This window comes from Myxococcus sp. CA033, assembly GCF_013336625.1.
GTDB lineage: Bacteria > Myxococcota > Myxococcia > Myxococcales > Myxococcaceae > Myxococcus > Myxococcus llanfairpwllgwyngyllgogerychwyrndrobwllllantysiliogogogochensis.
Genome location: NZ_JABUMU010000001.1, coordinates 286,804 through 344,303, shown reverse-complemented (window position 1 = coordinate 344,303; position 57,500 = coordinate 286,804). Strand labels below are relative to the sequence as shown.

Annotated in this window: 47 protein-coding genes (2 of these 47 only partly in view); 29 read left to right on the top strand and 18 right to left on the bottom strand. The window is 68.3% G+C overall.

The annotated features are described in order from the left end of the window. From HUA78_RS01275 to HUA78_RS01250, 6 genes are all read left to right on the top strand, one after another. A protein-coding gene (locus HUA78_RS01275) for a hypothetical protein (protein ID WP_174475490.1) crosses the window boundary here: on the top strand, window positions 1-240 show its 3' portion. Its footprint begins 138 nt before the window's first position; the window shows 240 of its 378 coding nt (coding positions 139-378); the start codon falls outside the window, past its left edge; it ends in the stop codon at window positions 238-240. A 110-nt stretch (window positions 241-350) separates the two neighbouring features. Beyond that, window positions 351-554 carry a YtxH domain-containing protein gene (locus HUA78_RS01270; protein ID WP_141645806.1) on the top strand — a complete coding sequence of 68 codons (204 nt, stop codon included), beginning with the start codon at window positions 351-353 and terminating at the stop codon, window positions 552-554. 116 nt (window positions 555-670) lie between these two features. Continuing rightward, the gene (locus HUA78_RS01265) at window positions 671-2,668 is read left to right on the top strand and encodes a sigma-54-dependent Fis family transcriptional regulator (RefSeq protein WP_174453497.1); all 1,998 of its coding nucleotides are present in this window, start codon (window positions 671-673) and stop codon (window positions 2,666-2,668) included. 247 nt (window positions 2,669-2,915) lie between these two features. Beyond that, entirely contained in the window at window positions 2,916-4,436 is a 1,521-nt protein-coding gene (gene adh, locus HUA78_RS01260) for an aldehyde dehydrogenase (protein ID WP_141645804.1), read from the top strand. Continuing rightward, the gene (locus HUA78_RS01255) at window positions 4,436-4,870 is read left to right on the top strand and encodes a DUF779 domain-containing protein (RefSeq protein ID WP_141645803.1); all 435 of its coding nucleotides are present in this window, start codon (window positions 4,436-4,438) and stop codon (window positions 4,868-4,870) included. Before adh ends, HUA78_RS01255 begins: the two co-directional genes overlap by 1 nt. A 199-nt stretch (window positions 4,871-5,069) precedes the next feature. Next, window positions 5,070-5,459: a hypothetical protein gene (locus tag HUA78_RS01250; protein ID WP_174453498.1), complete on the top strand. Its 390-nt coding sequence runs from the start codon at window positions 5,070-5,072 to the stop codon at window positions 5,457-5,459. Window positions 5,460-5,626: 167 nt separating this feature from the next. Here the strand turns inward: HUA78_RS01250 and HUA78_RS01245 are convergent, their stop codons facing one another. From HUA78_RS01245 to HUA78_RS01225, 5 genes are read right to left on the bottom strand one after another with little or no spacing between them, the layout of a single operon-like run. Then, window positions 5,627-7,138: a peroxidase family protein gene (locus HUA78_RS01245; protein ID WP_174475489.1), complete on the bottom strand. Its 1,512-nt coding sequence runs from the start codon at window positions 7,136-7,138 to the stop codon at window positions 5,627-5,629. A 31-nt stretch (window positions 7,139-7,169) separates the two neighbouring features. Further along, on the bottom strand, window positions 7,170-7,703 hold the full coding sequence (locus HUA78_RS01240) for an AidA/PixA family protein (protein WP_141645800.1): 534 nt from the start codon (window positions 7,701-7,703) through the stop codon (window positions 7,170-7,172). 60 nt (window positions 7,704-7,763) lie between these two features. Next, window positions 7,764-8,297: an AidA/PixA family protein gene (locus HUA78_RS01235; RefSeq protein ID WP_174453500.1), complete on the bottom strand. Its 534-nt coding sequence runs from the start codon at window positions 8,295-8,297 to the stop codon at window positions 7,764-7,766. Window positions 8,298-8,330: 33 nt separating this feature from the next. Further along, entirely contained in the window at window positions 8,331-9,509 is a 1,179-nt protein-coding gene (locus HUA78_RS01230; RefSeq protein WP_174475488.1) for an FAD-dependent oxidoreductase, read from the bottom strand. Between the two features lie 42 nt (window positions 9,510-9,551). Beyond that, entirely contained in the window at window positions 9,552-11,315 is a 1,764-nt protein-coding gene (locus HUA78_RS01225; protein ID WP_174475487.1) for an FAD-dependent oxidoreductase, read from the bottom strand. 451 nt (window positions 11,316-11,766) lie between these two features. On the opposite strand from HUA78_RS01225, the gene HUA78_RS01220 reads away from it, so the two are divergent. From HUA78_RS01220 to HUA78_RS01195, 6 genes are all read left to right on the top strand, one after another. Then, window positions 11,767-12,462 (top strand): SDR family oxidoreductase, encoded by a 696-nt coding sequence (locus HUA78_RS01220; protein WP_174453503.1) that lies wholly within the window; start codon window positions 11,767-11,769, stop codon window positions 12,460-12,462. Between the two features lie 164 nt (window positions 12,463-12,626). Next, window positions 12,627-13,943: a BamA/TamA family outer membrane protein gene (locus HUA78_RS01215; RefSeq protein WP_174475486.1), complete on the top strand. Its 1,317-nt coding sequence runs from the start codon at window positions 12,627-12,629 to the stop codon at window positions 13,941-13,943. 293 nt (window positions 13,944-14,236) lie between these two features. Next, on the top strand, window positions 14,237-15,307 hold the full coding sequence (locus tag HUA78_RS01210) for a TauD/TfdA family dioxygenase (RefSeq protein ID WP_174475485.1): 1,071 nt from the start codon (window positions 14,237-14,239) through the stop codon (window positions 15,305-15,307). Window positions 15,308-15,322: 15 nt separating this feature from the next. Continuing rightward, window positions 15,323-16,639, top strand: a complete 1,317-nt coding sequence (locus HUA78_RS01205) for an aspartate aminotransferase family protein (RefSeq protein WP_174475484.1) — start codon at window positions 15,323-15,325, stop codon at window positions 16,637-16,639. Window positions 16,640-16,786: 147 nt separating this feature from the next. Beyond that, a complete protein-coding gene (locus HUA78_RS01200; RefSeq protein ID WP_174475483.1) occupies window positions 16,787-17,917 on the top strand; it encodes a DUF819 family protein in 1,131 nt (376 codons plus the stop codon). A 652-nt stretch (window positions 17,918-18,569) separates the two neighbouring features. Next, window positions 18,570-19,448, top strand: coding sequence for a hypothetical protein (locus HUA78_RS01195; RefSeq protein ID WP_174475482.1), 879 nt, complete (start codon window positions 18,570-18,572; stop codon window positions 19,446-19,448). A gap of 353 nt (window positions 19,449-19,801) precedes the next feature. Here HUA78_RS01195 and HUA78_RS01190 read toward each other — a convergent pair whose 3' ends face one another. Beyond that, window positions 19,802-20,146: a hypothetical protein gene (locus tag HUA78_RS01190; RefSeq protein WP_141644186.1), complete on the bottom strand. Its 345-nt coding sequence runs from the start codon at window positions 20,144-20,146 to the stop codon at window positions 19,802-19,804. 112 nt (window positions 20,147-20,258) lie between these two features. On the opposite strand from HUA78_RS01190, the gene HUA78_RS01185 reads away from it, so the two are divergent. After that, window positions 20,259-21,515, top strand: coding sequence for a lipopolysaccharide assembly protein LapB (locus HUA78_RS01185; protein ID WP_246137310.1), 1,257 nt, complete (start codon window positions 20,259-20,261; stop codon window positions 21,513-21,515). On the opposite strand, the gene HUA78_RS01180 is transcribed toward HUA78_RS01185, so the two are convergent. After that, complete coding sequence (locus tag HUA78_RS01180) at window positions 21,493-22,824, bottom strand: pitrilysin family protein (protein WP_174461230.1); 1,332 nt, start codon at window positions 22,822-22,824, stop codon at window positions 21,493-21,495. The two genes, HUA78_RS01185 and HUA78_RS01180, sit on opposite strands and share 23 nt — an antisense overlap. Beyond that, window positions 22,821-24,365: a HAMP domain-containing sensor histidine kinase gene (locus HUA78_RS01175; RefSeq protein WP_141644189.1), complete on the bottom strand. Its 1,545-nt coding sequence runs from the start codon at window positions 24,363-24,365 to the stop codon at window positions 22,821-22,823. The genes HUA78_RS01180 and HUA78_RS01175 overlap by 4 nt, the downstream gene beginning before the upstream one ends. 259 nt (window positions 24,366-24,624) lie before the next feature. Here HUA78_RS01175 and HUA78_RS01170 point away from each other — a divergent pair, with 259 nt between their 5' ends. Both HUA78_RS01170 and queD read left to right on the top strand, forming a co-directional pair. Continuing rightward, on the top strand, window positions 24,625-26,421 hold the full coding sequence (locus HUA78_RS01170) for a serine hydrolase (RefSeq protein ID WP_174475481.1): 1,797 nt from the start codon (window positions 24,625-24,627) through the stop codon (window positions 26,419-26,421). Between the two features lie 100 nt (window positions 26,422-26,521). Beyond that, entirely contained in the window at window positions 26,522-26,890 is a 369-nt protein-coding gene (gene queD, locus HUA78_RS01165) for a 6-carboxytetrahydropterin synthase QueD (protein WP_275902352.1), read from the top strand. A 5-nt stretch (window positions 26,891-26,895) separates the two neighbouring features. Here the strand turns inward: queD and HUA78_RS01160 are convergent, their stop codons facing one another. After that, window positions 26,896-27,606, bottom strand: a complete 711-nt coding sequence (locus HUA78_RS01160) for an SDR family oxidoreductase (protein ID WP_174453511.1) — start codon at window positions 27,604-27,606, stop codon at window positions 26,896-26,898. Continuing rightward, window positions 27,603-28,097 (bottom strand): 6-carboxytetrahydropterin synthase, encoded by a 495-nt coding sequence (locus HUA78_RS01155; RefSeq protein WP_174453512.1) that lies wholly within the window; start codon window positions 28,095-28,097, stop codon window positions 27,603-27,605. Before HUA78_RS01155 ends, HUA78_RS01160 begins: the two co-directional genes overlap by 4 nt. Before the next feature lie 127 nt (window positions 28,098-28,224). Here HUA78_RS01155 and HUA78_RS01150 point away from each other — a divergent pair, with 127 nt between their 5' ends. The 5 genes from HUA78_RS01150 to HUA78_RS01130 all read left to right on the top strand — a co-directional run bounded on the left by HUA78_RS01150 (window position 28,225) and on the right by HUA78_RS01130 (window position 36,238). Next, window positions 28,225-29,601 carry a hypothetical protein gene (locus tag HUA78_RS01150; protein WP_174475480.1) on the top strand — a complete coding sequence of 459 codons (1,377 nt, stop codon included), beginning with the start codon at window positions 28,225-28,227 and terminating at the stop codon, window positions 29,599-29,601. A 390-nt stretch (window positions 29,602-29,991) separates the two neighbouring features. After that, window positions 29,992-31,182, top strand: a complete 1,191-nt coding sequence (locus HUA78_RS01145) for an efflux RND transporter periplasmic adaptor subunit (RefSeq protein WP_141644195.1) — start codon at window positions 29,992-29,994, stop codon at window positions 31,180-31,182. Further along, complete coding sequence (locus HUA78_RS01140) at window positions 31,179-34,364, top strand: efflux RND transporter permease subunit (RefSeq protein ID WP_141644196.1); 3,186 nt, start codon at window positions 31,179-31,181, stop codon at window positions 34,362-34,364. Before HUA78_RS01145 ends, HUA78_RS01140 begins: the two co-directional genes overlap by 4 nt. A 278-nt stretch (window positions 34,365-34,642) precedes the next feature. After that, window positions 34,643-35,497: a serine protease gene (locus tag HUA78_RS01135; RefSeq protein ID WP_174453515.1), complete on the top strand. Its 855-nt coding sequence runs from the start codon at window positions 34,643-34,645 to the stop codon at window positions 35,495-35,497. Between the two features lie 93 nt (window positions 35,498-35,590). Further along, window positions 35,591-36,238, top strand: coding sequence for a cysteine hydrolase family protein (locus tag HUA78_RS01130; RefSeq protein ID WP_371745467.1), 648 nt, complete (start codon window positions 35,591-35,593; stop codon window positions 36,236-36,238). A gap of 12 nt (window positions 36,239-36,250) precedes the next feature. Here HUA78_RS01130 and HUA78_RS01125 read toward each other — a convergent pair whose 3' ends face one another. Beyond that, a complete protein-coding gene (locus tag HUA78_RS01125) occupies window positions 36,251-36,844 on the bottom strand; it encodes a hypothetical protein (protein ID WP_174475479.1) in 594 nt (197 codons plus the stop codon). 69 nt (window positions 36,845-36,913) lie between these two features. Here HUA78_RS01125 and HUA78_RS01120 point away from each other — a divergent pair, with 69 nt between their 5' ends. The 5 genes from HUA78_RS01120 (at window position 36,914) to HUA78_RS01100 (ending at window position 42,004) form a co-directional block, all read left to right on the top strand. Then, entirely contained in the window at window positions 36,914-37,768 is an 855-nt protein-coding gene (locus HUA78_RS01120) for an ion transporter (protein ID WP_141644199.1), read from the top strand. 118 nt (window positions 37,769-37,886) lie between these two features. Then, window positions 37,887-38,783: an NAD-dependent epimerase/dehydratase family protein gene (locus tag HUA78_RS01115; protein WP_174475478.1), complete on the top strand. Its 897-nt coding sequence runs from the start codon at window positions 37,887-37,889 to the stop codon at window positions 38,781-38,783. A gap of 147 nt (window positions 38,784-38,930) precedes the next feature. Next, window positions 38,931-40,232: a PQQ-dependent sugar dehydrogenase gene (locus tag HUA78_RS01110; protein ID WP_141644201.1), complete on the top strand. Its 1,302-nt coding sequence runs from the start codon at window positions 38,931-38,933 to the stop codon at window positions 40,230-40,232. A gap of 118 nt (window positions 40,233-40,350) precedes the next feature. Next, a complete protein-coding gene (locus HUA78_RS01105; protein ID WP_174475477.1) occupies window positions 40,351-41,067 on the top strand; it encodes a tyrosine-protein phosphatase in 717 nt (238 codons plus the stop codon). 211 nt (window positions 41,068-41,278) lie between these two features. Then, a complete protein-coding gene (locus HUA78_RS01100) occupies window positions 41,279-42,004 on the top strand; it encodes a 2OG-Fe(II) oxygenase (RefSeq protein WP_371745507.1) in 726 nt (241 codons plus the stop codon). 21 nt (window positions 42,005-42,025) lie between these two features. Here HUA78_RS01100 and HUA78_RS01095 read toward each other — a convergent pair whose 3' ends face one another. Both HUA78_RS01095 and HUA78_RS01090 read right to left on the bottom strand, forming a co-directional pair. Beyond that, on the bottom strand, window positions 42,026-44,488 hold the full coding sequence (locus HUA78_RS01095; RefSeq protein WP_254623518.1) for an ABC transporter permease: 2,463 nt from the start codon (window positions 44,486-44,488) through the stop codon (window positions 42,026-42,028). A gap of 119 nt (window positions 44,489-44,607) precedes the next feature. Next, a complete protein-coding gene (locus HUA78_RS01090; RefSeq protein ID WP_174475475.1) occupies window positions 44,608-46,245 on the bottom strand; it encodes an ELWxxDGT repeat protein in 1,638 nt (545 codons plus the stop codon). A gap of 176 nt (window positions 46,246-46,421) precedes the next feature. Here HUA78_RS01090 and HUA78_RS01085 point away from each other — a divergent pair, with 176 nt between their 5' ends. Together HUA78_RS01085 and HUA78_RS01080 are read left to right on the top strand one after the other, a co-directional pair. Further along, window positions 46,422-47,336 carry a glutaminase gene (locus tag HUA78_RS01085; protein ID WP_141644205.1) on the top strand — a complete coding sequence of 305 codons (915 nt, stop codon included), beginning with the start codon at window positions 46,422-46,424 and terminating at the stop codon, window positions 47,334-47,336. Window positions 47,337-47,989: 653 nt separating this feature from the next. Beyond that, window positions 47,990-48,529: a DUF488 domain-containing protein gene (locus tag HUA78_RS01080; protein ID WP_371745466.1), complete on the top strand. Its 540-nt coding sequence runs from the start codon at window positions 47,990-47,992 to the stop codon at window positions 48,527-48,529. An 81-nt stretch (window positions 48,530-48,610) separates the two neighbouring features. Here HUA78_RS01080 and HUA78_RS01075 read toward each other — a convergent pair whose 3' ends face one another. From HUA78_RS01075 to HUA78_RS01065, 3 genes are all read right to left on the bottom strand, one after another. Continuing rightward, complete coding sequence (locus tag HUA78_RS01075) at window positions 48,611-51,754, bottom strand: multidrug efflux RND transporter permease subunit (RefSeq protein ID WP_174453524.1); 3,144 nt, start codon at window positions 51,752-51,754, stop codon at window positions 48,611-48,613. 75 nt (window positions 51,755-51,829) lie between these two features. After that, window positions 51,830-52,978, bottom strand: a complete 1,149-nt coding sequence (locus HUA78_RS01070; RefSeq protein WP_371745465.1) for an efflux RND transporter periplasmic adaptor subunit — start codon at window positions 52,976-52,978, stop codon at window positions 51,830-51,832. After that, window positions 52,966-54,342, bottom strand: a complete 1,377-nt coding sequence (locus HUA78_RS01065) for a TolC family protein (protein WP_174463124.1) — start codon at window positions 54,340-54,342, stop codon at window positions 52,966-52,968. The genes HUA78_RS01070 and HUA78_RS01065 overlap by 13 nt, the downstream gene beginning before the upstream one ends. A 116-nt stretch (window positions 54,343-54,458) precedes the next feature. Here HUA78_RS01065 and HUA78_RS01060 point away from each other — a divergent pair, with 116 nt between their 5' ends. Beyond that, on the top strand, window positions 54,459-54,911 hold the full coding sequence (locus tag HUA78_RS01060) for a MarR family winged helix-turn-helix transcriptional regulator (protein WP_174453526.1): 453 nt from the start codon (window positions 54,459-54,461) through the stop codon (window positions 54,909-54,911). Between the two features lie 86 nt (window positions 54,912-54,997). Here the strand turns inward: HUA78_RS01060 and HUA78_RS01055 are convergent, their stop codons facing one another. Beyond that, window positions 54,998-56,029: a cell envelope biogenesis protein TolA gene (locus HUA78_RS01055; RefSeq protein ID WP_174453527.1), complete on the bottom strand. Its 1,032-nt coding sequence runs from the start codon at window positions 56,027-56,029 to the stop codon at window positions 54,998-55,000. A 244-nt stretch (window positions 56,030-56,273) separates the two neighbouring features. Here HUA78_RS01055 and HUA78_RS01050 point away from each other — a divergent pair, with 244 nt between their 5' ends. Next, window positions 56,274-57,101, top strand: coding sequence for a 2-oxo acid dehydrogenase subunit E2 (locus HUA78_RS01050; protein ID WP_174453528.1), 828 nt, complete (start codon window positions 56,274-56,276; stop codon window positions 57,099-57,101). A 42-nt stretch (window positions 57,102-57,143) separates the two neighbouring features. On the opposite strand, the gene HUA78_RS01045 is transcribed toward HUA78_RS01050, so the two are convergent. Next, a protein-coding gene (locus HUA78_RS01045) for a zinc metalloprotease HtpX (RefSeq protein WP_174453529.1) crosses the window boundary here: on the bottom strand, window positions 57,144-57,500 show its 3' end. The gene runs 630 nt beyond the window's last position; only the last 357 of its 987 coding nucleotides appear in the window; its start codon lies beyond the right edge, outside the window — the gene reads right to left on this strand; its stop codon occupies window positions 57,144-57,146.

Below are 57,500 nucleotides of genomic sequence, written 5' to 3'. Positions count from 1 at the left end.
CTCACCTGTGGGCCGGCTCGGTGTGGCGGAGACTGGAACTGCGAGGCGAACTGCCCCGAGGCGGCGACCGCCGTCTGCGTCGACTTCTACTGCGTGTACACGTACCCGGATCCGGGCGGTGGTGGCGGTGGCGGTGGCCCGGGCTCGCAATGCACGGGTTACCGCTGCGGCGGCGACTGGAACTGCGTCTGCGAAGGGCTGCAGGGCACCTGCGGCGCGAATGGCATGTGCGTTTTCTGAGTGGAAGCCCGGCGGTGAGCACTTGGCAGTCCGCGCGTCGTGACTAGTTTCCCGCGCACAAATGCGACGCCGGGGCGAAAGCCCGGGCGTCGTCACGCGAGGAGCTGACGGTGCAGGCGAAGATGCTGCTGGCCCTGGTGGTGGGTTCCCTGACGTTCGGAGTGGGCTGCCACCGCAACACCCGTGAGAGCGCGAAGGATGATGCGGAGCGCGCCGCGGACAAGACCGAGGACACCGCCGAGAAGGTGGGCGACAAGGTCGAGGACGCCGCCGAGGAGGCGGGCGACAAGATTGAAGACGCCACCGACAAGTAGCTCGGAGGTGTAGGCCCCTGGCCTTCCCGGACGCCGCACCGCGTTGGTTCAGCAGTCGCGTTTCGGGAAGGCCGTGGGTTGCCGTCAGCGTGGGGACTGGCTGAATAATCAGCCCCATGGGAACGCTCACGCTCAGCGCCTCCGCGCACCTGTGGGAGCAGTTTCTCGTCGGCGCGCTCGACGAGGACGTGGCCTCGGTTCCAGAGGCACCGCCGATACTCTCCCGCTGGCAACGCTCACGCGCGCTCGGCGCTCCGAGCACGGGCCTGCCCGACGAGGGGCCCAGTGTCGCCGGCGTCGCGCTCATCGAGCGGCGAGCCCGCCTGGAGCCGGTGTGGCACGAGGTCCGTGACATCCTGGACGTGCTCGCCGCCGCGCCCATGCCGTCGGGGCGGGTGGCGCTGCTGGCGGACCGGGAGGGCGTCATCCTCGCGACGCGCAGCTCGGGGGGCGACTTCAGGGACCACGCCGACTACGTGCGACTGGTGGCCGGGGCCTGTTGGGACGAGGTGTCGCGAGGCACCAATGCGATTGGCACCGCGCTGGTGGAGTCCTCGGCCGTGGCGGTGGTGGGGCCCGCGCACTATGCGCAGCGGCACCATGGGCTGGTCTGTTACGCCGCGCCGGTGAGAGACCCGTTCGGCGAAGTCGTCGGCGTGCTGGACGTCACCGGGCCCGCGAGTGGCGCGGACCCGCTGGTGCTGGTGGCGGTGGCGAGCATCGCTCACTCGGCGGAGGCGCGACTGCGCGAGGTGGCGTGGGCGCGTGTGGCGGCGGCCGCGCGAGGGGAAGTGGATGCCCACCTGTCGCGCGAGGACGGCCCGGTGCTGCTCATCGAGCCGCCGGGTCGCGTGCGGCGTCTCAATGGCGCGGCGCGCTCGCTGCTCGGCCTGGAGTCATCCCCGGGGGACGTGTCGCCGACTCGGATGCTCGGCTTGTCCTGGCGGGCGTTGAAGGACGCGGCGTTGAGAGGCCACGCGCTGGAGGCGCGTCATCAGGCCTCGGGTGCGACGTGGCGGGTCCACGCGGAAGCGGTGGGGGAGGGGGACTCGGCGCTCGCGGTGCTGGTGCGGCTGGAGCCTCGTGCGACGCGCGTCACGGCGCGGATGCCGCCCGAGGTGGCCGAGAGCGGGCCCGATGGAGGGGCCTGGGCCGCGCTGAAGGGGAGTGACCCGGAGCACCGCGCGACGCTGCGAGAGGCCGCGCGCTTCGCTCCCACGACGCTGCCGGTGTTGCTGCTCTCGGAGACGGGTACGGGCAAGGAGTTGCTCGCGCGCGCGGTGCATGCCGCGAGCGCGGTGGCCTCCGGACCCTTCGTCGCCGTCAACTGTGGCGCGCTCTCCGCTTCGTTGCTGGAGAGCGAGCTGTTCGGTCATGCGCCGGGAGCCTTCACGGGGGCTCGCGCGGGTGGGGCCGAAGGCAAGCTGGCGGCTGCGGATGGAGGCACGCTCTTCCTCGATGAGCTCGCGGAGATGCCCGCGGCGCTGCAGGTGACGCTGTTGCGTGTGCTGGAGGATGGCGGGTACTCGCGTGTCGGCGAGTCGCGCGTGCGGCACTCGCGCTTCCGACTCATCGGCGCCACGTGTCGGGACCTCGAAGCGGCCGTGAGCGCGGGCACCTTCCGGAGCGACCTCTACTATCGCCTCCAAGGCGCGGTCCTTCGCTTGCCGCCGCTGCGCGAGCGGGTGGACCTGCCGGAGCTGGCCCGGTCGTTGTTGAGTGGGCTGTCCGTCGAAGGAGGCCATCCCGCGAGCACGCTGTCCGCAGAGGCGCTGGCTCGTCTGCGGGCACACGCCTGGCCGGGCAACGTGCGGGAGCTGAAGACGGTGCTCCGCATGGCCCTGGTCCGAGCAGGAGGAGCGCCCGTGGTGAACGCGGCCGCGCTTCCGCCCGAGCTGGGGCGAGCACCCGCGCACGTGCCACCCGTGTCCCCGCCACCCGTCGAGCCCGTGGCCTCCCCGGGCCTCAGGGAGCTGGAGGCCCACGCGATTCTCGACGCGCTGTCTCGCAGTGGTGGGAACGTGGCCCGCGCGGCGCGGCTGCTGGGGATTGCTCGCAGCACGCTGTACCGGATGGTGGAGCGCTTCGGGTTGGTGCTCCCTCCGCGCTCGTGATGCGAGCTTTCCCGTAGGCGCGCCGTGGGCCCGCGAGGGGACGGTGGCTCGTCCTCATCGGAACATTCCATCCGTGCGGTGGCACACCCGCGCGCGACACTGTCGCGAGGTGCTCCACGCGGAGCGGACAGAGGTGTCGCATCGCGGGACACGACGCGCCGCGACGTCGGTGGTGCGGGGCGTGGCATGCGCGCTGCTCTGGGGGGCACGGCTTCCACCCGCAGCCCCACCCGCAAGGAGAGCGTTCATGATCTACGCCGCCCCCAATCAGCCTGGCTCGAAGGTGAAGTTCAAGGCCCGCTATCAGAACTTCATCGGCGGTCGCTGGGTCGAGCCGAAGCGCGGGCAGTACTTCGAGAACATCTCGCCCGTGACGGGGCAGGTCTTCTGCGAGATTCCTCGCTCCACCGCGGAGGACATCGACCTGGCGCTGGATGCGGCGCACGCGGCGCGCGTCTCGTGGGGCCGCACGTCACCCACCGCGCGCTCGAACATCCTGCTGAAGATCGCCGACCGCATGGAGCAGAATCTGGAGATGCTCGCGGTGGCGGAGGCCTGGGACAACGGCAAGCCGGTCCGCGAGACGCTCGCGGCGGACCTGCCGCTGGCCATCGACCACTTCCGCTATTTCGCCGGCTGCATCCGCGCGCAGGAAGGCACGGTGGGCGAGTTGGACCACGACACCGTCGCGTATCACTTCCACGAGCCCCTGGGCGTGGTGGGGCAGATCATCCCGTGGAACTTCCCCATCCTGATGGCGGTGTGGAAGGTGGCGCCGGCTCTGGCGGCGGGCAACTGCGTGGTGCTCAAGCCCGCGGAGCAGACGCCCGCGAGCATCCTCGTCCTGGCCGAACTCATCCAGGACCTGCTGCCCGAAGGTGTCCTCAACATCGTCAACGGCTTTGGCGTCGAGGCGGGCAAGCCGCTGGCGAGCAGCCCTCGCGTGGCGAAGATCGCCTTCACCGGTGAGACGACGACGGGCCGGCTCATCCTCCAGTACGCGAGTGAGAACCTCATCCCGGTGACGCTGGAATTGGGCGGCAAGAGCCCGAACATCTTCTTCGACGACGTCATGGCGCACGACGACGACTTCCTGGACAAGGCGATGGAGGGCTTCTCCATGTTCGCGCTGAACCAGGGTGAGGTCTGCACGTGTCCGTCGCGCGCGCTGGTGGGCGAGGGCATCTACGGCCAGTTCATCGAGCGGGCGCTGGAGCGCGTGAAGAAGGTCAGCCCGGGCAACCCGCTGGACACGGAGACGAAGCTGGGCGCGCAGGCGTCGAATGATCAGCTCGAGAAGATTCTCGGCTACATCGACATCGGCAAGAAGGAGGGCGCCAAGGTCCTCATGGGCGGCGAGCGCGTGAGCCTGCCGGGCGACCTCAAGGGCGGCTACTACGTGGCGCCCACGGTGTTCCAGGGCCACAACAAGATGCGCGTGTTCCAGGAGGAGATCTTCGGACCGGTGGTGAGCGTCACCACGTTCAAGGACTTCGACGACGCGATGCGCATCGCCAACGACACGCTGTATGGCCTGGGCGCCGGCGTGTGGACGCGTGACACGAACACCGCGTACCGCGCGGGCCGCACCATCGAGGCGGGCCGCGTGTGGACCAACTGCTACCACCTGTACCCGGCGCACGCGGCGTTCGGCGGCTACAAGCAGTCGGGCATCGGCCGCGAGACGCACCGGAAGATGCTGGACCACTACCAGCAGACGAAGAACCTGCTCGTCAGCTACAGCCCGAAGGCGATGGGGTTCTTCTGATGAGTGACACCCGTGCCGGGCCCGGCGCGGGTGGGCAGACGGAGCAGGAGGTGGCCCGGGTGGCGGTGACGCCCGAGGCCGCCGCCGTCATTCGCTCCCTGCGTGCCGCGAATGGTCCGCTGATGTTCCACCAGTCCGGCGGCTGCTGCGATGGCAGTGCCCCCATGTGTTATCCGGCGGGGGAGTTCCGTGTCGGTCAGCGGGATGTCTTCCTGGGCGACGTCGAGGGCTGCCCCGTCTACATCGGCGGCGCGCAGTTCGAGGTCTGGCAGCACACGCACCTGACGCTGGACGTGGTGCCTGGAAGGGGCGCGGGCTTCAGCCTGGAGTCGCCCCTGGGCGTGCGCTTCCTCACGCGCAGCCGTGTCTTCACGGATGAGGAATACGAGCGCATGAAAACCCAGCCACCGCCAAGGCGGGGACCACCGGAGTGAGCAATGGTCCCGGGCTCGAAGTCGGGCCCGGGTCGCCCGCCACCCGACCGTAACTCTTCATGTTACGGCGCGGCCAATGACAATCATCCCCTCAAATCAGACCCATGCGGTGTCATGAATACACCATTTACACTGCGTGAGAGTACTTATACAGAGTGCAGGCCCCAACACAGGGGCAACTCGAAATGAGGGGGAAGTCATGAAGCTGTTCAATACGTTTGGAGTTGTGGGAGTGGTGTCTCTGATGGCCGTTGGGTGCGGCGGGGAATACACGCCGGAAGAGGCCGCTCAGAGCCCGGAGATGGGTGAGGCGACGCAGGCCGTGGAGAGCGCGTTCATCGCTGGCGGTCAGACGCGTGACTTCTCGACCTGGCTGTTCGGTGTGACGCCGTTCTATGTCCGGAACATGTCCGCCACCCGCTCCACGCGCTTCAACGCGTACTGTGGCGCCAACAACATCTCCATCCTGCTGGCGCCGAATCAGGTCTATCCCACGAGCCTGAACTGCGCCTGGCCCGGCGCGCGCCTGTATGTCCAGAACCAGGGCCTCAGCCCGACCCTCGATCAGATCTACGTCGAGACGCACTGAGTCGCGGCAAAAGCGCGCTCTTTGAGGTCGTGCTTGGGGGAGTCTCCGCGAGGGGGCTCTCCGAGACGGCCCGCACGAAGCTGCTCCGCTGGGGCAAGTAGCCCCGAGGTGCGCGAGCGTCTCCGGGCCCGATACAGGGCCCGGAGACAGTCGTGCCCGGGGGAACCTCAGGAGGACTTGTACGCGTCCGCGATGCGCAGCAGGTCCACGATGGTGAAGTCGCCGCCCGTGCCGTAGGTGGGCTTCCAGCCCTTGTTGTGCAGGAAGGACTGGGGGTCGTTGATGAGCACGCTGAAGAACGTCTCGCCCACGATGCGACCGCCCACGGGCCCGAGGAAGCGGCCCTGGTTGGCGAGCTTCGCCTCCTTGAGGATGTAGTACCAGAGCGGCGCCAGCGTGCTCCCCCAGTTCGTCGGCAAGCCCAACTGGGAATTGGAATACTGGGTCGTCCCCAGCGCCTTGGCGACCGTCTGTCCCGCCGGCAGGGTGAACTCATTCTGGCGCAGCAGGTTGCGGCCCGGCAGCGACAGGTAGAGCGGATCCGGCTTGCCCTGATACTGGGGATTGTCGAAGCCGGGGATGAGCGCCTGGGGCAGCTGAAGCAGCTCCGACGCCACCAGCGTGTCGAACAGCTTGGCGCCCTGGGGCGTGACGCGGGAGTCGGTGTCGAAGAAGTACTTCCAGTCCACGCGCTTCTCCGGGCTCAGGAACGTCCCGGGCTGGTGCAGGTCGAAAATCTGCGCGCCCTTGTAGTTGTCATTGACCTGGTAGAACTCGCGAATCGTCGCGTGGCCCATGCGGTAGGCGGCCGCAGAGAACTCGATGGGAATCGCCTGGAGGTTGGGCGGGAAGTACTGCGGGCCCTGACTCACCAGCTTCCCATACAGCTCATCCCCGACGAAGCGGCGCACGAAGTCGTGGTAGACAATCCACTGGTAATGCCAGCGCACGCGCTGCGACGTCTCGGTGAAGAGCGCCCCTCCGGAGAACTGGCTCGACAGGTCCTTGACCACCTGATTGTGGAACTTGATGACGGCCAGGTGGAGCTGGTCGACGAACATGTTGTCGTCATTGCGCGGGTCTCCGATGATGGCCGTGCCCTGTGAGTTGCGGAGCACGTCGCCGTCCGGATTGTCGGGCCGGCCGAACAGCAGCGTGGCGCCGTCCTTCTGGTCGAAGAGGAAGGCGTCCTGCACGGGCCCCCGGCCATAGATGTTGCCCAGGTCCAGGGTGGGGGTGATGGCATCCCGCGTCTGGTTGGGTTGGGTGTCCCGGCCATTGATGTTCGAATAGACGTCGAACGTCAGGTCGTGGTCCAGGAACTGGCCCAGGAACGTGTAGCCCGCGGGGATGGTGGGGTTGTCCTGGGGGAGGCCCCGGCCCTGGTTGGCCACATCCATGGGGCCTCCAGGCAGGGTGAGCGCCCGGAGGTCCTCCACGTTGAAGAGGGAAGGGCCCAGGTCCGGGAACATGCGGAAGAAGTCGGAGACGACGGGGCCGTTGTCTCCGCTCAGCGACTGCGCGGACTTGTTGGAGACGGCCGTGCCCACACCGCCGTGGGGGCGCACCAGGTTGCCGGAGGGCGTCTTGGACAGCATCGCGTTTCCCGCACCCCGGTGGAATGGACAGCCGCTCCCAGGCAGCGCGGTGTGGCCCGAGGGCCGGTTCTTGTCACTCATGATGGGTCTCCTCGTGAATGGGAAGCGCGGCCTATGACGTGATGGTGATGTACGGGTCCCACGAGTAGGTGCCCACCTTGTTGCCCTGGTTGTCCGTCACCTGGAGATAGAGCTGGTAGGTCACCCGCCCGCCGGGGAGCGTGGCGGTGGGCAGCATCGCGGTGGACTGGAAGAAGAAGTCCACGTAGGGCTGCACGTTGAAGCCGCTGCTCTGCCCGCCCGACACCTCGGGGACTGGCACCTTGATGTGGGACACCAGAGGCTGGGGCTGGGTGATGCACTGCGCGTTTCCGGAGACATTCATCTTGTAGAGCAGGGCGCTGTAGCGCGTGTTGAGCGTCAGCGACGCCAGCCGCCACCGGAGGTTGTCGTTGGTCTTCGCGGCGACCGTCAGCTCGGATATCGCCTCCGCCCCCACGGCCGAGTCCCGCCGGACGAGCATGTACACACAGTCCGCGATGGCCACCCCGGGGTTGTCGAGCGACGCGTTGGGGCCGTACTTGCCGATGACCTTGTCCACGTCCACCACGGTGAGCACATCGATGAAGCCGTTATCCTGTCCCATATCGCATCCAATCCTTTCGGAAGAAGAAGCCAGACACCATCGGCGAGCCCGCCGATGACTTCATGAGGTGATGGAGATCTGCGGATCCCACGAGAAGTAGCTCAGGATGTTCCCGTCGTTGTTCGCCAGGACGAACGAGAACTGGTACGAGACATTGGGCGGCGAGGGGTTCACCGCCGTCGCCTGGAAATAGGCGTCCGTATAGGTCTGCGTCTGGTTGATGGTCACCTGGAAGCCATTCACCGACGGGAGGGGCACCGTCACCGTGGGCTCGATGAGGCCGGGCTGGGTGATGAGCCCCACGCCCCGGAGGATGTTGCACTGGCTGAGCGCGACGCTGAAGCGCGTGTTCCCGGTCAGCGAGGTGATGCGCCAGCGGATGTTGTTGTTGGTGTTGAGGGTGATGACCAGGTCATCCGTCGCCTGTCCGGAGAGCACCTCGTCCTGGCGGACGAACATGTAGATGTAGGGCGTGCTCTCGCCCAGGGACACGGGCCTGTTGGCGTCCGTGCTGAACTTCCCCTGGTAGGCCTGGTAGATGCTCTCCGCATCCACGACGACGAGGACGTTGGCTGTATTTTCAGTATCCGGCATGGACCACTCCTGATTGAGGCGGGGTGAGAGGGCTCAGCGGGGCCGCAGGATTCCGGGGCGCTGGATGGAGAAGGGCTGGATGTTGAACTGGGTGACGCCCGTCAGCGCGAGCTCTGCGAGAATCTTCCCGAGCAGCGGCGTGAACTTGAACGCCTGCCCCGTGTCACCGGTGAACAGGAGGATGTCCGGATGGCCGGGCAGGGCATCCAGGACGAAGTTCAAGTCGGGGGTCATCGTGTAGAGGCAGCCCACGGGGTCCTGTGCCAGGGATTGAAGGCCCTGGAAGTGCGCGCGCATGAATCTGTTGAGCAGCTCCACCATCCGAGGGTCCGCCTGGGGCGGCGAGGTGGGCGGCAGCGGGGACTTCTGGAAGGTGAAGTCCGTGCCCACCTTGAGGCGCCCGGGCGTCAGGAGCGGGGGCAGGCCGTAGTAGGTCGTCTGGTCATCGCCAGGGAACTGGGGCGCGCCGAAGTAGAACCAGAGCGGGTAGTTGTACTGGGATTGGGCCACCGTGAAGTAGGCATACGTCATGGTCCAGATCTCCAGCTCCAACTGGAGGTTCAGGCTGTCGAGCACCGGGTTGGTCCAGGCGGAGGGCACCAGGATGAGCTTCTTGCCGGTGTAGTCCCCTTGCGCGGTGGAGACGGTGACCTGGCCCGGCGCGTCCTGGATGCGGCTGACCGTCCGGCGGGGAATCATGGTGACGCCCTGCTTGCGACAGAGCTGGGCGAGGGCCTGAAGGGCCCGGTCCGCCGCGATGACGCCGGCCTGGGGCTGCACCAGTCCGACGACGTCGTCACTCAGCCCCTTGAGCGCGGGGTAGCGCTCCGGGAAGTCCGCCGCGGTGAGGCGGGTGAAGGGCAGGCCCTGCTCCTCGAGGACGGCCTGGGAGTCCTTGAGGTCGCCCTCGGGTGTGTTCACCCCGCTGGGCGGGCCGAAGAACAGCAGGGACGTGTCGTTGAGGATGCCATCCAGGCCGCTGTCGTCCTCCAGCTCCCGCCAGAGCGGATAGGCGGACTGCGCCAGCAGGGACAGGTGCGGATTGGAGTACATCACCCGGAAGAAGCGGGACTCTCCCTTGGAGGAGAAGAAGTCGTTGTCGAAGTCGAACTGGTCCAACAGGAGGACCTTCTTGCCGGCCTTCGAGCACCAGTAGGCGGCGGACAGGCCAATGGCGCCCGCGCCCACGACCACCACGTCATAGGAGTCCATGTTTGCGTTGCTTTCGTTCTGGAGGGACGAAGGTGTCTGGCTTTACCAGCCGAGGTAGTAATGGCTGTCCAGCCAGGAGGGCCACGCGAGCCCGAAGTGCGCCTGGAGCATCTTCTCCGCCTCGCAGAAGGCGCCTTCCACCCAGCCCTGCTGGTCCGAGTACGCCTCGCCGCAGATGTGCAGGCGCTCCGCGGGGTCCGGGCGGCGCATGAAGGGCATCACCTCGCGCACGCTCACCCCGGCCTGCCACGCATGGTAGCCGCCGCCGTAGGGGTCCTCCGTCCAGTTACGGAAGTAGGAGACATACGGGTCAGGGACGGGGTTCTCCGGGCCGTGCAGCTCCCGGAGTTGGTGGACGGCCTCCTGGACCATCACCGCCGGGGCCTGGAGGGACTCCACCTGGGCCAGGGACTCCGGGCCCGCCAGTCGCGTGGCCCGGGGCTTGAAACGCTTCAGGTTCCGCTGGGGAGAGGCCATCAGCGCGGACCAGAAGGGGGTGGTCCGCATGTCGTTGTAGCTGGCCAGCAGGATGGAGTGGCTGTTCGAGGGGTCGGTGCCGAAGTAGTAGCACTGTCGCATCGGCAGGTCGGTGATGGATTCGCCCGCCAGGGCGTTGAACTCCGCGTGCCACCAGGGAGACTCGAAGCCCATCAGGAGCTTGAACGACGGCTCGGAGATGACCGAGTCGAGGTTCTTCCGGACCTGCTCGCTCACCTCCGGGGTGGCGAAGAAGCGGTCTACCTCCAGCAGCTCCAGGGCGCGGCGGGGCATGGCGAGGACGACGGCCTTGGCGTACACCGTCCAGCTCTTGCCGCTCTGGGCATTGGCCACGGTGAGGATGTACTTGTAAGGGCTGCCGCCCGGCGCCGGGTCGATTCGCCGCAGGCCATTCTGTCCCCAGAGATGGGCGCGCTTGCCGCCGGGGTCCTGCGCCAGGAAGCGCTGTGCGAGGACATTGCCGACCTGGTCATAGCCGCCCGCCAGCGTCTGGTACTTCACCTCCGCGTTGGAGAAGTCGCCCACGAGGTAGGGGAAGGCCTCCGCGGCGTTCCAGTTGATGGTGTTGGAGTAGTACCCGCCGGCGACGGACAGGAACTCGTAGGCCTCCTGGCCCACCTGGTCCTTGATGAGGTTCCAGAAGCCCAGGTCGTTGACCTTCAGGCCGTCGTACGGACCCGATTGGTGATAGGTCAGGTTGGGTTTGACGTCATCCCATTCGCGGGCCGTCAGGGTGAAGGCGTAGTCATAGGGCGCGGTGAAGGTGGCCTTGCCCGGATAGCGCTCCCGGAACCACGGGTCCGCCATGAGCACGTCGTAGATGATTTTGTTGAAGAGCTGGTCCGAGGTGAAGCCCACCACCGCGTCGGGTAGGAAGTAGCGCGTCTTGTACGTGCGGCGGTCGGCCTGGGCGTTCTCCCATTCGTTGGCCTTGAAGCGCTGCCCGCGCAGATAGCGGTAGTGATTGCCGTCGTCGCCCAGGGGGAAGTCGATAGGCGTCACCTCCTGCTCGAAGACCTTCGTGATGAGCGAGTTCACAATCTCATGCGATTGCAGATAGCGCATGCCGCCAATCTCCGCGGCCAGGGAGATGCCAGGGAGGAAGACGGATTCGATGCGTCCACCCAGGCGCTCGCTCAGCTCGAAGATGTGGACCGTCTCGGGGCGGGTGCCCTCGGGGGCCAGGTCTCCCACGAGCAGTCTCCAGCCCGCATAGAGGCCGGAGACTCCGGCGCCGATGATGGCCACGTCGAGCTGGAGCCCATCGTCCATTCCGGTGTCCATCGCTGGTGGGTTGACTCGTGACATGTCTGCCTCATGGGGGAGAGGGGATTCGCCTTGCGTCGGCCCGGTTCGCTGCAATTGGTGCACCAAGGTCCTTCCCGGTCCTGGGTGTCTGTCTTCAAGGACATGCGGGGCAGGGGATGTGGCCTTGACGCGTCAGGCGAATGGATTTGGGAGGTCCCGGGGCGTCGTCGCTGGGGAATCGCTGACGTGTCAGGCTTCGGGCGGACGCGTCAGCGCCCGCGGACCGTGGCGGCGTCGGCGGGGGAGCGACTGGGGGAGCGACTGGGGGAGCGGCGACCGGACGGGCCGGTCCTTCACCCATGTCGCTTTTCGATGAAGCTCGAATTTCGTCATATTATAGTCATCATATGGTGGGCAGGGGCTCTCGGGAGCCCGCCTGTCCGTCCATTTGACGTTCCTCAATGGGGCCGCCCGGAGCTTTCCGTCCGCCTCGTCACGCCGGAGTCGAGTCATGCAGGTCAAGAATGCTGTCGCCCTGGTCACTGGTGCCAATCGCGGGTTGGGGCTCGCCTTCGCGAAGGCCTTGTTGGAGCGGGGGGCTCGCAAGGTGTACGCGGCGGCTCGTGAGCCCTCGAGTGTGACGATTCCAGGCGTGGTGCCGGTCCGCCTGGACGTCACCCGCCCCGAGCAGTTGGAGGCGCTGGTCCGCGAGGCGGGTGACGTGACGCTGCTCATCAACAACGCGGGCATCCTGAAGGGCACGAGCCTCTTGGGGGCGGACGCGCTGTCCGCCGCGCGCGCTGAACTGGAGACGAACTACCTGGGCCCCCTGGCGACGAGCAGCGCGTTCGCGCCGGTGCTGGCGAAGAACGGCGGGGGTGCCATCATCAATGTGCTCTCGGTGCTCAGCTGGATGGCCTTCCCGGGCTCGGCCAGCTACAGCGCCTCGAAGGCCGCTGCCTGGGCGCTGACCAACGGTCTGCGCAAGGAGCTGGGCGCCCAGAAGACGCAGGTGATGGCCCTGCACGTCGGCTACATGGACACCGACATGGCGGAGAAAGTCACGGCGCCGAAGACGAGCACCGCCGAGGTGGTGCGCCTGACGCTGGATGCGCTCGAGGCGGGCCAGGACGAGGTGCTCGCCGATGAGGTGAGCCGCAACGTCAAGCAGGGGTTGTCCGCAGGCGTCTACCTCCAGCGCTCGTGAGCGAGCTGGCGGAGAGCCGCGGAGCTTTCTCCGAGCCCGCCACCGCGCGCGCCGTGTCCAGACCGATGGAGTGAGAGCGGGCCCACGCGCGGGGCGAAGTGTCATGCGCTGTGCGGGGAAGGCTATGGTGTCTCCAGGCTCGAACGTGAGCCTGGAGACTTCGCATGCCGCAGTGTCGCCTGGCGTGGAGCGTGGTGATGGTCGTCCTGATGGGGGCGACTTCGGCCTGGGCAGACGAGCCTCCCGTTGAAGCGCTGGTGCCACCGCCGCGCACGGGGTGGCGCGTCCAGGGCCTGCCGCTGCTCAACTTCAACAGCGACGAGGGGTTCGGCTACGGCGCGAGGCTCCTGCTGGTGGATGCGGGAGATGGCACGTACCGGCCTTATCGATACTCCCTCATCGCGCAGTTCTTCCAGACGACGCGGGGGGTGGCCACCCATCGGCTGATGATGGATTCGCCGCGCTTCTTCGACTCGGACTGGCGGTTGGGGTTGGACCTGAGCTTCATCAACGAGCGGTTCTCGCCCTACTTCGGCCAGGGCGCCGCCGCCGGATACGAGCCGGACTTCGCCCGGTGTGACGACCGGGAGCAGCTGGAGGACGCGCAGGATGTGTGCGCTGGCAATCCCTCATTCCGGGGCCTGCGCTACTACAGCTTCGAGCAGCGCACGCTGCCGAGCGTCGTGTTCAACGCGCGGCGCACCCTGAGAGGGTCGCTGCAGGTGTCCGTGGGCTATCGCTTCCGCCTGACGCGGATTCGCTCGCGCTACAGCGCGAAGGACCTGGGGCAGTCGCGGGACTCGCGGCTCGAGGAGGATGCTCGGGCGGGGCTGTTGACGGGGCTGGAGGCTGGAGGAGGGGAGGGGACGTTCCGGACAGCGGAGGTGACGGCGGGGCTTTTGTGGGACTCGCGTGACAACGAGCCCGCGCCCGTGCGCGGCATGTTCCACGAGCTGGCGGCACGCGGCGCGGTGGGGGCGACGGGCAGCTCGTTCAGCTACTGGGGCTCCACGGCGAACCTGCGCTTCTACCACCCCCTGGGACATGAGCGATTGGTGGCCGCGTTGCGCCTGATGGCCGACGTGCTTGGAGGGGATGTGCCCTTCTTCCTGCTCAGCGGCTTTGGCGGAGTGGAGTGGCGCGATGGCTGGGGCGGCGTGGGCGGCCTGTTCACCGCGCGAGGGCTGCTGAAGAACCGCCTGCAGGGCGAGGTGAAGACGGTGGGCAACGGCGAGCTGCGCTGGCGCTTCCTCGACGTGCGGCCGTGGGAGCAGCCGTTGGAGTTCACGCTGGTGGCCTTCTTCGATGCGGGACAGGTGTGGACGGACCTCCGCTTTCGGGACAAGGGGTTGTTCCGGTACGCGGGAGGTGGGGGCCTGCGAGTGGCCTGGGACAACACCTTCATCGTCCGAGCGGACTACGGCGTGAGTCCTCGGGATGGCACGTCCGCCTTCTATCTCGACTTCAACCACATGTTTTGAGTGGCCGATGTCATCCGGTGGCATTGACGCCCGCGGAGGGTGCCAGCTAGCGTGACGCCACGATGATGCTCTTGAACGCGAGCTTCCTGACGACCGCCACCGGCCGCTGTTGCCGTGGCGCGTGTTGTTAGTCGAGCTGCTTCGAGCGTCCTTCGTTCCACCGGTTCGTTTCCGCTGAGTCCCCGGCCTTGGGCCTCGGACTCGTTGCTCCGGTGGTGTTCCGCGCCCCTGCGATGAGGCCCTGAACTCGTCGTGCGTGCGTGGCCTCGCGTCCCTCCGCCGGAGTCTTGCGCATGCCCATCACCCGCTTCGCGCCGCATGACGATTTCCTGCGTGTCTACTTCGCTGGGGATGGTGTTCCCCGGCACGCGGACTTCCACTGGTTCTGGCTGCGGCACAACTCGGAGCTGGACCGTCATCCGCTCACGCGCGAGCGCATCGTCTGTTCCTCGGAGCTGCCGCTGGAGTTGCGGCCTCGCGGGGTGCGGGTCTCGGAGGATGCCTCCGTCCTCGATATCGACTGGGGGGACCGCGCCGATGGGCAGGTGAGTCGGTACGCGGCGGACTGGTTGCTTGCGAATGCCTATGCGGCAGACCGTGTCGCCGTGCCTCCGCCGCCCTCGGACAGTGTGTTGCTCACGGTGGAGGCTTCCCAGGTGCGCGAGCCGCTCGTTCCGTTCGCCCTGAAGCGACTCCAGGAGTCCGGGGCGGTCATCGTGCGGGGCTTCGAGGCGGACACGGAGGCGCTCATCGACCTCTTCGGTGGTGCCGGGCTCTCTGTCATCGAGACGCACTTCGGCCGCATCGAGGATTTGCGCACCGACAACACGACGAATCGGAACACGGACCAGCTTGGCTATACGGACAGCGCGGTGCAGTTGCACACGGACCAACCCTTCCTGGACCGACCGCCGCGCTACCAGCTCCTGCATTGCCAGCGGCCCGCCGAGACGGGTGGGGAGAACAGCGTCGTGGATGGGCTCGCGGCGGCGCGCTACCTGGCGGACCAGGACGCCGCTGCCTTCGAGCTTCTGCGCACGGTGTTGGTGACGTTCCATCGCAAGCAGGCGGCGTTCGAGCGGGTGCTGGTGTCACCCGTGCTCGACTTCGATGCGCCTGAGGGCTTTCGCATCCGGTACAGCTACTTCACGCTCGCGCCGCACCGGGTGCCGTTCGCCCGGATGGAGGCGTGGTACCGGGCCTACAACCGCTTCGCGACGCTGGTCCGGGACGAGCGCCACCAGTTCCGCTTCCGACTCGGGGCGGGTGACTTCCTCCTCTATGACAACTGGCGAATGCTTCACGCTCGCACCTCGTTCACGGGTGCCCGCTGGGTTCGCGGTGTGTATTTCGATGCGCGTTGAACCCCGGAGAGCACCATGCCCGCTTCGCCTCGACTGGCCCCCCACGGAATGAGTCACCAGGACGTCCTCGACCAGATGCGCGAGCTGCGCGCCGATGATGCGCGCTGGAAGGAAGGGAAGACGTGGAGCCTCGTCTACCACGCGGGGGATGACATCCGCCGGCTGCTCGCGGACGCCTACACGGAGTTCATGTCCGAGAATGGCCTCAGTCCGTTGGCGTTCCCCAGCCTCGCGCGTTTCGAGTCAGAGGTGGTGGCCACGGGCGCGGAGTTGTTTCACGGAGACACCGCCGCGGGGACGCTGACGTCGGGAGGAACGGAGTCCATCCTGATGGCGGTGAAGACGGCCCGGGATTTCGCTCGGGAGGAGCGGGGAATCATGGCGCCGGAGATGGTGCTGCCCGCGTCCGTGCATCCGGCCTTTCAGAAGGCCGCGCACTACTTTGGCGTGAAGCCCGTCAATGTGCCGCTGGGGCCGGACTTTCGCGCGGACGTGGCGGCGACTCGGGCCGCGTTGACGGCGAACACGGTGCTCGTGGTCGGCTCCGCGCCGGCCTATCCCCACGGACTGGTGGACCCGATTGTCGAACTGGCGGCGCTCGCACGGGAGCACGGTGTCCTCTTTCACGTGGATGCGTGTCTCGGGGGCTTCCTGTTGCCGTTCGCGCGGAAGCTGGGGCACGACGTGCCCGAATTCGACTTCGCGGTGCCTGGCGTTACGAGCCTGTCGGCGGACCTGCACAAGTATGGTTATGCGGCGAAGGGGGCGTCGCTCGTGCTGTACCGCACGCCGGAGCTGCGTCGGTATCAGTTCTTCACGTACGCGGACTGGTGTGGCGGCATCTATGCGTCGCCGTCGATGGCGGGGACCCGGCCGGGAGGCGCCATCGCGGCGGCCTGGGCAGTCCTGAAGTATCTGGGGGAGGAGGGATATCTGCGGCTCGCTGGGACAGTGCTCGATACGGCGAGGGCATTGCGCGAGGGAATCACAGCCATTCCAGGCTTGAAGCTGGTGGGCGAGCCCCGGCTGAGTGTCTTTGCCTTCGCGTCTGATACGTTGGATGTGTATGCCTTGGGGGATGCGATGGAGGCGCGAGGGTGGAAGTTGGACCGGCAGATGGGGCCGCCGGCGCTGCACCTGATGGTGACGCCCGCGCACGAGAAGGTGGTGGAGCCGTTCCTCGCGGACTTGCGAGCGTGTTCCGCGAGTCTGGAGCGCGGAGAGCCTGCGCCCGAGGGAAGCGCCGCGATGTACGGGATGCTGGGCGCCATCCCAGACCGCCGCGAGGCCGCGGACTTCATCCGCCAGTTCATGGACTCCATCTACGGATGAGCGCGCTCATCCCGATTCACGCGGTGGTGTTGCGCCGGTTCGGCTGGGGCGAGCACGTCTTCATGCCTGTGGGGTCTCTTCGATGAGCGCGCTCATCCAGCGTCGCACGCTGGCCTCATCCTGGTTCGGGCTCGTGGGTGCCCTCCTATGAGCGCGCTCATCCAGGTCCTTGTGGTGGTGGGGCTCCCCGGGCTTGTGCTGCTGGGGACACGAGTCTTCAAGGCCGTGGCATGGGTAGGGCCCGTGGTGATGTGCTACGCGGCGGGCGTCCTCCTGGGGAACGCACCGGGGTTGTCGCTCCAGACGGGCGTGAGCCTCTCGGTGAGCGAGGCGGCAGTGCCGCTGGCGATTCCCCTCCTGTTGTTCTCCACGGATGTGCCGCGCTGGACGAGGCTGGCCCGCACGACGTTGCTCTCTTTTGCCCTCGCCTGTGTGTCCGCCCTCGTGAGTGCCACCGTGGTGGGACTCGCCTTCTCGGGGCGGATGGACGAGTGGTGGAAGATGGCCGGCATGTTGGTGGGTGTGTACGTCGGCGGTACCGCCAATATGAACGCAGTGGGCGTGGCGCTCCAGGTGCGCGAGGAGACCTTCGTGCTCCTCAACACGGCGGACATTGTCGCGGGAGCGGCCTACCTGCTCGTGCTGATGACGGTGGCACAGCGCATCGCGCTGGCCTTCCTTCCTCCGTTCCCGAATCCGACGGGCTGGGATGGTTCAACCGCAGAGGAGGGGGCGCGACAGGAAGTCTTCTCCTGGCGGTTCGCACGAGGTCTGGCTCTGTCGTTGCTGCTAGCCGTCGCCATCTGCGGTGTGTCCGCTGGAGTGAGCCTGGGGCTCGCGGGTCGACTGGAGGCGACGGTGGTGCTGCTGCTCATCACCACGCTGTCGCTGGCGGCGTCCTTCATCCCGGCAGTCCGCTCCCTTCCTGGGAGCTACGCGCTGGGGGACTACGCACTGCTCGTCTTCTGCGTGGCGGTGGGGACGTTGGCGGATGCGAGTCAATTAGGGAGCGCGGGACTGTCTGTCTTCGTCTTCTGCGCCAGCGTGATGGTGTTGGCCATCGTCCTGCATTTCGGTCTGGCGGCGCTGTTCCGCATCGACGCCGACACGGTGCTGATTACCTCCACGGCCACCATCTTCGGCCCGGCCTTCATCGCGCCCGTGGCCCGAGCGCTGCGCAATCGCGAGCTGATGGTCTCGGGCATCACTACGGGACTGATGGGCTTTGCGCTGGGGACGTATCTGGGGCTCGCGTTGTCCTGGCTCCTGCGGCCTTGACTCAAAGAGAAGTCCCCGTTCTCCAATTTCAAGAGTGCTCCATGCTAACTGTTCGTCCTGTCTGCAGTGCTGAGCGCCTCAACACCTCTGCGAACACCACACCCGCGCAACACTCAACGACGAAGACGAGCTGACCCGGCCCACCCGACATCTACCTTGACACTCACCGCGCTCGAAGGGCATGAGCGTAGAACCCACGCTATGCTCAACAACTCCAGCCGGCGGTGGAACTCTCTGAACTGGGACCAGCAGCAGCACGCGAACGACTACATCTTGGATGTCGGGGGAATCCGATGACCGAGGCTGAAGTTCGGCGAAGCGCAGAGGCTTTTGTCGCCGCGCATGACACGAAATCACTCAGGTTCACCCTGGCGGAGGTTCGGAAGCGTGCTTTAAATCCTGGAGAGTGGGCCGTCGTCTTCGATGTGACGGATGCTGACGGCGCGTTGGTTGATGGGCCTGTGGTTGTCATTGTGGATGACGAGACTGGACGGGCTCGTTTCTCGCGATCGCCGTTTCCGTGCCGCTGCGGGTGCGGGTGCGGCCCGTGGCCTTCACCCGGGCTAGGCCGGCGCACACTCGGTCGCGGAGGCGGGCTGGTTGGTGAGGGTGGGCTGGAGTCCAGGGGGGCTGGGCGTGTGATGATTGCCTCGTGGAGATCCAGTTCGACACCGATGCCATGAGCAACCTGCTCTGCCGGCCGGCGGCGCTGACGGCCCTGATCCGTGCCGCGCGGCACGGGGCCTGGAGCGTCTTCATCTCCTTGGACGTGCTCTCGGAGCTGCTCTCGAGTTCTTCCCAGAAGCACCTCCGCGCGCGCGCCGAGGGGCTCCTTCGCCTGTTCGCCGAGTTGGAAGGCCAGTTCCACACCTCGCTGGGTACCTCGGAAATCTGGCCGGTGGAGCTTGACCGTGTCGTGGCGTCGACGCCACGCGCCCCCAAGAAGAGGGACGAAAGTGTTCGCACCGTCCTCACTGACCTTGTGAGAGCGAGGGACCCTACGGCCACAGGTGCCCGGGAGGTACGAGAAGAGCTGATGGGCAAGAAGGCCGTTTGGGAGCAGCAGGCGATTCAGGACCGTCGCCGGTTCCGTGACCTCTTCATAGAGAAGCGCCTGAAATTCCGGAGCTTGGTCTCCGAGCTGAGGGCGTATGGTCCTTCCATGGTTCCGGAGGGGATCTACACAATCGTGCTGCGGGACATCGTGGAGCGGCCGCATTTCCCGGTGTCGAAGCTGTTCCGCAACACGCGGAGATATCGGTCCATCCGTACCTGGGCGGCGCTGCAGCACTTGATGATGTTCGCAGAGACCGTCCCTCCGGACATTCTGAACCAGCATCCGATGGGGCGGTGGTTGCGTTCTGGCCGGAACGACGTGTTCGACGCGGCAGTGGCGGCAGGGGCCGCATACTCTGACCTGCTTGTCACCGAAGACGCGATCTTGACCGAGCGCTGCCGCTTCCTGCGCAACCGTCAGTGCATTGGCTTCAGGCCGATTGGCTTGGACGAGCTATTGCGTCTTCAATGCTGAAGCGCTGCGGGCCGCAACTCCTGGGACATGATGTAGCGGGGCTCGTGTCGATCTCCCTCAAGGTGACTCACCGCGCGAGCCGGGACAACAGCAGTAGCTCCAGGAGGCTCGGCCCCAGGTCCTTGCGACGGACGAGGGGCCTGATGCGATTCGCCGCCGTCACGACGCGCTGGTGGACCGTGACCGCCGCGTGGGGTGTGTCCTTCCGCGGCGCATCGTTGTTCGCACCGCACCATCCACCGCGCATTGCATTGCCAGGGCCCATGGTAGATGGCCCAGCTCACAAACCTGCCTGACGCGCTTCGGATTGTAGGACCCACCCATTTGGCGGAAGCCGGAGCTGCGCCACCCCGTCAGGCGGCCTCTTCCCGGATCTCCAACGCCTCCCGGACTCCCGGGAGCGCGGAGAGCAGCTCCAGCTCCGCCCTCTGGAGCACGGAGACCCGCTTGCCGGAGATGCGCTCCATCGTCAGCTCGATGCGGTGGTCCCCCGCCGCGTTGACGCGCCGGAAGATGCGGGCCCGCCGGCCCTCCGCCCGACAGGCGAGGATGTCCTTCTGGAGGCTGCGCAGGCGTCGGAACACCTTCAGCGCCATCCGCCCCTCGGGGGTGTCGAAGGTGTGGAAGTGCCGATTACGCGACAGTGGCTTGCTGGGGTCATGGAGCCTCTCCACGAGGCGCCGAACGAATGGGTCCATCGACGTGGGAGGATAACATCCGGTACCCTCCCGCTCAGCGATGCCCTGGCGAATTCGAACCCTTCCCTGGACCCTGGCGCTCCTCCTCCCGCTTGCTTGCAAGGAACCGGAGGTGGCCGCAGTCCAGAACCGTGCCCAACAGGCCCAAGCCGCCCTGGGGGAAGCCCGCGCCCAGCTCGCCAACGGGCAGCCCGGCCCCGCCCTCGTGGCCCTCAAGAAGGCCGCCACCGCCGCCCCCGACAGCGCGGAGCCCTATCTGCTGATGGCCGATGCCCACCTCATGAACAACAACATGGGCGCGGCCATCATGTCCCTCAAGCAGGCCGAGGCCCTCATCCCCGGCACGGACCCTTCCATCCAGAAGCAGCTCTCCGAGCTGTACCTGGGCAACGGCAACACCCAGGAGGCCCTCACCATCCTCTCCACCCTGCGCGACTCCGGCCTGCTCACGGAGTCGGACGTGCTCGGCCTGGCCCGGCTCCAGGCCCGCGAAGGCCAGATTGAAGCCTCCTTCGCCACGCTGGAGAGCGTCCTGCGCGACAGCCCGGATGACCCGGAGGCCAAGGCCATGGAGGCGGAAGTCCTCCTCATGAAGGGCGACGAGCTGCTCGCCGCCAACCTCATGGACAAGCTGCTCCAGCAGAACCCCGCGCACACCACCGCGCGCCTCCTGCGGGCCCGCTACTTCCTCGTCAGCGGCGTGCCGCAGATGGCCGAAGCCGACCTCCAGGCCGTCGAAGGCAAGGACGCCAACCGCGGGGACGTCGTCATGCTGCGCGCCCGCGCCCTGCTGGCCCAGGGCCGCGCGACGGACGCGGAGGCCGCCCTCAAGCCCCTGGTCGACGCCGAACCCCAGAACGCCGAGGCCCTCGCCTGGATGGCGGAGACGGTGCTCGCCCAGGGCCGCCGCGCGGATTCACTCGCCCTGGTGGACCGTGCCCTTCAGTTCCGCCCCCGCCTCGCCCGCGCCCTCTACGTGCGCGGCCGTGCCCAGGAGGAAGCCAAGGATTTGAAGGGCGCCGAGGAGAGCTACCGCTTCGCCCTCAGCGCCGAGCCCCGCTTCGCGCCCGTGCACACCCGGCTGTGGCGCCTGTTCCTCCAGTCGGAGCGAAAGGTGGACGCGTACTCGTCCCTGGAGCGCCTGCTGGCGCTGGGCGAGGCCTCCCAGGAGGAGAAGGTCGCCCTGGCGAAGCTCTCCGCTCAGCTCCAGACGCAGATGGCGCGGGGCATGAAGCTCATCGACGAGGCCCTCACGCGCGAGCCCGACAACGTGGAGTACCAGGAGGTGAAGAAGGCCCTCCTGGCCGTCGCTCCCAAGCCGAAGAAGAAGTCCACCGGCCCCGTCATCATCCGTGGCGGGCGCCGCTGACCAGCAACGGCGCGGCGGGCGCTCCGGGCAGTCCCGGCGCCTCCGCCACCACGCGCTCCAGGGCCTTGAGCCCCTTGCGCTGACCCACCGCGACGGCGATGAGGTTGTCCCGGTGGAAGTAGCGCCGCGCGACTTCGCGCACGCGCGCGGCGGACTGTGAGTCCACCAGGTCCGCCCGGTGTTCGAAGGTCTCCGGGGCGCGGAACAGCTCCGTGCCGCCGAACCACCCGGCCAGCTCCCCCGGGGAGTCCTGGGAGAACTCCAGCAGCATGCGGTGGCGGCGCTTGGCCCGAGCCAGCTCCTCCTCGCCAATCTCCTCGTCGCATAGCGCGCCCAGCACGCGGAACGACTCGGCCACCACCTGCGCGGCCTTCTCCGGCGCGCTGGCGGCCTCAATCTCGAACAGGCCCGAGTCGTGGTAGCCGTCCAGCGACGCGTGGACGGAGTACGCCAGTCCGCGCTTCTCCACGATTTCGAAGGGCAGCCGGGAGGACAGGCCGTCATCCAGCACGCGCCGGATGATTTGCAGCGCGGCGTAGTCGTCGTGCTGCTCGGGCACGGTGCGGAAGTTGAGGCGGAACTCCGTCTGCGACTCGTCGTGAGAGACGAAGTGCAGGCGGGGACCGGGCGCGGCCGTCGGCGGGGGCGCCTCCGTGCTGGCCAGTCCTCGCGGCAGGTGCGCGAAGGCGCGCTCGGTCAACTCCAGCACCTCCTCGCGGCGCACGCGGCCCGCGGCCGTGACGACCAGGTTGCCGGTGACGTAGTGCTGCGCGAAGTGCTCCAGCACCTGGTTGTGCGCGAGCGCGGAGACGGACTCGCGCGTGCCCGCGATTTTCAGGGCCAGCGGGTGGTCGGGAAAGAGCAGGCGCTTGGACAGGTTGTCCAGGTCGATGTCGCGCCCCTTCTCGTCCACCTCGTCCAGCATCTCCTCCAGGATGATCTGCCGCTCCACTTCCATGTCCGTGAGACGCGGACGGGTGAGCATGTCCCCGAGGATGTCCATGCCCACGCGCATGTGCGCGGGGTGCAGCGGCGTGTAGTAGTACCCGTGGTCCCGGGTGGTGACGCCGTTGAGGTTGCCGCCCACTTCCTCCACGGCGGCGTTCATCTTCACCGTGTCCGGCCAGCCCGCACTGCCCCGGAAGAACAGGTGCTCCAGGTAGTGGCTGACGCCGTTGTTGGCGAGCGTCTCGTGGCGGCTGCCCGTGCGGACGTAGATGGCGAGCAGGGCGGTGTGGAGGTGGGGCGTCTCGACGGTGACGACGCGCAGCCCGGAGGGCAGCACGTCCCGATACGATGTGAAGCTCATGCGCGTGGAAGCCTTAACACGAAGGCCGTGCCCTGGCCGGGAATACTCTGGCAGGAGAGCGAGCCCCCGTGGGCCTGGAGGATCTGCTGACTCACCGCGAGCCCCAGCCCCGTGCCCCCCTCCTTGGTGGTGAAGAACGGCTCGAAGAGGTGACGGCGCACCTCCTCCGTCATCCCCTGACCTGTATCCCGCACCGTCACCTCCACGTCCTGCTCCAGGGGGCGGGTGGCGATGGTGAGCTGCCCTCCGTAGGGCATCGCCTCGCGGCTGTTGCGCAGGAGATTGAGGAAGACCTGGCGCAACTGCCCCTCGTCGGCGAGCACGGGGGGCGTCGTCGGGGAGAACTCGCGCACCACCTCCACGCCCGCGCGCATCAGCTCCTCGCGGGAGAAGTCCAGCACGCCGTCCAGCACCGCCGTCACGTCGCGCGGGTCCAGGTCCGGCCGCTGGGGCCGCGCCATGCGCAGGTAGTGCTCGGTGACGTCCGCCAGCCGGTCCACCTCACGGGTGACGGCGGAGAGCAAATCCTTCACCTCGTTGGCCTCGTCGGGCGCGGGGAACGTCGCGCGCTCCACCGCGTCCCCGAGCAGCTCCACGTTGAGTCCGATGGACGACAGGGGATTGCGCACCTCGTGAACAATCTGAGCGGAGATGCGGCCCACGGCGGCGAGCTGTTCGGCGCGCATCAGCGCCTCCGCCTGCGCCTTGATTTGCGCCTCGCGGGCCTGGAGCGAGCGGGCCATCTGGTCGAACGCTCGCGCGAGCACCGCCACCTCGTCGTGGCCGCGCACGCCCAATTGCGCGCTGTAGTCACCCTTGCCGATGCGGGACACGCCCTCGATGAGCGTGCGCACCGGGCGCAGCGTGCGCGCCGACCACGCGGTGGCGCCCAGACCCAGGAGGATGGCCGCGACGGAGAGGCTGATGATGGCGAGGCCCGTCTGGCGCTCGCGCTCCTCCGCGCCGTCCACGCGCTCGCGGATGCGGTTGGACAGGGACAGCCGGAGCAGCCGCAGCTCACGGCCGATGGCGTCCTCCATGGTGAGCACGTCGGCGGTGGCGCGGTCCACCTGGGCCTTGTCCGGCGCCTGCGTGGAGAACGCGTCGAACACGCTCTCCGCGGCGCGGCCATATTCGCGGTAGCGCGAGTCCAGCTCGAGGAGGCGCGCCTCCAGTTCCTCGATGAAGGGCACCTCGCTCGCCGGGGCCATGTCCCGAAGCTGGGTGGCCCGCTCGCGCGTGGTGGCCAGCCGCTGGGAGATGAAGGCCGTGGGCACGTAGACGCGGGCCAGGCGGATGATGGCGCGCCGTATCTCCGCGCTGTCCTCCTCCAGCATGCGCGCGGTGTGCCGCTGCTGGTTGGCGTGGTTCATCTCCATCTCCGCCGCGTCCTGGGAGAGCTGGAGATAGCCCTGGCTCAGCAGCCGGATTTCCAGCCGGTTGCGGTGCAGCTCCGCGACGCTGAAGAGGGACACCAGGCCGAAGGTGACGAGCACCACCGCGTAGCCCAGGAAGATGCGGGTGGCGAGGGAGAGCTTCATGCGCGCGAGGACCGTGCAGCGGCCGGAGCACCATCGCTACGCGGCCCGCGCCCGGGGTGCAAGCAGCGCTGTCCTCCCGCCAGCCCCCCGGCGGGGCGACCGGCCGTCCTGGCCTCCTGACTCATGGCCCCAGAGGATAGCCCGGGGGACCGCGTCCCGCCCGGAGACATTCGTGCAAGTGGGTTGCAATCGGCGTGGAGGCTCCCGCGTAGGGAGACGGGTGGTGAACCCCCTCGCTCGTCCACCAAGGAATCACGCCATGTCCCCCTCGGCCCGTGCCCCGCTGGGCGCCCTGCTGGCGCTGCTCGCGTTGCCCTCATACGTCCTGGGCGCGGAGCCCGCGAAGGCTCCCGTCGAGCCCGCGAAGGTCGAGGCCCCCGCTGACGCCGCGACGATGCTCCTGGGCATCTGGGCCGGAGAGCCCGTCTTCGGGCCCGAACTCCAGGGTGAGCTGACGGTGTTCCGCGAAGGGGACACGTGGCGCGCGCGCATCGCTGGGTACGAGGCACCGGGGCGCCTGGAGAAGAACGCGCTGACGGTGACGATGCCGGGAGGGCTGGGGACGTTCCGGGGCGTGGTGGGCACCGACGGCAAGTTCATCCGGGGCCACTGGGTGCAGCCGCGCGTCGTGGTGGGCGGCGTTCAGTACGCCACGCCCGTGGAGCTGCGCGTGCTCCAGAAGGGCGTGTGGCGGGGCCACGTGACGCCTTGGGCGGACCGCTTCACGCTGTACCTCGTCGTGTACGCGCGGCCGGACGGCACCATCGCCGCGTACTTGAGAGATCCGGAGAAGGGCTTCGGCAAGCAGTTCGCGTTCAACGTCTCCATGCAGGGCAACGCGGTGAAGCTGGTGGACCCGCGCGGTCCGACGACGTTCGAGGGCACCTTCGACCCGCGCTTCGGTCGGCTGACGGTGCCCATCCTCTTCCTGGGCCCCATCAACTTCACGAAGAAGGAGCGCGACCAGGCCGTGGGCCTCTACCCGCGCACGCCCGCGTCCGGGCCCTATGCCTACCGCCAACCTGTCGCGGAGCAGGATGGCTGGGCGACGGCGTCGCTCTCCGACGTGGGCATGGACCCCGCGCCCATCCATGCGCTGGTGCAGCGCATCCTCGACACCGAGCCGGGCCCGTCGGCGGGGCCGCTCATCCAGGGCGTGCTCATCGCTCGCAAGGGCAAGCTCGTCGTCGAGGAGTACTTCCACGGGTTCGACAAGGAGCGCCTGCATGACCTGCGCTCCGCGTCCAAGACGCTGGCCCCGGTGCTGGTGGGCACGGCGATGGAGCAGGGCGCGAAGCTTTCGCCCGAGACGCCCGTCTACTCGCTGTTTCCCTCGTACAAGAGCGCCGCGCCCGCGGACCCGCGCAAGGCCCAGCTCACGCTGGAGCACCTGATGACGATGACGTCGGGACTGGACTGCGACGAGAACAACGATGAGTCCCCGGGCAACGAGAACGCCCTCCAGGAGCAGGAGGGGGACTGGTACACGTACACGCTCGACCTGCCCATGGGCCGGGCGCCCGGAGAGCCGCAGGCGGTGTACTGCTCGGCGGGGATGAACCTGGTGGGCGGCATGGTGCGCAACGCGACGGGCACGTGGCTGCCCGAGCACTTCGCGCGCACCGTGGCCGAGCCCCTCCAGTTCCGCCGCTACGCGATGAACCTGATGCCGGATGGAGAGGCGTACCTGGGTGGCGGCCTCTACGCGCGTCCCCGTGACGCGCTGAAGCTGGGGCAGCTCTACCTGGCGGGCGGCGTGTGGAACGGCAGGCGCGTGGTCAGCAAGCGCTGGGTCGAGCGCTCCATCACACGGCACTCCGTGATGAGCCCGGACCGGACCTACGGGTACGCGTGGTGGCGTCACGAACTGCGCGTGGGCGAGCGCGTCTACGCGGAATATGAAGCAGGCGGCAACGGCGGGCAGTACGTCATGGTCATCCCCGAGCTGGAGCTGACGGTGATGTTCACCGGCGGCAACTACGGCCAGTTCAACCTCTGGAAGACCTTCCGGGAGGAGCTGCTGCCCCGCTACATCCTCGCGGCGGTGCGTCGGTAGGCAGGGGTGGGAGCCCGGGCCGTGTCTTGGCTCGACGCCCGGACACAAACGTGGGTAGAAGGCCGGTCCAATGGAGCCCGTCTCGACGAAGAAAGCCTCGCTGGTGACCGAGATCTCGAAGGAGTTCACCTTCGAGGCCGCGCACCGCCTTCCCAACGTCCCCCCTGGCCACAAGTGCTCGCGCGTCCACGGGCACAGCTACCGCATTGAAATCACCGTGCGGGGGCCGGTGGACCCGCACTTCGGCTGGATTGTCGACTTCGCGGAGCTCAACGCCGCGTGGCAGCCGCTGCACGCGCTGCTGGACCACCGGCTGCTCAACGACGTGCCCGGCCTGGAGAACCCCACCAGCGAGCTGCTGGCCGCGTGGGTGTTCGAGCGGCTGAGCTTCGCCACCGCGCGCGTGGTGAAGCTGCGCGTGTCGGAGACGTGCACCTCGCAGTGCACCGTCTATCCGGCCGAGGGCTAAAGCCCTCAGGTCTCCACCTGGCCCAGGTTGGCGTGGAGCACCGCGCCATTCACCGTGGGCGTGGTGGCGCAGAAGTAGAGCACGTGGGCGATCTCCTCCGGGGTGATGAGGCGCCCGAAGGTCGACTTGGCGGCGATGGTGGCGGTGCGAGCCGCGTCGTCGCCCAGGTGCTCGCGCAGCATCTCCGTGTCGGTGAAGCCCGGGCACACGCAGGCGGTGTGGATGCGCGTGCCCGCCAGGTCCTGGCAGGTGGAGCGCATCAGCCCGACGAGCGCGTGCTTCGACGTCACGTAGGAGGCATTGCCCCGCACGGCCTTCTCCGAGAGCGTGGAGCCCACGTAGAGGATGGAGGAGCCGTCGCCCAGGTAGGGCCGCGTCAGCCGGTTGAGCACGGCGGGCGCGACGACGTTGACCTCGAGCACCCGGCGAAGCTGCGCCGCCGTCAGCGTCAGCGCGTCGTCGTGGTCATAGATGGCCGCGTTGTGCACCAGGCTGACGCGCCCCTTCGCCTGTCCCACGGCGTCGCGCAGCGCGGCCTCCACGCGGGGCTCCCAGTCGCCGGAGCCCAGGTCCACGCTCAGGTCCACGACGCCCGGCACGTGGCTCGGCTGGCGCGCCAGGTTCAGCACGCCCCAGCCCTCCTTGCGAAAGCGCGCGGCCAGGGCCTGCCCGATGCCCCGACTGGCGCCCGTGACGATGGCCCAGTCGTTCGTCACGGCGCCACCCACTCCCAGGAGGACGACTGCCCCGGACCGGAAGCGCACTTCACCACCAGCCGGGTGACGCCGTCCTTTCGCAGGGCGGTGCCGTCGCCCACCAGCTCCTCACCGAAGACGCGCGCCAGCTCCTCGAGCGTCACGTTCTCCACCGGGAGCACGGTGATGTCGCGCGCGAGGAAGCGCAGCTCCTCGCCGTTGAAGCGCGCCAGGACATTGCCCTTCGCGTCCCGCTCGAGCTTCAGGTGCGGGGAGTGCTCCGGGAGGAAGAACGTCTCGTTCCAGGCGCGGCAGCGGGCGATGATGGTCTGCTTCAGGGGGCCGTAATCGGACAGCATCCCGTTGTCGGCGACCTCGCCCGTCAGCGCGACGTAGACGGTGAAGTTGTGGCCGTGCAGGTTCTCGCGGTGCGTCGCGGAGAAGATGGTGAAGTGCCCGGCCGAGAACTTCATCTCTTCCTTGTAGAGCTCCAGGGTCGTCGTACGTGGCATGGGCGGCCATGGGGTTAGCACCAAGCCCCATCCACCTCAACGGGCCTGCCGAGCCTCCGGGCGGGAAGTGTCACGCCGCGGGACGTCCTGGCCCCGTCCCTGGGAAATGCGCGATTCTGGAGCGCCCATGCTCCTGCCCCTGCTCACCCTGGGTGTGCTCCTGTCCGCCCGGCCACCGGCGGACGAGAAGGTCTTCGCCCCGTGCCCCGAAGCCTCGCCCGAGTGGACGGCCGCGCGCGAGCGCCTGCTGGCGCTGGATGCAGGACTGGAAACCCTTCCGGACGGGGGTGACCGGAAAGCAGGCGCCAAAGCCCTGCGCGAGCTGCTCACGTCGCGCTGCTTCGCGATGAGCCGCGAGGAGCGCGAGCCGGTGCCCGAGGACGTGTCACCGCTGGCCCTGAAGGCCTGGTGGAAGCAGGGTGGACGGACCTGGGTGGAGTCCTATCTGGAGCTGGGCAAGCCCGGCGCGCGCACGGTGGTGCTGCCGCCCGAGGCGCGCGAGACGCTGACGCGGGACTCCGTGAAGCCGGACCACCGGCTCGCCTCGCTGCTGTGCGCCGCGTCGGACACCGTTTGCGCGAAGGAGATGGAGGGCCCGTACACCCGGGTGGACGCGGCCTTCCTCCGCGCGCTCGACCGACCGGACGAGTCGTCCGTAGCCGAAGCGGAAGCGGAGTCTCGCAAGGGGTGCGAGGAGGGTGCTCGCACCCGGCCCCAGCGCTGGCGCTACACGGCGTGGCGGAGCTGCGAGGGGGGCTGGACGTCCTTCGACAAGGTGCTCCCCTTGGTGCGCATGCGGATGCCGAAGGACGGATGGCTGGTGTTGAGAGGCCGCCGGGGGCACCACGGCTTCTGTGACGAGGTGCGCGCCTACCACCTGGGGACGGGGGCGGCCTGGGTGTCGCAGAGCTGCAGCGACCTGGCGTTGTACGACGACGCGAAGCGAATCGGTCAGGTGGATGTGAAGACCACGAACGCGAACCGGCTCGCGCGAGTGAGGGTGGGCACGCTCTCCGTCGATTCGCTGCGGGAGCTGACGTGGGTGCTCCTGCTCGCCGATGAGGCCATCACCGTCGACCGTGCTCGCCCGCTCACACGCACGGTGCCGGCGGGCTACCCCATCGAATGGCGGGAGCGGCCCTCCGGAATCACCACGCGAGGAGGAGGGGGTGGAGGCAGCTTCTGGGGCAACACCGGCCAGACGACGCTGCGGTGGACGTGGTTTCCCCCCGAGAAGGCCGAACCCCTGTCCGGCGAGCTGACGTGGCCCGAGTCCGCCGACCCGGCCGATGACCACGCGGACCGCCTGCTCGTCGACGCCGAGGAGTCCTTCAAGGAAGGCTGCCCGTCACGACCCGCGCCCGTGGACCTGCTCGACTTCACGCGCCCGGCCAGCGTCAACAAGCGCGACGCACCCGAAGGTGTCACCTCCCAACAGGACGACCTCGTCACCGCGCTGCGCGACTGGCGGCCATCCCCGGGCTGCGCCGTCACCGGCAAGTGACGTCCCACCTCGGGCCGGCCGCTTCAAATTGCGTTGCGCGTCAGGCCCCGGGGTAATTAGTAAGAGGCAATGTTGCAAATTACCTCCGCGGTGAGGCGTGCCCCGCCTCGAGCGTCCCGTTCCCCGGTGCGCTGTTGTCGCTCCATGTCTCGCTAGCACCTCACGGGCCCTGACGCGGGGGCCGAGCCTGTCTCCAGGCTCGGTGCGCCGCGCTCCCGCGCCCGTCCCAGACACCCACACCCTGTCTCCCGGCGGTGCCACACCGACCGGCCGGGTGACGTTCGCGCAGTCGTTCCTCGTCCTGTTTTTCACGGGCCGCCGGAGGTGCACACGCATGCGTGCGAGCGCCACCGGTGTGTCCCGACCCCTGAATGGAAGTTGGAGTCAGCCATGAATTGGAAACGTGCAGCGGTGGGAGGGGCCCTGGCCCTCCCGCTGGTGGTGGGCGGTCTTGTCCTCGCGCGCGACGAGGGTTCGGACGCGCAAGGTGGAGCAGGCCCGGCGAAGCCGGCGGCGGCTCCTGTCGTCGCGGCGGAGGTCGTCACCCGACAGGTGGCGGACAGCGCCGAATTCACCGGCACCCTCGCGGCGGTGCAGAGCGTGGAGCTGCGGCCTCGCGTCGGTGGCTATATCGATGCGGTGCGCTTCCAGGAGGGGGGCCTCGTCACCGCGGGACAGGTGTTGTTCCAGCTCGACGCGCGCACCTTCGAGGCTGCGAACGCCCGGGCCCAGGCGGACCTGCGTCAGGCCGAGGAGCGGCGCACGTTGACGGAGAAGAAGTTCGAGCGCGGTGAGAAGCTCGTGGCCGAGCAGGCCATCTCCCGGGGCGACTTCGATGTGTTGATGGCGGAGCGCGCGGAGGCCCGCGCCCGGGTCGAGTCCGCGAAGGCGGCGGCTCGCTCGGCGGAGATCGACCTGCATGACACCCGCGTGCGTGCGCCCGTGAGTGGTCGGGTGGGGCGGGCGCTGGTGACGGCGGGCAACCTGGTCAGCGGCGGCAGCGCCAACGCCACGTTGCTCACCACCATCGTCTCGGTGGAGCCGTTCTACGTCTACTTCGACGTGGACGAGGCGACGTACCTGCGCTTCGCGGGCACGGCCTCGGGGGCGCGCGGCAAGGACGGCCGCGTCAACGCGGTGCCTGTGCGTGTGGCGCTGACGGGTGAAGAGGGCTTCCCGCGTGAGGCCCGGTTGGACTTCCTGGACAATCAGGTGGCGGCGGTGACGGGCACGGCGCGAGCGCGCGCGGTGTTGCCCAACCCGGATGGGAAGCTGACGGCGGGCCTGTTCGCCCGGGTGCGGCTGGAGACGGGCACGGCGCGGCCCACCATCCTCATCCAGGACCAGGCGGTGGGGACGGACCAGAAGGGGCGCTACGTGCTCGTCGTCCGTCCGGACCAGACGCTGGAGCAGCGGCGCGTGGAGCTGGGGACCACCGAGGGCGGGCTGCGCGTGGTGCGCGAGGGCCTGTCGGCGGGTGAGCGCGTGGTGCTCAAGGGCATGGCGCGGCCGGGCATGGCGGTGGCGCCGACGATGGTGGCCATGGCCGGCTCCGAGCACGCCGAGGGGGCGCGGCCGTGAAGTTCGCGCATTTCTTCGTGGACCGGCCCATCTTCGCGGCCGTGTTGTCCGTGCTGCTGCTGATTGGCGGTGGCCTGTCCCTGATACAGCTTCCGTTGAGCGAGTACCCCGCCGTGTCACCGCCCACGGTGGTGGTGCGCGCGGCCTATCCGGGCGCGGACCCGGGCGTCATCGCGGAGACGGTGGCCGCGCCGTTGGAGCAGGAGATCAACGGCGTGGAGGGCATGCTCTACATGTCCTCGCAGGCGACGAGCGATGGCCGGGTGGCCGTCACCATCACCTTCGCCATGGGCGTGAATCCGGACACCGCGCAGGTGCAGGTGCAGAACCGGGTGGCCCGCGCGATTCCCCGCCTGCCCGCGGAGGTGCAGCGGCTGGGCGTGCTCACCGAGAAGTCGAGTCCGGACCTGCTGATGGTGGTGCACCTGGTGTCGCCGGACGAGTCGCTGGAGCCGCTCTATCTCTCCAACTACGCGGTGCTCCAGGTGCGCGACGTCCTCCAGCGCGTCCCGGGCGTGGGGGGTGTCAGTGTGCTGGGCGCGGGCGAGTACAGCATGCGCGTCTGGTTGGACCCCCAGTTGCTCGCCGCGCGCGGGCTCACCGCGAGCGACGTGGTGGGCGCCATCCGAGAGCAGAACGTGCAGGTGGCGGCGGGTGTCATCGGCCAGCAGCCGGATGAGCGCTCCGCCTTCCAGCTCACCGTCACCACCCAGGGACGCCTCACGGACGAGGAGCAGTTCCGCGACATCGTCGTGAAGGTGGGCGAGAGCGGACAGGTGACGCACCTGCGCGACGTGGCCCGGGTGGAGCTGGGCGCCAACTCCTATTCCGTGCGCGCCCGGTTGGATGGGAAGTCGGCGGTGGCCATCGGCATCAACCAGGCCTCGGGCTCCAACGCGCTGGACGTGTCCGCGGGCATCCGCGCGCGGATGGACGAGCTGAGCCAGGCGTTCCCCAAGGGCATGGAGTACCGCATCGCGTATGACCCGACGCTCTTCGTGCGCACGTCCATCCGCAACGTGGTGACGACGCTGCTGGAGGCGGTGGTGCTGGTGGTGCTGGTGGTGTTGCTGTTCCTCCAGACGTGGCGCGCCTCCATCATCCCGCTGGCGGCGGTGCCCGTGTCGCTGGTGGGCACGGCGGCGGTGATGCACATGTTGGGTTTCTCGCTCAACACGCTGTCCCTCTTCGGACTCGTGCTCTCCATCGGCATCGTCGTCGACGACGCCATCGTCGTGGTGGAGAACGTGGAGCGGCACATCGCCCAGGGCGTCAATCCCAAGGAGGCGGCCCGTCGGGCGATGACCGAAGTGACGGGCCCCATCATCGCGATTACCTCCGTGCTGTCGGCGGTGTTCGTCCCCACGGCGTTCCTCGGCGGACTCACGGGCCAGTTCTATCGGCAGTTCGCGCTGACCATCGCCATCTCCACCATCCTCTCGGCCTTCAACTCGCTGACGCTCAGCCCGGCGCTCGCCGGGGTGCTGCTGCGCGGGCACCACGGGCCCAAGGATGGCCTCACGCGCTTCATGGACAAGGCGTTTGGCGGCTGGCTCTTCGGGCCCTTCAACCGCTTCTTCGACAAGGCCTCCGCTGGCTACGTGTCGCTGGTGAAGCGGGTGGTGCGCGTCAGCGCGCTGGCGCTCGTCGTATACGGAGGACTGTTGCTCCTGACGTGGGTGGGCTTCGCCAAGGTGCCGGCGGGCTTCGTGCCCATGCAGGACAAGTACTACCTGGTGGGGCTGGCGCAGCTTCCTCCCGCGTCCTCGCTGGAGCGGACGGACGACGTGGCGAAGCGGATGTCGGCGCTGATGCTGGCGGAGAAGGGCGTGGCGAGCGTCGTGGCCTTCTCCGGCATCACCATCAACGGCTTCGTCAACTCCCCCAACTCGGCCGTCGTCTTCGCGGTTCTCGACGACTTCGAGCAGCGCAAGACGAAGGACTTGTCGGCGAACGCCATCGCGGGCCGGCTCCAGGCAAAGCTGGGCGGCATCCAGGAAGGCTTCGCGGCCATCTTCCCTCCGCCCCCGGTTCCGGGAATGGGTTCCATGGCGGGCTTCAAGCTCCAGGTGGAGGACCGCGCGGGGCTGGGGCCGGAGGCGCTCTACGCCGCCACGCAGGCGCTGGTGCAGAAAGCTTCGGCCGAGCCCCAGTTGATGGGCCTGATGTCGGGCTTTGAAATCAACGTGCCTCAGCTCCAGGCGGACGTGGACCGGGTGAAGGCGAAGCAGCAGGGCGTGCCGCTGGGCTCGGTGTTCGAGACGCTCCAGATTCACCTGGGCTCGCTGTATGTGAACGACTTCAACCGCTTCGGGCGCACCTACCAGGTGAACGTCCAGGCGGACGCGAAGCACCGCATGGAGCCGGAGGACATCGGCCGACTCCAGGTTCGAAACCCCCAGGGCGGCATGGTGCCGCTGGCGTCACTGGTGACGGTGAAGCCCTCGTTCGGTCCGGACCAGGTGCTGCGCTACAACGGATATCCCTCCGCGGATATCAACGGCGCGGCGGCGCCCGGGGTGAGCACGGGACAGGCGGTGGCGGCGATGGAGCGCGTGGCGGCCGAGACACTTCCGGCCGGCATGAGCTTCGAGTGGACCGACCTGACGTACCAGGAGAAGCTCGCTGGCAAGGAAGGCCTGTTCGTCTTCCCGCTCGCCATCCTGCTGGCCTTCCTCATCCTGGCGGCGCAGTACAACAGTTGGTCGCTGCCGCTGGCGGTGTTGCTCACGGTGCCGCTGGCGTTGCTCAGCGCGATTGCCGGGGTGTGGTTCGTGGGTGGGGACAACAACATCTTCACGCAGATTGGGCTCGTGGTGCTCGTGGGCCTGGCGGCGAAGAACGCCATCCTCATCGTCGAGTTCGCGAGGGCGCAGGAAGACGAGGGCGTGGGCGTGGTGCAGGCGGCGCTCGAGGCGTGCCGGCTGCGGCTGCGGCCCATCCTGATGACCTCCATCGCCTTCATCATGGGCGTGGTGCCGCTGGCGCTGGCCACGGGCGCGGGCGCGGAGATGCGCCAGGCGATGGGCGTGGCGGTGTTCGCGGGCATGCTCGGCGTGACGCTGTTCGGGCTGGTGCTGACGCCCATCTTCTACATCGTCATCCGGAAGTTCGCGCTGCGAGGGGCGGAGCGAGAGGCTCCCGTGATTCCGGCGGGAGCGACGGGCGCCGAAGGGCACTGAGCGCCGCGTCATCCGACGGATGACACCAGGTTGTCGAAGAGGGCTGCCTCCACCGAGGGGCGGCCCTCTTTGCTTTTGGGAGGAGACGCGCGGCTCGAACAATCGCGACACGGCGGGGGGCCAGCGTGACGCGTCAGGTGCACTCCCGGGGCGGGGCCTGACACGTCAACCGCTCACTTCAGTCCAGACTCCTCGCGCGGCTTCCCTCGCCGCAGTCCCTTCGCGCACGTGGTCTTCGGCTTGCACAAGGCGTCTCGAACTTGAAATCCGAGGGGTCGATGCGCTTCGTGCTGGGAGTCGTTGTCGCGGTGGGGCTGGTGGGCTGTGGTGGTCCGGACGTGCAGGGTGTCGATGCGGTGGAGAGCATCGGCCAGGAGATTGTCGGAGGGGTGGAGGCACGCCAGGGGAGCCACCCCTGGAACGTCAGCATGCAGCAGCACGGGAGCCACTTCTGTGGCGCCTCGATCATCCGGGTCAGCGCGACGAAGAATGAGTCGGACATCGTCGTCACGGCCGCGCACTGCGTCTACGACGGCACGTCTGGACTGACGGTCTCCGCGGGCGTGCACGACCTTGGGAGGCCCGGGGCGGGTGCCCAGACGGTTCGAGGAGTGAGGACCGTCTACCATCCGGCCTACGACCCGGACACGACGATGAACGACATCGCCGTCGTCAAGCTCGAGAAGCCTCTCAAGTTCTCCGCCACGGTCCAGCCCATCCTGCTCCCGCTCGCGGGAGAGACCGTCCCGGACAATGTCGAGGCGACGGTGGCGGGGTGGGGCCTCACGCGCGAGGGCGGATATGACACGTCCCCTGTGCTGATGCAGGTGGGGGTCCCCACCATCGCGCATCGGCAGGTGGCGGCGTCCTACCGTTCCCAGGGTATCCACATCGACCCATACGCGATGCTCGGGGCCGGTTACAGCCAGGGGGGCAAGGACGCCTGTCAGGGCGACAGCGGGGGACCGCTCTTCGTTCTCGGAGCGCAGGGCAAACCCGTGCTTCAGGGCGTCGTGAGCTTTGGCGTGGGCTGCGCGAGGCCCGGCCTGCCCGGCATCTATGCCCGGGTCTCCAACTACATCCCGTGGATCAATACCCAGGTTCGCCTCCTGAGCGTCACGGCGAGGCCGTAGTCCGCCCGGGCGCGCGGCGTTCGGGCCCGTGGCTCCCTGGGGGACTGCTCAGCCGCCTGGGCCGTGGCTACCTTGACGTCCCGGGAGGTCCACGTGGCGAAGCCGGTCCTGAAGTCGGGGAAGGGGACGCGCTCGAAGTCCTTGAGGGGCGCGGACGCCGCGCTGCTCATCATCGACGTCATCAATGACCTGGACTTCCCCGGGGGAGAGCACGTGCTCCCCTGGGCGTCGCGGATGGTGGAGCGATTGGCGCCCTTCGCCGCGCGGATGCGCAAGGCGGGGGTGCCGGTCATCTACGTCAACGACAACTTCAACCACTGGCGCAGCAACTTCCGGGACGTCTACCGGCATTGCACCCGGGCGGGCAGCCGGGGCCGAGGCATCGTCCGGGCCTTGCGACCACATGCCACGGACTACTTCGTCCTCAAGCCCAAGCACTCGGCCTTCTTCGCGACGTCGCTGGTTCCCCTGTTGGAGCACCTGGGGACGAAGAAGCTGCTGATGGCGGGCATCGCCACGAACCTGTGTGTCTTCTTCAGCGCCCATGACGCGCACATGCTCGAGTACGACATCACCGTGCTGAGCGACTGTTGTTGCGCGGAGAGCGACACGGACCACGACCTGGCGTTGGACCAGCTCCAGCGCTTCCTTGGGGTGCGCGTGTGCAGGGCCGACGAGGTGAAGCGCAAGGGGCGCTTCCGTCGACCCGCGCATCCCTCGAAGGGATCCGGACGCTTGTAGGCGAAGGGCTCCTCAGGCGCGGTGGAAGCGCTGGCGCAGGGCACGGAGCGTCGCCCGAGGACCCATCAATGTCAGGTCGAGCTGCGTCTGCCCGCGCTCTCCGCGGATGCTCGCGCCCGTGAGCCGGTCCTCGGGCAGGGGCTCCAGGATGTTCGAGACGTTCTTGTACCGCTCCGCCTGGGCTCGAAGCGTCTGTTCGCTCATCCCGAGCTCGCGCAGGGCGGCGAAGAGGTCGTCGTGGAGTTCCGGGGGCACCTGGAGGTGGGCCGCGACAGGCTCGTGGATGAAAGGGGAATGCTTTGTGACCAGATAGCTGATCCTTCGCGCCCCGTGCCCTCCGAGTTCGACGTAGGAGAACATGACGCGGCTGCTCCGGGTGTCGCGATAGAGGTCGCAGCCGTTGTAGGGATAGAAGCCCAGCGCGAAGTGGGTCCAGGCGCGATAGCTCACGGACGTCGTCGCTCCGAGGACGTCGTCGTGGATGCCGCCAATCCATTCCCAGTGGGTGGGGACCTGCATGGGGACGTCGTCCAGCTCCTTCACGGCATCCTCGAGGCCGGGCTGGTTCCGGAGGTACTCGACGAGCGTGTCGTGGGTAATGGACATGGTGTCTCAATCTACCAGGAGGCCGAAGCCCCTGCGTCCGGCCGCGCGTTGCGCCTAGACTGCCGCCCCGTGTCCAGGTCCTCCGAGCAGAGCCCCCAGGGTGGTTTCCGCGCCCGTCTCCACACCATCATCTTCGAGGCCGACACTCCGGCGGGAAAGGCGTTCGACGTGGCCCTGCTGTGGGCCATCGTGTTCAGCATCGCGGCGGTGATGCTGGAGAGCGTGTCCTCCATCCGGGTCCGGTATGCGTCCGCCCTGCAGGTGGCGGAGTGGTTCTTCACCATCATCTTCGCGCTCGAGTACGTGTTGCGGCTCATCGCCGTGCGCCGACCGCTGGACTACGCGCGCAGCTTCTTCGGGCTGGTGGACCTGCTGGCCATCCTCCCGTCCTTCCTGAGCGTCATCTTTCCCGGGGCGCAGACGCTGCTCGTGGTCCGGGTGCTGCGCCTGCTGCGGGTCTTCCGGGTGCTGAAGCTGGGGCACCTCTTGGGGCAGGCGGAGGTCCTGCTCACCGCGCTGCGCGCGAGCCGGGGGAAGATCATCGTCTTCCTCGGCTTCGTGTTGACCGTGGACGTGGTCATGGGCGCCATCATGTATCTGGTGGAAGGGGAGCAGCACGGCTTCGACAGCATCCCCCGGTCCATGTACTGGGCCATCGTGACGATGACGACGGTGGGCTTCGGCGACATCACTCCCAAGACGGTGCCCGGTCAGTTCATCGCGTCGGTGTTGATGATCATGGGCTACGGCATCCTCGCGGTGCCCACGGGCATCGTCTCCGTGGAGCTGGCCGCCGCCACGAAGCAGCGTCCGGACACCCAGGCATGTCCCGGCTGTGGCGCGCAGGGGCACGACCTGGACGCCCGTTACTGCAAGACGTGCGGGACCGCGCTGGACTGGACGTCCGCGAAAACCGCCGGGTGATGTGGGCCGTGGGTGTTCAGTGTTCACCGCGCGGCGGAAAAGCCCCGCCGGGGAGCGGCTTCATTCGCGAGCATGCGGTGCGCACGTTGCGCCTGCCCTGTTCCCTGGAGACCTCGCGATGAACCTCTTCATCACTGGCGCCACCGGCTTCATCGGCGGCTCCCTGGCGTTGGACTTGAAGGCCCGGGGGCATGTCATTCGTGGGCTCGTGCGCGACGACGCGAAGGCCCGGAAGCTGGCGGCGCTCGGAATCGAACCGGTGCGTGGAGACCTGGGCGACACGGCCCTGCTCATGGCCGAGGCCCGTCGCGCGGACGGTGTCATCAACGCCGCCAGCAGCGACCACGAGCAGGCCATCCTGGCGTTGATTGACGGCGTGCGAGGCTCCGGCAAGCCGCTGATCCACACCAGCGGCTCCAGCGTCATTGGCGATGACGTGAAGGGCAATGCCCTGTCGCCCAACGTGTTCGATGAGGAGACGCCGTTCATCGTCGAGCCGGAGAAGCAGGCGCGGCATGCGCTCGACAACCGTGTCCTCGCCGCCGAGGGCGCGCGAGGCATCGTCCTGTGCAACACGATGATCTACGGCACGGGGAAGGGGCTGAGCCGCGACAGCGTTCAGATTCCGCCGCTCGTCGCCCAGGCGCGCAAGAGCGGGGTGGTGCGAATCGTCGGCAAGGGCATCAACCGCTGGTCGAACGTGCACCTCGACGATGTCACCACGCTCTATGCGCTGGCCCTGGAGCGGGCGCCGGCGGGAGCCTTCTACTTCGTGGAGAATGGCGAGGCGTCCTACGCGGAGATTGGCGACGCCATCGCGGCGCGGTTGAAGCTGGGCCCGGTGCGGTCGTGGACGGTGAAGGAGGCCTCGCGCGAGTGGGGCGAGGGCCACGCTCGCTACTCGTTCGGCTCCAACAGTCGGGTGCGAGCGAAGCGGGCACGGCGCGAGCTGGGCTGGGCGCCGCGACACGACTCCGTGACGGCGTGGATTCGCGACGAGATGCCCGTCGACTGAGCGACGGTGCCCATCGGGCTGGGGCCAGACGTCCACTTCTGCTCGTTGCCGGGTGTTGGACGCATCGTTCTTCCACCCCGCAGCGCACTTCGGGTTTGCTGCACGCCGGCAGAGCTTCGTTTCCATCCCAGCTCGCGGAGTGACTTCATGCGTACCCTGCTGACGACCCTGGCCTGCACCACCCTCCTGTCCTTCGCGGGGGCCGCCCACGGGCAGGCTCCCGCCAAACCCACGAAGCCCAGTGGCAACATGGCCCCCGGTGGTGCCGCGGGCAGCCAGCAGTCCGAGCCCCGCCAGGGACCGAATCCCACCGGTGCGCCCGTCGAGACGGCGCCGCCCAACGTGCCCGAGTTCAAGCCGGCCTTCCCGGGCCAGACGCGCGCGCCGGGCGTCCAGACGCGCACGCCGTTCCGAGTCACGGAGGTGGCCTCGGGCTTCAACAAGCCGTGGGCCATCGCCTTCCTTCCGGACCAGCGCATGTTGGTGACGGAGAAGCCGACCGGGAAGATCTTCATCGTGACGCCGAAGGGCGAGAAGTCGCAGCCCGTCGCGGGTGTGCCGCGCGTGGATGGGCGCAACCAGGGCGGGCTCCTCGACGTGGAGGTGGGGCCGGACTACGCCACCAGTGGCCTCATCTACTGGAGCTATTACGAGCCGCGCGAGGGCGGCAACGGGCTCGCGGTGGCGCGCGCGAAGCTGGTGGATGGGGCGAAGCCCAAGGTCGAGGGGCTGAAGGTCATCTTCCGCATGGAGCCCACGCTGGAGTCGACGCTGCATGCCGGTGGGCGTCTGGTCTTCGCGCCGGATGGGAAGCTGTTCGTCACGTTGGGTGAGCGCTCGATTCTCCAGGGCCGCGTCCAGGCGCGCGACCTGAAGAGCGACTTCGGGAAGATTGTACGCATCAACCCGGACGGCTCCATTCCGCAGGACAACCCGTTTGTCGGTCGCAAGGATGCGCGGCCTGAAATCTGGACGCTGGGCCACCGAAACATCCTGTCCGCGGCGCTCGACAGCAAGCATCGGCTCTGGGAGGTGGAGATGGGCCCGCGCGGTGGCGACGAGCTGAACCTCATCGAGAAGGGCAAGGACTACGGCTGGCCGACCATCGGCTATGGCGAGGAGTACTCGGGTGCGCCCATCCACAAGTCCACGCAAGGCCCGGGCATGGAGCAGCCCGTGTACTACTGGGACCCGGTGATTTCGCCCTCGGGGATGACCATCTACTCGGGGGACCTGTTCCCCGAATGGAAGGGCAACTTCTTCATCGGCGGTCTGTCGAGTCAGGCGCTGGTGCGGCTGGTGCTCAAGGACGACCGCGTGGTGGGCGAGGAGCGGTTGCTCCTGGACCAGGACTCACGCATCCGCGAGGTCGTCCAGGGCCCCGAGGGCGCGCTCTATCTGCTCACCGACGACGACAACGGGCGACTGCTCAAGCTGACGCCGCGCTGAGCGGTTGTCGGAGGCTCCATGCGCTCGCGTAGGGTGCGGTTCGGCCCGATACTCGAGCGCATGCGGCATGCAGCCGGAGTGCGTCGAGTAGGTCGCGGGGTGAGAGGGTGGAAATCCCATGGCGGGCCTGAAGTACTCATTTGTCTTCGGTGTCTTCGCGGCGCTGCTGATGGTCCTGGCCTTCCAGCTTCGGGGCCTGGGGTGGGGGTTGCTCTGGCCCGCGCTGAGCTTCGCGCTCGTGGCGGTGGCGTATGCCGGGGCGTGGCCGGCGGTTTTTGGTAAGTGCTCCGATGGACGGATGCATCCCTGGGCGCTGGTCGTCTTGTTGCCCTATCTGCTGATGACCTGGGCGACGTGGCGACTCGCGCGGCGGCTCTCGCGCGAATCAGTGCATGACGAGGTCGCGCCCGGCATCGTCATCGGGCGTCGGTTGTTGGCGGGGGAGTTACCGGTGGGTACTCGGACGGTGGTGGACCTGACGTCCGAGTTCATCGAGCCCGAAGGCATCCGGAGTGTCGAGCACTACGTCTGTCATCCCATCCTCGACGCGACGGCGCCGTCGGTGGAGCGCCTGGCGTCCTGCGTCGAGTCTTGGGCGATGCTGCCGACGCCGCTCTACATCCACTGCGCGCAGGGACATGGGCGTACGGGCATGGTGGCTGCCGCACTCCTCCTGGCGCGTGGACTGGCTCCCGATGCGAAGCAAGCCCTGGCCATGGTGCAGAAGGCGCGACCGGGCGTGCGGCTGTCGGCGGCGCAGGCGGCCGCGTTGGAGGCACTGGGGGCGCGATTGCTTCGCGTGGGGAGTGTGACAGCGGGGATTTGCGGCACGTAACTGGAAGCGGCGCCCCGGCGCCGTCCGTTCGCAGCAACAACCGGGTCGCAACCTGCTCCCCGGTGCGCCATCTCCTGTGTCTGTCCGGTGTGCTGACTGCGCCGCCGGAGACAAGAGGGAGTGTCTGTATGGCGTGGCGACCGAAGCAGCGAACAATGTCAGCTCAGGTGTCCGTGGAGTGGAGGGCCTCATGACCACGCCTGTCCGCAGGATGCGTGCGTCGAGCCCTCCCAACGTGGAGCAGCGCCTGGAGGCGCTCGACTGGGCGGCTCTCGGCTCGGAGCTGGATACTCGCGGGTGCGCCACGCTGGCTTCCATGCTGACGCCTGACGAGTGCGCGGCCCTCGCGGCGATCTATCCCTCCGATGTGCCGTTCCGCAGTCGCGTTGTCATGGCTCGGCACGGCTTTGGTCGGGGCGAGTACAAGTACTTCGCCTATCCGCTCCCTGACCTCGTCGCCCGTCTACGAAGTGGGCTCTACCCCCCGCTCGCCGCCATCGCGAATCGCTGGAACGAGGCCATGCGCATCGACATGCGCTACCCCGAAACGCACGCCGCCTACCTCCAGCGCTGTCATCAGGCCGAGCAGCTCCGGCCCACGCCATTGCTCCTCCAGTACGGAGAGGGCGACTACAACTGCCTCCACCAGGACCTCTATGGCGACGAGGTCTTCCCCCTCCAGGTGGCCTTCCTCCTGTCGGAGCCGGAGCGAGACTTCACGGGAGGCGAGCTGGTGCTCACCGAACAGCGCCCCCGCATGCAGTCCCGCGCGGAGGTGGTGCCACTTCGCCAGGGAGATGGCGTCATCTTCCCCGTCCACCACCGCCCCGTGCAGGGCACGCGAGGCATCTACCGCGTCAACATGCGTCACGGCGTCAGCCGCCTCCGTTCTGGCCACCGTCACACGGTGGGAATCATCTTCCACGATGCCCGCTGACGGGCCCCACGCCTGGCTGCCTCAGTCACCCCGGAGCGCGACCGAGGGAGACACCTGTGCCGCCCTCCGCGCGGGGAGCAGGGCCGCGGCAAAGGCCACCAATCCCAGAACCACCAGCACCACCGCGTACGTGAGTGGATCCACGGGTTGAACCCCATTGAGCAGATGCGCGAGCGTCCGACTGGCCCCCGCCGCGAGCACGAGCCCGAGTCCCAGCCCCACCGCCGTCAATCCCAGGTACCGACGCAGCACCAGGTTCGTCACCTGGTGTGTCCTCGCTCCCAGGGCCAGGCGGATACCCAGCTCCCGTGTCCGCTGGGATACCGCATAGGCGACGACGCCATAGAGCCCCACCGCGGCCAGCAGCAGTGCCACCCCGGCGAAGACTCCGACGAGCAGCAAGTAGAAGCGCAGCGGCGCCACCGTGTGGTCCACGACCGAGGCCAGCGTGCGCACGCTGCCGAGCGCGAGGCTCGAGTCGAGCGACCGGACCTCCGCGCGCACCGCCGAGGCGAGCGTGAGCGGGTCCGCCGACGTTCGCAGCACCAGCGTCATCTGCGTGCTGCGTGCCTGCTCATAGGGGAGATAGACCTCCGCGACAGCGGGCGCCGCCAGCCCGTCGATGGCGAGGTTGTCCACCACGCCGACCACGACTCCTCCGAACGCACCGTTTCCCCAGTTCATGTCGGTGCTCAGCGTCCGCCCCAACGGGTCCTCGTTCGGCCAGAACCGGCGAGCGGCCTCCGCGTTGACCAACACGGCGCGCCTACCTTCACCTCGGTCCTCGGCGCTCAGCCCCCGGCCACTCAGGAGCTTCACGCTCAGGGTCTCCAGGGCGCCAGGACTGACGATGCGCACGCTGGCCTTCCAGGGGGCCGCTCCAGGTGGCACCGGACGCTGGGGGTCCTTCAGGTCGAGCGGCATCTTGCCTCCGTCCATCGGCAGGCCAGCGACGATGCCCGCGGCCTCGACGCCGGGCAGGGCGCGCAGCCGCGTGAGGAGCTGGTCGAAGAAGGCCTCGGGCGCGGCGGTGCCGAAGCCATACCGATTGGGCGGCAGGTCGAGCTTCACCGTGAGGACTCCCTCCGACTCGAACCCCGGCGCCGCTCGCTGAAGATGCACGAAGCTGCGCAACAGCAGCCCCGCGCTCACCAGCAGCAACACCGCGAGCGCGGTCTCCCCGACGATGAGCAATGCGCGCGTCTTGTGGTGGTGGGCGCCACCGCCACTCCCCGCATTCGCCATGCGCAGTCCACCGCCGAGCGACACGCGCGTGGCCTTCAGCGTGGGAACGAGGCCGAACAACACCGTGGTGAGCATCGCCAACGCGGCGGTGAAGGCCAGCACGGTGCCGTCGATGGAGGCCTCCTCGAGACGAGGAATGTCCTGGGGGCCGAACGCGGTCAGGACATCCATGGCCCACATGGCCGCGAGCAGTCCCATCGCGCCACCCGCGAGCGCCAGCAGGCCGCTCTCCGCGAGCAGCTCGCGAGCCAGCCGGCCCCGGCTCGCGCCCAGGGCGAGGCGAATCGACAACTCTCCCTCACGCGAGGCCGCACGTGCGAGCAACAGGTGGGTGAGGTTCGCGCAGGCGACGAGCAGGACCAGCCCCACCGCGCCCATCAACATCAGCAGGGACGGACGCACCTTTCCCAGCAGCACGTCGCGCAGGGACTCCACGCTCGCGCCCACATCCCGGTTCGTCCGGGGATGCTGCTCGGCCAGTCCTCGTGCAATCGCGGCCACCTCGGCGGTTGCCTGCTCCACGCTCGCGCCGGGCGCGAGGCGGCCATACACCTCCAGCCAGTGGGCACCGCGTGCTTCCGGCGTCAACGACTCCGGGCCCAGGACCAGGGGCAACCAGAGATCCGAACGCGCCGGGAAGTCGAAGCCGGGCGCCATGACTCCCACCACCGTGGCGGGCACGGGGGCTCCCGTGCTCAGGGTTCGCCCCAGCACCGTCGGACTTCCGCCGAAGCGACGCTGCCACAAGGAATGAGAGATGACGGCGACCGGAGGCGCGCCTGGAGCATCGTCTCCTGGCTGGAGCGCTCGGCCCAGATGCACTCGCGGGCCGAGCACCTGGAAGAGGTCGGCCGTGGCGAGGGTTCCCTGGACCTTCACGGGGAGCGACTCGGCGTCATGCGCGCCCAGGGTCAGCTCGGTGCTCGCGAGCGCGGCCAATCCGGTGAAGGAGCGTGCCTGCTCGCGCAGGCTCACCAGGTCAGGAGGTGAAGTGGGACCCGGGCCCTGCTTCCCCACGCTGTACAGCCGCACCACGCGCGCGTCGTCCTGGAGAGGGAGGGGACGCAGCAGCACGGTGTGCACCACGCTGAAGATGGCCGCGTTCGCCCCGATTCCGAGCGTGAGCGTGAGCACCGCCACCAGGGTGAACGTGGGACTGCGTCGCAACCGGCGCAGCGCGTGACGGAAGTCCTGGCGGAAAAAGTCCATGCGTGTGCCCGACAGCACGGAGCGTGCCATGAGGCGCACTCTCTGTCGTCAGACGCACGGTGCGACGAGCCATCTGGCGCGGTGGCCGGAGCTGGGACAATCGGTTCCCGGCTCCGGACACTCGCGTCTCATGAACGTGTCTTCGAGGCTCAGTTCTTGGGGAAGCAGCCGGTGGACAAGGCCCACGGCTCGCTGCCGTGGGTGCCGTCACCCGCGACGAGATAGACCCAGTCGTGGGAGGCGAGGAAGATGATCGGATTGGACGAAGCGGGTCCCGGATTGATGTCCGCCACGCGGGTTCCCGACGAGGTGCCGTTGGTCCACGCCAGCTCCGCACCCACCGTATCGTCGAAGTAGAGGAAGGTCGCGCCGTCGCCCACGACGAAGGGCGGGAAGGGGTCTCCAGAGATGGAGTTCGCGGGTCCGGGCCACAGGTCCTTGATGAGCCGGGTGCCCGAAGGCGTGCCATCGGTGACCCAGGGCTCTTTCCCCTCGTCGGGCGTGGTCGCGTAGAAGAAGACCTTGTTCTTTCCCGCGGCCAGACTCGAGGGCTCGTACCCCGGCGGTGGCGACGTCGGATGGGTGTCCGCGAGCATCAAGGTGCCCGCGGTCGTGCCGTTGCTCCTCCACGGCTCCCGGCCGTGGGTGCCGTCGTCGGCGAACAGGATGACGTTGCCCTTCAGCGGCACCAGCTCACGAGGGTCCGAGCCCGTGGCACCCGGACGGATGTCCTTCACCAGTCGTGTGTCATCCTCGCAGCCCATCGAGGTCCACAGCTCCGCGCCGTGGACGCCGTCGTTCGCGGTGAAATAGAGCTTCTTCTTCCCTGACGTCAGCCAGGCGATGTCCGAGCCCTCCGAACCCGCGCGAATGTCCTCCACCAGCTCGGTGTCCTCCTTCGTTCCATCCGTCGTCCAGAGTTCCCGGCCGTGGGTGCCGTCGTTCGCCACGAAGAACACGGTGCCGTCTTCCAGTCGGAAGAGCTGCTCGGGCGACGAACTCACGGAGCCCGGGGCGATGTCTCGCACCAGCCGGGTTCCGCCATTCGTGCCGTCGGACTTCCACAGCTCACGACCCTTGTCGCCGTCGTCCGCGGCGAAGAGGAGCCGCTTGCCATCGACGAGGAGTTGCCCGGGGGAAGAGCTCGCGAAGCCTGGGGCGATATCCTTCACGAGGTGCGTTCCCCCGGTCGTCCCGTCACTGCGCCACAACTCCGTGCCGCGCGTGCCGTCGTCGGCGGGGAAGTAGAGCGTCTTGCCCACGGAGACGAGCTGGAAGAGCGGGTTGTCTGGAAAGGCATCACCGAAGGGATTGATGTCCTCGACCAGTCGAGTCCCTCCAGGGGTGCCGTCTGTCTTCCACAGCTCGTTGCCGTGGATGCCATCGTCCATGATGAAGAAGACCTTGGAGCCCACGACAGTCATTCGCTTGGGGTAGTCGGAGAGGTTTCCGAGCAACAGGGTGGCCTTCCATCCGGAATGGAGGTCCTGCCCGCCGGATTTCTCTTCCAGCTTCCACAGGGCGTAGGTGTCGAGGCTCGGGCCGTAGACGACGCTCAGATAGACGACGCCATCCACCTGGACGCTGTCGAACGGGAACGTCGAGCCGGTACCCGGCGCGAGGTCGGCGACGAGCTTGGGCCCGCTGCACTGGTTGTTCAGGTCCTGGCTCAGCTCGGTTTCGGAGGTGGTGTCGGGGGTCGGTAGGTCCACCGACTCCTCCATGGGGCCGCAGGCGCAGAAGAGCGCACAACTGCCGACGAGGAAAAATGAACGGGAGTGACGCATGGATTCATTTCCTTTCCCCGGACCCATCGTTCATCCGGGTCCGCGGAATGTGGAGGGTGATTGGCGAATGCCCAGTGCTCTGGGGCCTGAGGTCAGGTTCGCTGGTTCACCGATGTGAATGAGGCGACACTCCCCCGCGCGGCTATCATCCGGGGCCACGGTGGACGGGGCGCGCGATGGACGACTTCCAGGCGATTCTGAATGAAGTGATGGCGGCCATCCGGCCGACGGTGGGGCAGGGGCGGGTGGCGAACTACATCCCCGCGCTGGCCGCGGTGGACCCCGCACGGTTCGGCATGGCGCTGGCGACCGTCGATGGCGAGGTGTTCGGCGTGGGGGATTGGCGGGTTCCCTTCTCCGTGCAGAGCATCTCCAAGGTGTTCGCGCTGGCGCTGACGCTGGCTCGCGATGGGGATGCGCTGTGGCGCAGGGTAGGCAAGGAGCCCTCGGGCAATCCGTTCAATTCGCTGGTGCAGCTCGAGTACGAGCAGGGTGTGCCCCGCAACCCGTTCATCAATGCGGGGGCGCTGGTCGTCACGGACCGGTTGCTGAGTCTCACGGGCGATTCGCGCGGAGTGTTGCGGGAGTTCCTGCGGGCGGAGAGTGGCAACGCGTCCGTGGACTTCGACCCGGTGGTCGCCGCGTCAGAGGCCGAGCACGGCCACCGCAACTCCGCGCTGGCGCACTTCATGGCGAGCTACGGCAACATCCAGAACCCGGTGCCTCGCGTGCTGGAGCACTATTTCTGGCAGTGCTCGCTGTCGATGAGCTGCGCGGACCTCGCGCGGGCCTGTGGCTTCCTGGCGCGTCATGGGCAGGGCGCGAAAGGTGAGCGATTGCTCACGCGCAGCCAGGCCAAGCAGGTCAACGCGGTGATGCTCACCTGCGGCACGTATGACGCCGCGGGCGAGTTCGCCTATCGCGTGGGCCTGCCATGCAAGAGTGGTGTCGGTGGCGGCATCATCGCCGTCATCCCGAATCGCTGTGGATTGTGTGTGTGGAGTCCGGGGCTGGATGCCCACGGCAACTCCGTTGCGGGTGTGGAAGCACTGGACCGGTTCACGACGCTGACCGGGCTCTCGGTGTTTTGAGGGGGATGGGTGGCGTTGAAGGTGAACCGGTCCTCGCGAAGATGTTCTTCCGCTGAGGACCGGCCCCCACCGCCCATCCCTCACGCCCGAGCCGTCCCGATGTGAAGCGGATCTCCCGCTTCGCTTGCTGCAACCCGCCCGTCCAACCCGCCCGTCCTGCGTGCTGCCCCGTCCTGCGTGCTGCCCCGTCCAACCCGCCGCCCGTCCTGCGTGCTGCCCCGTCCGACCCGCCGCCCGTCCTGCGTGCTGCCCCGTCCGACCCGCCGCCCGTACCGCCCCGTGCTGCCCGTCCTGCGTGCTGCCCCGTCCGACCCGCCGCCCGTACCGCCCGTCCTGCGTGCTGCCCCGTCCGACCCGCCGCCCGTACCGCCCCGTGCTGCCTGTCCTACGTGCTGCCCCGTCCGACCCGCCCGTACCACCCCGTGCTGCCCGTCCTGCGTGCTGCCCCGTCCAACCCGCCGCCCCGTCCTGCGTGCTGCCCCGTCCGACCCGCCGCCCGTACTGCCCCGTGCTGCCCGTCCTGCGTGCTGCCCCGTCCGACCCGCCGCCCGTCCTGCGTGCTGCCCCGTCCAACCCGCCGCCCGTCCTGCGTACCACCCCGTCCAACCCGCCGCCCTTGCTGCCCAACCCCTGCGCCGTACCGCCGCGCTTCGATGCGGCATCACATAGCAGGGCGCGTGCCGCATCCTTCGCCTCGCTCGATCCAAGCGTTTCCAAGGACTTGCGACGAAGCCACCGCGAGTGATCCACGCAGGTCCGGTAAGAAGTCGGGTGAACCCTTCCGGAATACGGTGCCCTCGGCACCGGGTTGCCCCTCGATGCCCATCAAGACCCGTCGTTGGTGTGTTCCAGGAGAGCCCGATGATGGCTTGCGTCTCCTCGTCTGCCGCTACAGGCCGCGCGGCCTCCCCAAAGCCAAGGAGACCTGGGACGAGTGGCGCCGCGAGCTGGCGCCCAGCCCCGACCTCTTCGAGGCCTTCTACGGCAAGGGCCAGACGCCGATAACCCTCGATGCCTACCGAGAGCGGTACATCCAGGAAATGCAGTCACAGCGGGAAATCATCGCAGAGCTGGCCGCGAGGGTGGACCGGGGAGAGACGGTGACGCTCCTTTGCTCCAAGGACTGCATCCTGGAGCCCGTCTGTCACCGCACGCTGCTCGCGGAGCTCATCGAAGCCGCCCGCCGCTCCTGACCTTCTGGAGCGTGGGCGGCCGCACCGCCGGGACATGGGAGCCAGTGGCTCCCGCGTCCGCCAGCGGTGTCCTTCACGGGCTCACGGCGCGGGAGCCGCCGCCGGGAGTTCGTCGTCCGCCGCTTCCCGCCGGGACTCGCCGCGCACCTTCTGCATCAGCACGTAGAGGCCCGGGATGAAGATGAGGTTGACGATGGTGGACACCAGCATTCCGCCGAACACCGTCGTGCCCAGCGAGTTGCGTGCCGCCGCGCCCGCGCCCTGCGCCGTCATCAGCGGCACCACGCCCAGGAGGAACGCGATGGAGGTCATCAGGATGGGCCGCAGGCGGACCTCGGCGGCCATCACCACCGCCTCCAGCGCGTCCTTGCCGCTCTCCCTCAACTGCTCGGCGAACTCCACGATGAGGATGGCGTTCTTGCTGGCAAGACCCACCAGCATCACCAGACCCACCTGACAGAACACGTCGTTGGCGTACCCGCGCATGAGCTGCAGCGCCAGCGCGCCCATGATGGCCAGGGGCACCGAGAGGATGATGACGAACGGCAGGCTGAAGCTCTCGTACTGCGCCGCCAGCACCAGGAACACGAACAGGAGCCCCAGGCCGAAGATGATGAGCGTCTGACCACCGCTCTCCTTCTGCTCCAGGCTGATGCCCGTCCACTCCGCGCTCATGCCCTGCGGCAGCGTCTCCGCCGCGAGCGTCTCCATCGCCTCGATGGCCTGACCGGAGGAGACGCCTGGAGCCGCCGCCCCGTTGACCTCCGCCGAGCGGAACAGGTTGTAGTGGCGGATGACCTGCGCGGACACCGTGGGCGTCACCTTCACCAGCGACTCGAGCGGAATCATCTCCCCGTTGTCGCTGCGCACGTAGAACGCGCCGATGTCCTGCGGGCTGTCGCGGTACTGCTGCTCGGCCTGCACGTAGACGCGGTACGTCCGGTTCGCGTAGTTGAAGTCGTTGACGTACTGGCTGCCCATGTAGACCTGCATCGTCCCGAAGATCTGCTCGATGGGGATGCCGAGCGCCTTGGCCTTCTGCCGGTCCACTTCCACGTCCAGCAGCGGGGTGTCCGCGTTGAACGCCGTGAGCACGCCGCGCAGCCGTCCGTCCGCGTTGCCCTTCGCCACCAGCTCCTGCGTGGCCGTCGCCAGCTCATCCAGCGTGCGCGAGCCCGCCGTGTCCTCGACGATGTACTGGAAGCCGCCCACGCTGCCCACGCCGCGGATGGCCGGGGGCTGGAAGGGGATGACACGCGCGCCACCGATGCGGCTCAGCGGCCCACGCAGCCGCTCCACCAGCCCCGCGACGGACTGGTTCTTCCCCGGACGCTCCTCCCACGGGATGAGGCTGGAGAACACCGTCGCCAGGTTGGGGCCGGTGCCCTGGAAGGAGAAGCCGCCGATGGCGAACATGGCGCGCACCTCCGGCTGCTGCTTGAGCACCTCCTCCACCTGGGCCAGCACCTTCTCCGACTGGGCCAGCGACATGCCCTCCGGGCCCTGGATGGAGATGATGACGTAGCCCTGGTCCTCGTCGGGGATGAAGGCCGTGGGCGTCACCCGGAACAGCACCACCGTGGCGCCGATGCAGGCCAGGAACGCAACCAAGACGATGAGCGGGTGCTTGAGCAGCGCCCGCAGGCCCCGGCCGTACCAGGCGCGCGTCGCGTCCAGCACCTTGTCCACCCAGCGGAAGAACACCCACTTCTCACCCACGTGGTGCTTGAGCATCCGAGCGCTCAGCGCCGGGGTGAGCGTCAGCGCGCAGAACGTGGACAGCGCCACCGACGCGGCGATGGTCAGCGCGAACTGGCGATAGATGGCGCCCGTCGTTCCTGGGAAGAGGGCCACCGGGACGAACACCGCCACCAGCACGACGGAGATGGCGATGACGGCGCCGGCCACTTCCTTCATGCCCTCGCGCGCGGCCTGTCGCGCTGTCAGGTGCCGCTCCACCATCAACCGTTCGATGTTCTCGATGACGACGATGGCGTCGTCGACGACGAGGCCCGTGGCCAGTGTGAGGCCGAAGAGGGTGAGGGTGTTGATGGAGAAGCCCATCAACTGGACGAAGGCGAAGGTGCCCACCAGGGAGACGGGCAGGGTGAAGGCCGTAATCAACACGCTGCGCCAGCCGTGCAGGAACAGGAAGATGACCAGGATGACCAGGGCGATGGCTTCCACCAGCGTTTGGAGTACCTCGTGGATGGAGGCGCGCACCGCGAGCGTGGTGTCCGTGCCCGTCTGGAACGTCATGCCCGGGGGGAACTGCGCGGACAGGCGCTCCAGCTCCTTGAAGACGCCGTCGCGCACGTCGAGCGCGTTGGCGGTGGGCAACTGGAAGATGGCCAGACCCACGCCCGTCTTCCCGTTGAAGCGCAACAGCGTGCCGTAGCTCTCCGCGCCCAGCTCCACCCGGCCCACGTCCTTCACGCGCACGCTCTTGCCGCTCGCGTCGCGCATGAGGACGATGTCGCCGAACTCCTCCGGGTCCACCAGACGGCCGCGCGCGCGGACCGCGAGCTGGTAGGGCTGCTCTTCACTGGAGGGTGGCTGGCCCACCTGTCCCGCGGCCACCTGGAGGTTCTGCTCCTGGAGCGCGCGCGTCACGTCCTGGGGCGTGAGCTTGCGGCGCGCCAGCTCCGTGGGGTCCAACCACAGGCGCATGGAGAACTTGCGCTCGCCGAAGATGCGGACCTCGCCGACGCCGCGCACGCGCTTGATGGCGTCCTTGAGATTCACGTCGGCGTAGTTGCTGAGGAACTTCGCGTCGTAGCGGTTGTCCGGGCTGGACAGACCCACCGTCAGCAGCATCTGGCTGGAGGCCTTGTTGACGACGATGCCCGTCTGGTTCACCTGAGAGGGCAGACGCGCGGCGGAGCGGCTGACGCGGTTCTGCACGTCGACGGCGGCGACCTCGATGTCGCGCGTGGGCTCGAAGGTGACGGTAATCTGGCTGGTGCCGTCATTGCTGCTGGTGGAGGTGATGTAGCGCATGCCCTCCACGCCATTGAGCTCCTGCTCGATGGGAATGGTGACGGCGCTCTCCACCACCTCGGCGCTGGCGCCCACGTAGTTGGCCGTCACCGTCACCTGCGGCGGTGCCAGGTCCGGGTACTGGGAGATGGGCAGTGTGGGGATGGCAATGGCCCCCACCAGCGTCAGCAAGATGGAGCAGACGATGGCGAAGACGGGTCTGCGGATGAAGAAGTCGACGAACACGGCGTTCAGGCCCTCATTCTCATGGCGGTAGCCGAGCCTCGCGATGCGACTGGCGAGGCCCGGTCCATCCCCTGCTCAGCGGCTGCCCGCCGTGGCGGCACCGGCCCCGGCGGCCGGAGCGGCGTCGGGGGACTTCACCTTCACGGCCATGCCGTCGCGCAGCGCCTGCAGCGAGGACACCGCCACCCGGTCGCCCTGCTTCAGCCCGCCTTCGATGACGTAGGACAGGTCGCCCAGCGTCCCGAGGACGATGGGGCGGCGCTCCACCACCGTCTTGCCTTCCTTGTCCTGCACCACCATGGCGAAGGGCTGACCACTCAGGCGCACCACCGCGAGCGCGGGAATCTGCAGCGCGTCCCGCTTCGCGTAGACGATGCGCGAGCGCACCAGCTCGCTGGGGCGCAGGCCCACGGTGTTCTGGAAGGCCGCCTTCACCTCCACCAGCTGCGTGCGCGGGTCCGCCTGCGGCGCGACGAAGAACAGGGGGCTGGTGAGCAGCACCTTGCCCTGCGAGTCCAGGACCTCCAGCGCCGTGTCCGGCTTGAGCGCGCGCGCCCGCTCGGACGGCAGCGCCACGCTGACCTCCAGGACATCCGCCTGGGCAATCGTCGTCAGCGGCGTCGTCGCGCCCACGAAGTCACCCATGCGCACCAGCACGTCGCCCACGGTTCCCGCGAAGGGCGCGCGCACGGCGTGGAACTGCAACTGCACCTGGCGCTGGGCCACCTGGGCCGCGGCGGAGCGCGAGGCGGCCTCGGCGGCCTCCACCTGGGCGCGGCCCTGCTCCAGCTCCTGAGCGCTGGCGAGGCCTTCCTTGTAGAGCGCCTCCGTGCGCGCCAGGGTGGTGCGCGCCAGCTCCCGGCTGACGTGCGCGGAGCTCTGCTGCGCCTGGGCGCTGTCGAGCGCGGCCGTCTCCGTGCGCGAGTCGACCTCCAGAATCGGAGCCCCGGCCTCCACCTTCTGACCGGGCTTCACGTGGATGCGGCGCACGTAGCCCGCGACTTGAGGCAGCACGGTGATGTTCTGCCGCGACAGGAGCGAGCCCAGGTACTCCCCGGTGTCCCGCACCTCGCTGGGCGCCAGCGTCAACACCAGCACCTCGCGAGGAGGTGGCGCGGCCGGAGGTGCCGCCTTGCCCGAGCACCCCGCCGCCATCAGCAGGGCGGAACTCCACAACGTCATCTTCAGCGCCTTCAGGGGGCGCACCCGCATCACCAATCGCACCGGGCCTCCGTCAAGAATGCGTCCAGGCGCGCCTGGACAAGCTCGAATTCACGCAGCGCCAGCGTCAGCTCCGCCTGGCGCAAGGCCGCTCCGCTCTGCACCAGCTCCAAGCTGCTGCCGCGGCCCACTTCAAAGGAACGGCGCGTGAGCCGGTCCGTCCGGTCCGCGAGCTCTCGCGACTCGGACGCCGTCTTCACCAGCGCCTGTGCCACCTCGATGCTGCGTCGGGCCTGCGTCACCTCGACGGACACGTCGCGGCGGCTGCCCTCCAGCGTCTCCGCCGCTTGACGTTCGATTCCCTCGCGCTCCTTCACCAGTCCACCGCGCAGGCCGCCTTCCCACAGGGGGACGGACAGCACCGCGGCGATGCTCCATGAAGAGAAGCGCCCGAAGCTCGGGTCCGTCGTCACCGCTTGCAGGTTGCTCGTCAGGCCGAGCGTCGGCAGGTAGCCCGCGGACGCCTGCCGCCGGCTGTCGCGCGATGCATCCACCTGCGCGCGGGCGGCCGCCAGGTCCGGGCGGGTGTCCAGGTCCTCCAGCGGAGTGCACGCCTTGCGCGTGTCCTCCATCAGTCCGCCCAGGTTGAAGGACGTGTCCACGCCCACCGCGTTGCCAAAGCCCAGGGCGATGCCGAGCGCCTCGCGCGCCCGGCGAAGCTGCTCGTCACCGGAGACGAGCGCGCCGCGCGCCAGCGCCACATCCTGGTTCACCCGCACCACGTCGAGCTGGTTGCTCGCGCCCAGGTCGAACGAGCGCGTCGTCAAGGCGGAGCGCTCCAGCGCCTGGAGCAGACCCACGCGGTTGATCTCCGCGGCCCGCTCGGCCGCCACGGTGGCGACCAGCGTGCGGGCAAGCCCCAGCGTGAGGCGGCGACGCAAATCTTGAAGGCTGGCCACCGCGCCGCGCTCGGAGGCGGATGCCGACGACAGGCCTCGCCACGCGCCCACGTCCACCAGCGACTGGCTCAGGGACGCGGAGAGGGTTCCGACAATCGGCGAGGTGGGCGTGCGCCCGTCCAGCGCGGGCGTGGGAAACACGCCCACCGCGGTGTCCGGGTTGAGGAGGTCATGGGCGGCACTCGCCGACGCGCGTGCGTTGGGCAAGAGCGACGCCAGGGCCTGACGCCAGCGCCCCTCGGCGCGTTGGACGCCGGCTTCCGCGGCCCTCAGATTCGTCGAGCGCTCCCGCACGAGCGTCAGCGCCTGCTCCCAGGTGCTCACCTGCTGAGGCGCGGCGGGGACCGGAGCCAACATCGGGTCCTCCACCTTCGGCTGAAAGGGGACAGGGGGAGGAACAGGAGTACTCGGCGCGGCCGGCGTCGAGGCAGCGACGAACGCCAAGAGGAGAGCGGTGGGGGCGGACATACCAATCGGGTAGGTAAGGGTGACTGCAGGTGCGACTCGACTCCCCCCATCCGACGAATTGCGTCAGGCAGATGTAATTGACAACCATTGTAGGCGACAACTATTTCTTCAGAGGAATGACTTTCGCGGAGCACCTCGCCTCGTTGCGTCGCAGCATTCGCCGCCACCTCACCGAGAAGCTCGGGGCGCGGACGACGCGGCCGTTCAATCAACTGCTGGCGCTGAAGGCCATTTCCGAGGGCATGCGAAGGCAGTCCACGCTCGCCGAGCGACTGATGGTGGACGCGCCCGCGGCGAGCCGGCTGGTGGATCGGCTGGAAGAGGATGGGCTGGTGCTGCGGCAGGCCGGGGAGGACCGGCGCTGCTTCCGGCTGGAATTGACCGCCCAGGGAGAGCGCGAGCTGTCCCACCTGCTCGATGCGCTTCGGGAGCTGGACGGCGAGTTGGGGGAGTACCTTCCGGAGCCGGAGCTGTCGGAGCTGAAGCGACTGATGGAGAAGCTCCAGACGGGCCTGAGCCTGCGGTCAGTCGGTTCGGAAGTGCCTGGCACCGACGGCTGCGGCGAGTGAGCGGGGCCTGGAACGACGAAGGGCCCGGCCTCCGGAAGTGATTCCGGAAGACCGAGCCCCTCGGCTCGAAGCGGCGAGGCGGCCTGTCAGGCCTGCTGCGCGGGCTTCGGCTCTGCCTCGGTGGTGGCGGCGGGAGCCTCGGCGGGCGCCTGCTGCGCGGCGGACTGGGCCTCCGACTCGGCGCGCACGCGGGAGGTCTCCTCGGTGCGCTGGTCGCTGGCGGCCATTTCCTCCGGGGTCAGCTCGGTGCGGTCGGCCAGGATGCCCGTCTTCTTCTCCAGGTCCTTGATGGCGCGGCGCATGAGGTCGCGCTCGAGCAGCGTGCGGTTCAGCCGCTTCTCCAGCGCCTTGTACTTGTCCTTCATCAAGTCCAGGTCGCCCTTGGTCGCGGCGTAGACGCGCTGCTGCGTCTCGTTGCGGCCCTTGATGCGGCGCACTTCCTTCTCCAGGTCCACGGCGCGGTTGCGGTCCTTGTTCGCCGCCTGCTCCAGCCGGTCCATCTTCTCGCGGTCCGCCTCGCTCAGCTCGCGGATGACGCGACGAGGAGTCCGGTCCTCGCGAGCGGCCTCGGCCACCGGCGTCACCGACACGGCCGCGGCCACCACCTGCTCACCCTCCTTGGCGGGGGCGGCGATCTGCGGGGCCACCACGGGGGCGGCGGCGGACACCGGGGCGGGGGCCTGCGGCTCACGGCGACGGCCGCGACCACCCTCGGACTCCGCCTTCAGCCGCTGGTTCTCGGTCAGCACCTGCGCGAGCTCCAGCCGGGTCTGCTCCAGCTGCAGCGACGCGTTGCGCTCCACCTCGGCGCGGGCCTTGGCCAGGTCCTGAGAACCCTTGTCGCCCTCCTTCTGCTCGAAGACCTTTCGCTTGGCCTGCTTGAGCTGATCCTTCACTTCCTGGAGCTGGTTTCGCTGCTCATCCAGTTCCTTCTGCTTGCGTTGCAGCTCCGCTTCCGCCCTGGCGCGCGCGGCCTTGTGGTCCGCTTCCAGCTCGACGCGGGGCGTGTTGGAGGAGGAGGAAGAGGACGGGAGCGCCGCCTGCTTCGCGCCGCCGAAGAGGTTGAAATACAGCGAGATGGCGAGCCCGACTGCCAGGGCGATGACCAAAGGAACCACGGGACGACCTCCACGGGAGGGATATGCAAAAAGCGGGGCAGCCTAACCTCCAGCGCGGGCCCGTCAAGAGTGCGCTGGGGGTGCGTCCCCCTTGTACCCCGCCTCCATGCCCTGTTCGGAGGAAGGGTGCACGTGCGAAATCGAAGCCTCCCTTGGAGGGCATTCGCCCAGACGGGGTCTTCCCCGCCCCGCCGGGAGCCGCGATGCTGCGCCGCCCCGAAGAGCCCCGAGGAGCACGTGTGACATGGCTCACCTGGAGCTGAGACCCAAGCAGCGCGTGTCGAGCTTCCGCAAGCTGGCCATTGGCAGCTGGGGGGCGGCGTATGACCCCACCGTCTACGGCACGCTGACGGTGCGCATGGACCGGGCGCTGGCCTACATGGATGCCTTCCAGCGGAGCACGGGCCTGCGGCTGACGGTGACGCACCTGGTGCTCAAGGCGTTGGCGGAGGCGCTGCGGCGCTGCCCGGATGCCAACGCGGTGCTGCGCTTCCACCGAATCTATCTGCGTCAGCGCATCACCGTGTCCGCGCTCCTGCGCTCGGCGGACGCGGCGTCGGGGTGGGCGCCGGTGCGGGTGGTGGACGCGGATCGCCTCGGGTTGCGTGACCTGGTCCTCGCGCTGGACGCGGCGCACGAGGATGCGCGGGTGCGACAGGGCTTCCGGTGGGTGGAGAAGGTGCCCGCGCCGTTGATGCGGCTGTTCACCGGTGGGGTGTCGTTCCTGGCGGTGACGCTCAACCTGGACCTGGGCCGCTTCGGCCTGCCGAGGGATGCGTTCGGCGCCGCGGTCGTCACGGACGTGGGGGAGCTGGGCCTGGACTCGGCCTATCTGCCCCTGGTGCCCTTTACGCGGGTGCCAGTGTTCCTGGCGCCCGGCGCGGTGCGCGACACGCCGGTGGTGGAGGAGGGGAAGGTGGTGGTGGGGAAGGTGATGAGCCTCAACGCGTCCATCGACCATCGCTTCATCGACGGCTTCCACGCGGGTGTGCTGGCCAACACGTTGAAGGAGCTGCTGGAGGACCCCGAGGCGGCGTTCGGTCCGCCGGACGCGGCGGCCTCGGGGGGCTGAGCGCGGGAAGCGATGGGGTGCTCCCCGCGCCCGTTCGTCACGTCAGTACGCGTACTCCCAGCCGCCACGGCCCCCACGGGCACGTGAGCCGCCGGTTCGAGCGCTCATCGCGCGCAGCCGGCGGACCCGCTCTGGAATGGGCGGGTGGGTGGAGAACAGCGCCATGACGCCGCCTCGGTGCAGCGGGTTGACGATGAACAGGTGCGACGTTGCTGGCGCCCTGTCGTATGGCATCACCTCCGCGCCGCGCTCCATCTTCAGCAGGGCATCCGCCAGCGCATCCGGGTCCCCGCTCAGCTCGGCGCCCGTCGCGTCCGCGCCGTATTCGCGCGAGCGGCTCACGGCGAGCTGCAACAGCGTCGCGGCGATGGGGGCGACGAGGAGCAGGCCCAGGTTTGC

Excerpts from the sequence above, each read along its gene's own strand:
- HUA78_RS01050 (WP_174453528.1), top strand. The coding sequence starts at position 56,274 with ATGGCTCACCTGGAGCTGAGACCCAAGCAGCGCGTGTCGAGCTTCCGC.
- HUA78_RS01230 (WP_174475488.1), bottom strand. The coding sequence starts at position 9,509 with ATGGACTCCTATGACGTGGTGGTCGTGGGCGCGGGCGCCATTGGCCTG.
- HUA78_RS01085 (WP_141644205.1), top strand. The coding sequence starts at position 46,422 with ATGGACGACTTCCAGGCGATTCTGAATGAAGTGATGGCGGCCATCCGG.
- HUA78_RS01150 (WP_174475480.1), top strand. The coding sequence starts at position 28,225 with ATGCTCCTGCCCCTGCTCACCCTGGGTGTGCTCCTGTCCGCCCGGCCA.
- HUA78_RS01155 (WP_174453512.1), bottom strand. The coding sequence starts at position 28,097 with ATGCCACGTACGACGACCCTGGAGCTCTACAAGGAAGAGATGAAGTTC.
- HUA78_RS01105 (WP_174475477.1), top strand. The coding sequence starts at position 40,351 with ATGGCGGGCCTGAAGTACTCATTTGTCTTCGGTGTCTTCGCGGCGCTG.
- HUA78_RS01175 (WP_141644189.1), bottom strand. The coding sequence starts at position 24,365 with ATGAAGCTCTCCCTCGCCACCCGCATCTTCCTGGGCTACGCGGTGGTG.
- HUA78_RS01080 (WP_371745466.1), top strand. The coding sequence starts at position 47,990 with ATGCGGCATCACATAGCAGGGCGCGTGCCGCATCCTTCGCCTCGCTCG.
- HUA78_RS01115 (WP_174475478.1), top strand. The coding sequence starts at position 37,887 with ATGAACCTCTTCATCACTGGCGCCACCGGCTTCATCGGCGGCTCCCTG.
- HUA78_RS01255 (WP_141645803.1), top strand. The coding sequence starts at position 4,436 with ATGAGTGACACCCGTGCCGGGCCCGGCGCGGGTGGGCAGACGGAGCAG.
- HUA78_RS01095 (WP_254623518.1), bottom strand. The coding sequence starts at position 44,488 with ATGGCACGCTCCGTGCTGTCGGGCACACGCATGGACTTTTTCCGCCAG.
- HUA78_RS01210 (WP_174475485.1), top strand. The coding sequence starts at position 14,237 with ATGCCCATCACCCGCTTCGCGCCGCATGACGATTTCCTGCGTGTCTAC.
- HUA78_RS01215 (WP_174475486.1), top strand. The coding sequence starts at position 12,627 with ATGCCGCAGTGTCGCCTGGCGTGGAGCGTGGTGATGGTCGTCCTGATG.
- HUA78_RS01110 (WP_141644201.1), top strand. The coding sequence starts at position 38,931 with ATGCGTACCCTGCTGACGACCCTGGCCTGCACCACCCTCCTGTCCTTC.
- HUA78_RS01100 (WP_371745507.1), top strand. The coding sequence starts at position 41,279 with ATGCGTGCGTCGAGCCCTCCCAACGTGGAGCAGCGCCTGGAGGCGCTC.
- HUA78_RS01265 (WP_174453497.1), top strand. The coding sequence starts at position 671 with ATGGGAACGCTCACGCTCAGCGCCTCCGCGCACCTGTGGGAGCAGTTT.
- HUA78_RS01135 (WP_174453515.1), top strand. The coding sequence starts at position 34,643 with ATGCGCTTCGTGCTGGGAGTCGTTGTCGCGGTGGGGCTGGTGGGCTGT.
- HUA78_RS01220 (WP_174453503.1), top strand. The coding sequence starts at position 11,767 with ATGCAGGTCAAGAATGCTGTCGCCCTGGTCACTGGTGCCAATCGCGGG.
- HUA78_RS01145 (WP_141644195.1), top strand. The coding sequence starts at position 29,992 with ATGAATTGGAAACGTGCAGCGGTGGGAGGGGCCCTGGCCCTCCCGCTG.
- HUA78_RS01125 (WP_174475479.1), bottom strand. The coding sequence starts at position 36,844 with ATGTCCATTACCCACGACACGCTCGTCGAGTACCTCCGGAACCAGCCC.
- HUA78_RS01205 (WP_174475484.1), top strand. The coding sequence starts at position 15,323 with ATGCCCGCTTCGCCTCGACTGGCCCCCCACGGAATGAGTCACCAGGAC.
- HUA78_RS01190 (WP_141644186.1), bottom strand. The coding sequence starts at position 20,146 with ATGGACCCATTCGTTCGGCGCCTCGTGGAGAGGCTCCATGACCCCAGC.
- HUA78_RS01245 (WP_174475489.1), bottom strand. The coding sequence starts at position 7,138 with ATGAGTGACAAGAACCGGCCCTCGGGCCACACCGCGCTGCCTGGGAGC.
- adh (WP_141645804.1), top strand. The coding sequence starts at position 2,916 with ATGATCTACGCCGCCCCCAATCAGCCTGGCTCGAAGGTGAAGTTCAAG.
- HUA78_RS01225 (WP_174475487.1), bottom strand. The coding sequence starts at position 11,315 with ATGTCACGAGTCAACCCACCAGCGATGGACACCGGAATGGACGATGGG.
- HUA78_RS01235 (WP_174453500.1), bottom strand. The coding sequence starts at position 8,297 with ATGCCGGATACTGAAAATACAGCCAACGTCCTCGTCGTCGTGGATGCG.
- HUA78_RS01200 (WP_174475483.1), top strand. The coding sequence starts at position 16,787 with ATGAGCGCGCTCATCCAGGTCCTTGTGGTGGTGGGGCTCCCCGGGCTT.
- HUA78_RS01065 (WP_174463124.1), bottom strand. The coding sequence starts at position 54,342 with ATGTCCGCCCCCACCGCTCTCCTCTTGGCGTTCGTCGCTGCCTCGACG.
- HUA78_RS01060 (WP_174453526.1), top strand. The coding sequence starts at position 54,459 with ATGACTTTCGCGGAGCACCTCGCCTCGTTGCGTCGCAGCATTCGCCGC.
- HUA78_RS01170 (WP_174475481.1), top strand. The coding sequence starts at position 24,625 with ATGTCCCCCTCGGCCCGTGCCCCGCTGGGCGCCCTGCTGGCGCTGCTC.
- HUA78_RS01240 (WP_141645800.1), bottom strand. The coding sequence starts at position 7,703 with ATGGGACAGGATAACGGCTTCATCGATGTGCTCACCGTGGTGGACGTG.
- HUA78_RS01250 (WP_174453498.1), top strand. The coding sequence starts at position 5,070 with ATGAAGCTGTTCAATACGTTTGGAGTTGTGGGAGTGGTGTCTCTGATG.
- HUA78_RS01180 (WP_174461230.1), bottom strand. The coding sequence starts at position 22,824 with ATGAGCTTCACATCGTATCGGGACGTGCTGCCCTCCGGGCTGCGCGTC.
- HUA78_RS01090 (WP_174475475.1), bottom strand. The coding sequence starts at position 46,245 with ATGCGTCACTCCCGTTCATTTTTCCTCGTCGGCAGTTGTGCGCTCTTC.